This window comes from Rugosimonospora africana (assembly GCF_016862975.1).
GTDB classification, from domain to species: Bacteria; Actinomycetota; Actinomycetes; order Mycobacteriales; family Micromonosporaceae; genus Rugosimonospora; species Rugosimonospora africana.
Window position 1 is genome coordinate 1 of record NZ_BONZ01000009.1, and the last position, 57671, is coordinate 57671.

Annotated in this window: 45 protein-coding genes and 3 pseudogenes (1 of these 48 running past the window's edge); 29 read left to right on the forward strand and 19 right to left on the reverse strand. The window is 71.0% G+C overall.

Features of this window, described 5'->3' with window-relative positions; translation table 11 throughout:
* A pseudogene (locus tag Raf01_RS03930) lies at window positions 1–287 on the forward strand (hypothetical protein); the annotation flags it as partial.
* Window positions 288–366: 79 nt separating this feature from the next.
* A complete protein-coding gene (locus Raf01_RS03935) occupies window positions 367–810 on the forward strand; it encodes a hypothetical protein (protein ID WP_203916326.1) in 444 nt (147 codons plus the stop codon).
* A 156-nt stretch (window positions 811–966) separates the two neighbouring features.
* Here the strand turns inward: Raf01_RS03935 and Raf01_RS03940 are convergent, their stop codons facing one another.
* Window positions 967–2481: a glycoside hydrolase family 13 protein gene (locus Raf01_RS03940; protein WP_239133354.1), complete on the reverse strand. Its 1515-nt coding sequence runs from the start codon at window positions 2479–2481 to the stop codon at window positions 967–969.
* A 456-nt stretch (window positions 2482–2937) separates the two neighbouring features.
* Here Raf01_RS03940 and Raf01_RS03945 point away from each other — a divergent pair.
* From Raf01_RS03945 to Raf01_RS03980, 8 genes and pseudogenes are all read left to right on the forward strand, one after another.
* Window positions 2938–4005: pseudogene (locus Raf01_RS03945) on the forward strand (BMP family lipoprotein); the annotation flags it as partial.
* 317 nt (window positions 4006–4322) lie between these two features.
* Window positions 4323–5888, forward strand: a complete 1566-nt coding sequence (locus Raf01_RS03950; RefSeq protein WP_373319461.1) for an ABC transporter ATP-binding protein — start codon at window positions 4323–4325, stop codon at window positions 5886–5888.
* A complete protein-coding gene (locus tag Raf01_RS03955) occupies window positions 5885–7291 on the forward strand; it encodes an ABC transporter permease (RefSeq protein ID WP_203916328.1) in 1407 nt (468 codons plus the stop codon). Before Raf01_RS03950 ends, Raf01_RS03955 begins: the two co-directional genes overlap by 4 nt.
* A gap of 2 nt (window positions 7292–7293) precedes the next feature.
* Window positions 7294–8583 (forward strand): ABC transporter permease, encoded by a 1290-nt coding sequence (locus tag Raf01_RS03960; protein WP_203916329.1) that lies wholly within the window; start codon window positions 7294–7296, stop codon window positions 8581–8583.
* A 6-nt stretch (window positions 8584–8589) separates the two neighbouring features.
* Window positions 8590–9321: a cytidine deaminase gene (locus Raf01_RS03965; RefSeq protein ID WP_203916330.1), complete on the forward strand. Its 732-nt coding sequence runs from the start codon at window positions 8590–8592 to the stop codon at window positions 9319–9321.
* Window positions 9318–10595 carry a thymidine phosphorylase gene (locus tag Raf01_RS03970; RefSeq protein WP_203916331.1) on the forward strand — a complete coding sequence of 426 codons (1278 nt, stop codon included), beginning with the start codon at window positions 9318–9320 and terminating at the stop codon, window positions 10593–10595. The genes Raf01_RS03965 and Raf01_RS03970 overlap by 4 nt, the downstream gene beginning before the upstream one ends.
* Window positions 10595–10948 (forward strand): cupin domain-containing protein, encoded by a 354-nt coding sequence (locus Raf01_RS03975; protein WP_203916332.1) that lies wholly within the window; start codon window positions 10595–10597, stop codon window positions 10946–10948. Before Raf01_RS03970 ends, Raf01_RS03975 begins: the two co-directional genes overlap by 1 nt.
* A 21-nt stretch (window positions 10949–10969) precedes the next feature.
* Window positions 10970–11650, forward strand: a complete 681-nt coding sequence (locus tag Raf01_RS03980; protein ID WP_203916333.1) for a DUF4272 domain-containing protein — start codon at window positions 10970–10972, stop codon at window positions 11648–11650.
* Here Raf01_RS03980 and Raf01_RS03985 read toward each other — a convergent pair.
* Complete coding sequence (locus tag Raf01_RS03985; protein WP_239133355.1) at window positions 11642–13849, reverse strand: MMPL family transporter; 2208 nt, start codon at window positions 13847–13849, stop codon at window positions 11642–11644. The genes Raf01_RS03980 and Raf01_RS03985 overlap by 9 nt on opposite strands.
* Before the next feature lie 188 nt (window positions 13850–14037).
* Complete coding sequence (locus Raf01_RS03990) at window positions 14038–14994, reverse strand: putative RNA methyltransferase (RefSeq protein ID WP_203916472.1); 957 nt, start codon at window positions 14992–14994, stop codon at window positions 14038–14040.
* Between the two features lie 37 nt (window positions 14995–15031).
* On the opposite strand from Raf01_RS03990, the gene Raf01_RS03995 reads away from it, so the two are divergent.
* Window positions 15032–16102: an adenosine deaminase gene (locus tag Raf01_RS03995; RefSeq protein ID WP_203916334.1), complete on the forward strand. Its 1071-nt coding sequence runs from the start codon at window positions 15032–15034 to the stop codon at window positions 16100–16102.
* Here the strand turns inward: Raf01_RS03995 and Raf01_RS04000 are convergent.
* Window positions 16071–16661, reverse strand: a complete 591-nt coding sequence (locus Raf01_RS04000; RefSeq protein ID WP_203916335.1) for a uridine kinase family protein — start codon at window positions 16659–16661, stop codon at window positions 16071–16073. The genes Raf01_RS03995 and Raf01_RS04000 overlap by 32 nt on opposite strands.
* A gap of 190 nt (window positions 16662–16851) precedes the next feature.
* On the opposite strand from Raf01_RS04000, the gene Raf01_RS04005 reads away from it, so the two are divergent.
* The 4 genes from Raf01_RS04005 to Raf01_RS04020 are packed head-to-tail and all read left to right on the forward strand — an operon-like array spanning window position 16852 to window position 21920.
* Window positions 16852–20490: a sensor histidine kinase gene (locus tag Raf01_RS04005; protein WP_203916336.1), complete on the forward strand. Its 3639-nt coding sequence runs from the start codon at window positions 16852–16854 to the stop codon at window positions 20488–20490.
* On the forward strand, window positions 20487–20891 hold the full coding sequence (locus tag Raf01_RS04010; RefSeq protein WP_203916337.1) for a roadblock/LC7 domain-containing protein: 405 nt from the start codon (window positions 20487–20489) through the stop codon (window positions 20889–20891). The genes Raf01_RS04005 and Raf01_RS04010 overlap by 4 nt, the downstream gene beginning before the upstream one ends.
* 50 nt (window positions 20892–20941) lie before the next feature.
* On the forward strand, window positions 20942–21331 hold the full coding sequence (locus Raf01_RS04015; RefSeq protein ID WP_203916338.1) for a DUF742 domain-containing protein: 390 nt from the start codon (window positions 20942–20944) through the stop codon (window positions 21329–21331).
* Window position 21332: 1 nt separating this feature from the next.
* Window positions 21333–21920 carry a GTP-binding protein gene (locus Raf01_RS04020; RefSeq protein ID WP_203916339.1) on the forward strand — a complete coding sequence of 196 codons (588 nt, stop codon included), beginning with the start codon at window positions 21333–21335 and terminating at the stop codon, window positions 21918–21920.
* Window positions 21921–22065: 145 nt separating this feature from the next.
* On the opposite strand, the gene Raf01_RS04025 is transcribed toward Raf01_RS04020, so the two are convergent.
* From Raf01_RS04025 to deoC, 6 genes are all read right to left on the reverse strand, one after another.
* A complete protein-coding gene (locus tag Raf01_RS04025; protein WP_203916340.1) occupies window positions 22066–23304 on the reverse strand; it encodes an ABC transporter substrate-binding protein in 1239 nt (412 codons plus the stop codon).
* A gap of 135 nt (window positions 23305–23439) precedes the next feature.
* Window positions 23440–26184 (reverse strand): transposase, encoded by a 2745-nt coding sequence (locus tag Raf01_RS04030; protein ID WP_239133357.1) that lies wholly within the window; start codon window positions 26182–26184, stop codon window positions 23440–23442.
* A 57-nt stretch (window positions 26185–26241) separates the two neighbouring features.
* Window positions 26242–27186 carry a SatS C-terminal domain-containing protein gene (locus tag Raf01_RS04035; protein ID WP_203916341.1) on the reverse strand — a complete coding sequence of 315 codons (945 nt, stop codon included), beginning with the start codon at window positions 27184–27186 and terminating at the stop codon, window positions 26242–26244.
* A 158-nt stretch (window positions 27187–27344) separates the two neighbouring features.
* Window positions 27345–28232: an aldehyde dehydrogenase family protein gene (locus Raf01_RS04040; RefSeq protein WP_203916342.1), complete on the reverse strand. Its 888-nt coding sequence runs from the start codon at window positions 28230–28232 to the stop codon at window positions 27345–27347.
* Window positions 28222–29655, reverse strand: coding sequence for an aldehyde dehydrogenase family protein (locus tag Raf01_RS04045; RefSeq protein ID WP_203916343.1), 1434 nt, complete (start codon window positions 29653–29655; stop codon window positions 28222–28224). Before Raf01_RS04045 ends, Raf01_RS04040 begins: the two co-directional genes overlap by 11 nt.
* Window positions 29656–29750: 95 nt before the next feature.
* Entirely contained in the window at window positions 29751–30722 is a 972-nt protein-coding gene (gene deoC / locus Raf01_RS04050) for a deoxyribose-phosphate aldolase (RefSeq protein ID WP_203916344.1), read from the reverse strand.
* A gap of 52 nt (window positions 30723–30774) precedes the next feature.
* Here deoC and upp point away from each other — a divergent pair, with 52 nt between their 5' ends.
* Window positions 30775–31410, forward strand: coding sequence for a uracil phosphoribosyltransferase (upp, locus tag Raf01_RS04055; protein ID WP_203916345.1), 636 nt, complete (start codon window positions 30775–30777; stop codon window positions 31408–31410).
* A 37-nt stretch (window positions 31411–31447) separates the two neighbouring features.
* Here the strand turns inward: upp and Raf01_RS04060 are convergent, their stop codons facing one another.
* Together Raf01_RS04060 and Raf01_RS04065 are read right to left on the reverse strand one after the other, a co-directional pair.
* On the reverse strand, window positions 31448–33118 hold the full coding sequence (locus tag Raf01_RS04060) for a phospho-sugar mutase (RefSeq protein WP_203916346.1): 1671 nt from the start codon (window positions 33116–33118) through the stop codon (window positions 31448–31450).
* 26 nt (window positions 33119–33144) lie between these two features.
* Window positions 33145–35121, reverse strand: coding sequence for a serine/threonine-protein kinase (locus Raf01_RS04065; protein ID WP_203916347.1), 1977 nt, complete (start codon window positions 35119–35121; stop codon window positions 33145–33147).
* 224 nt (window positions 35122–35345) lie between these two features.
* Between Raf01_RS04065 and Raf01_RS04070 the strand changes: the two genes are divergently transcribed.
* The 5 genes from Raf01_RS04070 to Raf01_RS04090 all read left to right on the forward strand — a co-directional run bounded on the left by Raf01_RS04070 (window position 35346) and on the right by Raf01_RS04090 (window position 41292).
* Window positions 35346–36926 (forward strand): acyl-CoA mutase large subunit family protein, encoded by a 1581-nt coding sequence (locus Raf01_RS04070; RefSeq protein WP_203916348.1) that lies wholly within the window; start codon window positions 35346–35348, stop codon window positions 36924–36926.
* A 397-nt stretch (window positions 36927–37323) separates the two neighbouring features.
* Window positions 37324–38634, forward strand: coding sequence for an amidohydrolase (locus Raf01_RS04075; RefSeq protein WP_373319463.1), 1311 nt, complete (start codon window positions 37324–37326; stop codon window positions 38632–38634).
* 85 nt (window positions 38635–38719) lie between these two features.
* A complete protein-coding gene (locus tag Raf01_RS04080; protein ID WP_203916350.1) occupies window positions 38720–39352 on the forward strand; it encodes an MBL fold metallo-hydrolase in 633 nt (210 codons plus the stop codon).
* A complete protein-coding gene (locus Raf01_RS04085; protein WP_203916351.1) occupies window positions 39342–40370 on the forward strand; it encodes a hypothetical protein in 1029 nt (342 codons plus the stop codon). Before Raf01_RS04080 ends, Raf01_RS04085 begins: the two co-directional genes overlap by 11 nt.
* Window positions 40371–40527: 157 nt before the next feature.
* Window positions 40528–41292 (forward strand): SCO6745 family protein, encoded by a 765-nt coding sequence (locus Raf01_RS04090; protein WP_203916352.1) that lies wholly within the window; start codon window positions 40528–40530, stop codon window positions 41290–41292.
* A 25-nt stretch (window positions 41293–41317) separates the two neighbouring features.
* Here Raf01_RS04090 and Raf01_RS04095 read toward each other — a convergent pair whose 3' ends face one another.
* A complete protein-coding gene (locus Raf01_RS04095; protein ID WP_203916353.1) occupies window positions 41318–41773 on the reverse strand; it encodes a gamma-glutamylcyclotransferase family protein in 456 nt (151 codons plus the stop codon).
* Window positions 41774–41841: 68 nt separating this feature from the next.
* Between Raf01_RS04095 and Raf01_RS04100 the strand changes: the two genes are divergently transcribed.
* Window positions 41842–43242 carry an NAD(P)H-quinone dehydrogenase gene (locus Raf01_RS04100; protein WP_203916354.1) on the forward strand — a complete coding sequence of 467 codons (1401 nt, stop codon included), beginning with the start codon at window positions 41842–41844 and terminating at the stop codon, window positions 43240–43242.
* A 200-nt stretch (window positions 43243–43442) separates the two neighbouring features.
* A pseudogene (gene thrS, locus Raf01_RS04105) lies at window positions 43443–44552 on the forward strand (threonine--tRNA ligase); the annotation flags it as partial.
* A gap of 223 nt (window positions 44553–44775) precedes the next feature.
* On the opposite strand, the gene Raf01_RS04110 reads toward thrS, so the two are convergent.
* Window positions 44776–46521 carry an acetyl/propionyl/methylcrotonyl-CoA carboxylase subunit alpha gene (locus tag Raf01_RS04110; RefSeq protein ID WP_203916356.1) on the reverse strand — a complete coding sequence of 582 codons (1746 nt, stop codon included), beginning with the start codon at window positions 46519–46521 and terminating at the stop codon, window positions 44776–44778.
* A gap of 112 nt (window positions 46522–46633) precedes the next feature.
* Here Raf01_RS04110 and Raf01_RS04115 point away from each other — a divergent pair, with 112 nt between their 5' ends.
* From Raf01_RS04115 to Raf01_RS04125, 3 genes are all read left to right on the forward strand, one after another.
* Window positions 46634–47185, forward strand: a complete 552-nt coding sequence (locus Raf01_RS04115) for a PadR family transcriptional regulator (RefSeq protein WP_239133359.1) — start codon at window positions 46634–46636, stop codon at window positions 47183–47185.
* 140 nt (window positions 47186–47325) lie between these two features.
* Entirely contained in the window at window positions 47326–48267 is a 942-nt protein-coding gene (locus Raf01_RS04120; RefSeq protein ID WP_203916358.1) for an ATP-binding cassette domain-containing protein, read from the forward strand.
* A gap of 11 nt (window positions 48268–48278) precedes the next feature.
* Window positions 48279–49031, forward strand: a complete 753-nt coding sequence (locus tag Raf01_RS04125) for an ABC transporter permease (protein WP_203916359.1) — start codon at window positions 48279–48281, stop codon at window positions 49029–49031.
* Between the two features lie 108 nt (window positions 49032–49139).
* On the opposite strand, the gene Raf01_RS04130 is transcribed toward Raf01_RS04125, so the two are convergent.
* The 3 genes from Raf01_RS04130 to Raf01_RS04140 all read right to left on the reverse strand — a co-directional run bounded on the left by Raf01_RS04130 (window position 49140) and on the right by Raf01_RS04140 (window position 50792).
* A complete protein-coding gene (locus tag Raf01_RS04130) occupies window positions 49140–49793 on the reverse strand; it encodes an O-methyltransferase (protein ID WP_203916360.1) in 654 nt (217 codons plus the stop codon).
* Window positions 49794–49803: 10 nt separating this feature from the next.
* Window positions 49804–50427: a Maf family protein gene (locus Raf01_RS04135; RefSeq protein ID WP_203916361.1), complete on the reverse strand. Its 624-nt coding sequence runs from the start codon at window positions 50425–50427 to the stop codon at window positions 49804–49806.
* Between the two features lie 161 nt (window positions 50428–50588).
* Window positions 50589–50792, reverse strand: coding sequence for an acyl-CoA carboxylase subunit epsilon (locus Raf01_RS04140; protein WP_203916362.1), 204 nt, complete (start codon window positions 50790–50792; stop codon window positions 50589–50591).
* A gap of 41 nt (window positions 50793–50833) precedes the next feature.
* Here Raf01_RS04140 and Raf01_RS50845 point away from each other — a divergent pair, with 41 nt between their 5' ends.
* Together Raf01_RS50845 and Raf01_RS04150 are read left to right on the forward strand one after the other, a co-directional pair.
* A complete protein-coding gene (locus tag Raf01_RS50845) occupies window positions 50834–54361 on the forward strand; it encodes a serine/threonine-protein kinase (RefSeq protein WP_373319464.1) in 3528 nt (1175 codons plus the stop codon).
* 22 nt (window positions 54362–54383) lie between these two features.
* A complete protein-coding gene (locus Raf01_RS04150) occupies window positions 54384–55109 on the forward strand; it encodes a M50 family metallopeptidase (protein WP_203916363.1) in 726 nt (241 codons plus the stop codon).
* Here the strand turns inward: Raf01_RS04150 and Raf01_RS04155 are convergent.
* Window positions 55098–55562, reverse strand: coding sequence for a Uma2 family endonuclease (locus Raf01_RS04155; protein WP_203916364.1), 465 nt, complete (start codon window positions 55560–55562; stop codon window positions 55098–55100). The genes Raf01_RS04150 and Raf01_RS04155 overlap by 12 nt on opposite strands.
* Before the next feature lie 47 nt (window positions 55563–55609).
* Window positions 55610–57196, reverse strand: a complete 1587-nt coding sequence (locus tag Raf01_RS04160) for an acyl-CoA carboxylase subunit beta (protein ID WP_203916365.1) — start codon at window positions 57194–57196, stop codon at window positions 55610–55612.
* Window positions 57197–57333: 137 nt separating this feature from the next.
* Between Raf01_RS04160 and Raf01_RS04165 the strand changes: the two genes are divergently transcribed.
* Window positions 57334–57671, forward strand: partial view of a biotin--[acetyl-CoA-carboxylase] ligase gene (locus Raf01_RS04165; protein ID WP_203916366.1) — the start only. The gene runs 484 nt beyond the window's last position; the window shows 338 of its 822 coding nt (coding positions 1–338); it begins with the start codon at window positions 57334–57336; its stop codon lies beyond the right edge, outside the window.

The following is a 57671-nucleotide window of genomic DNA, read 5'->3' on the forward strand; positions in this document are numbered from 1 at the left end:
CGGCCGCCGAGCCCGCCCGCGCCGAGCCCGCCCGCGCCGAGCCCGCCCGCGCCGAGCCCGCCCGCGCCGAGCCCGCCAGCGCCGAGCCCGCTCGCGCCGAGCCCGCTCGCGCCGAGCCCGACGCCGGCTCCGGCGTGACCCGGTCAGAGGCCAGCTCGTCGGGTGGCGGCTCGGCCGGCGCCAGCCCGGCGGGCGGAGGACCGCCACGAGGGGGACCGCCACGCGAAGGACCGTCGAGCGACGACCAGCCCGGTCGCGGCTCGGCCGGCGGGAAGCCGCGGTCGTAGGTCCGGCCGGACAGCTCCGCCCGCATGTCGGGCGGCGAATGGGCGGCGCTCCGCGCCGCCGGGGACGAAGATGATGCCCGTGGGAGCCCTAGTGACGCTGGAACTGCCGGCCGATTCGCCGGTGCTGTCGATGCCGTGGATCATCACGTTCGGACCGATGTCCGATGAGGAGGAATGGGAGCCCGTGGTGTGCGGGCCGTACGAGCGCGAGCACGCCCTCGCGCTGGCCGAGGAGATCGTCGCGGACGAAGAGCTGATGGCGGTGGTGGAGCCGCTGCAGCCCCTGGTCGAGGTGGAGCGCATCCGGGAGGAGATCGGGATCGCCCGGGCGCTGGCCGAACAGGAGGCGGACGCCGATCAGGACACCGATCTCGGGATCGACGTCGAGGACCTCGACGAGGAGGCCGACGTCGACCTCGCCGGTGGTGGGGAGATCGTCGAGGAGCGCACCACGCCCCCGACCCCGGACGAGATCCGGGCCGGCTTCGCCCGCATCGCCACCCGGCTGACCGGCGCGCACTAAACCTGATGGATCCCCGACCGCCCCGAGGCCGGCCACTGAGCCGGCACCGGGGCGGTCACTGCTCGCCGGCGCCATGACCAGGTGCGCCGTAACCAGGTGCGCCGCGACCGATGGCGCCGCGACCATCAGCGCCGCGACCGGGAGCGGCGGCGGGCGTCAGCGGGCGACGAGCCAGACGGCCGTATCGGCGGGCAACGAGCCGTCCGCCAGCGGTCCGCTGGCCAGCACCGGGTCGCCGTACCCCGGCGGAAGCGGGACCGGCTCGTCGCCGGCGTTGACCACGCAGCGCAGGCCACCGCGGCGCTCGAAGTCCAGCACCATCGGTGCCGAATCGTGCCAGGTCAGCGGCCCGGTCATCGAGTCCGACCGGCGCAGCCGCAGGGCGTCGCGGTACATCGACAGCGTCGAGCCTGGGTCGCCGTCCTGCGCCGCGACGGTCAGCGGCCCCCACGACGCCGGGCTGGGCAACCACTCCGCACCCGTGGAGCTGAATCCGTACGGCGGCGTGTCGCCCGACCACGGGATCGGTACCCGGCAGCCGTCCCGGCCCTTGTCGGCACCGCCCGAGCGGCGGAACACCGGGTCCTGGCGGGCCTCGTCGGGCAGGTCGAGGACCTCGGGCAGGCCCAGCTCCTCGCCCTGGTACAGGTATGCCGAGCCGGGCAGCGCGAGCATCAGCAGGGTGCCGGCCCGGGCCCGGGCCAGGCTGCCGTACCGGGTCACGTGCCGCTTCGTGTCGTGATTGGACAGCACCCAGGTGGTGGGCGCGCCGACCGCCTCGGCGGCGGCCAGGCAGCTGTCGATCGTCTTCCGCAGCTCCGGAGCCGACCAGGGAGCCTCCAGGAAGTCGAAGTTGAACGCCTGGTGCAGCTCGTCGGCCACCACGTACCGGGCCAGCCGGGTCGGCGGGGTCACCCACGCCTCGGCCACCGCGATGCGGTCGCCCGGGTACGAGTCGAGGATCTTGCGCCAGTCCCGGTACACGTCGTGTACCTCGTCCTGGTCGTAGTAGGGCAGTACGGTGCGGACGCCGCCCTCCGGCGGGGCGCCCAGCGAGGGCAGGCCGACCGCCTTGATCATTCCGTGGGCGACGTCGATCCGGAAGCCGTCCACCCCACGGTCGAGCCAGAACCGGAGGATCGACTCGAATTCGGCCCGTATCTCCGGGTTCCGCCAGTTGAAATCCGGCTGTCCGGGGTCGAACAGGTGCAGGTAGTACTGCCCGTCCGGGACCCGTTCCCAGGCGGAGCCGCCGAACATCGACTCCCAGTCGTTGGTCGTGTCGCTGAAGATGTACCGCTCCCGCGCCGGCGAGTTGGGTGGGGAGGCCAGCGCCTCGACGAACCACGGGTGCGCCGAGGACGAGTGGTTGGGCACGATGTCGACGATCACCCGCATGCCGAGCCGGTGGGCGTCGGCGAGCATGGCGTCGAAGTCGGCGAGGCTGCCGAAGCGGGGATCGACGTCGCGGTAGTCGGCCACGTCGTACCCGCCGTCGGCCAGCGGGGACGGGTAGAACGGGGTCAGCCAGACCGCGTCGATGCCGAGTTCGCGCAGGTAGGGCAACTTGGAACGCAGGCCGGTCAGGTCACCCTCGCCGTCGCCGGTACCGTCGGCGAAGCTGCGCACGTACACCTCGTAGATGACCGCGCCGCGCCACCACTTGTCCACAGTGGACTCCTCGATTGCTGGTCGGTTCGCTTCTCGGACCGTGCCGCCAACCGGTCCCGGCAGGTCACCGGGCCCGGTTCCGGGCCGGAAGATCGATCGTCGCACGGGATCTATCGACCGTCGACCTGGGAGATCTGTACCACTTTCGGCCGGGGACTGGGTCACATCCGGGCGGCCTGGCGCGACCGCGGATGGTGGATACCGCATACGATCCCCGACCCGGGGGAACGTGAGCCCGGACGCGCCCTGATTTTCGCCGACTTTGGATAGGCCGGCGGAAATGGGGGGTAGTGACCGGCTGAGACAACGACTCCGTTACGGCTGGGTAACGCGAATGAACCACAGTCAACGGAATAGTTCAGAGCGCGGCGGAACGGCGTACGCTCCCGACCGTTGGGACCGCCGTGACCCGGTGGTGTGATGTGGAAGGAGATCGTCTTGCGCCCAGCGCGTGGGATGAGGTTGGTTAGCGTCCTCGCAGTCGGGGGCCTCGTGCTCGCGGCTGCCGGCTGCGGCAAGCCTCCAGCGAAGAACAACGCCAACGGCGCGCCGAGCGCCAGTGGCAAGCCGACGCACGGCTGCATGGTCACTGACACCGGTGGCATCAACGACCGGTCGTTCAACTCCTCCGCGTGGAAGGGCATGCAGGCCGCCGCCTCGAAGAATTCGAACATCAAGGTCGACTTCACGCAGTCCGCCTCGGAGGCGGACTACCAGCCGAACCTGAACAACTTCGTCAGCCAGAAGTGTGACCTGATCGTGGCGATCGGTGGCCTGATGGGCGACGCGACCAAGGCGTCGGCCCAGGCGAACCCGAACCAGAAGTACGCGATCGTGGATGACAACCTCCCGCTGGCGAACGTCTTCTCGATCCAGTTCGACACCGCGCAGGCCGGCTACCTGGCCGGTTACCTGGCGGCCGGATACAGCAAGTCCAAGACCGTGGCCACCTACGGCGGCATCAAGATCCCACCGGTCACCATCTTCATGGACGGCTTCGTCGACGGCGTGGCGCACTACAACCAGGTCAAGAACGCCCACGTCAAGGTGCTGGGCTGGGACAAGGCGGCGCAGAACGGGTCGTTCACGAACGACTTCAGCGACCAGAACAAGGGCCGGTCGCTGTCCGACGCCTTTGTCGCCCAGGGCGCTGACGTGATCATGCCGGTGGCCGGTGGCGCCGGCCTGGGCACGGCCGCGGCGGCCCAGCAGGCCAATGGCAAGTACAGCGTGATCTGGGTCGACCAGGACGGCTGCGTGAGCGCCGCCCAGTACTGCTCGGTGTTCCTGTCGACAGTGGTCAAGAACGTGGCGGACGCGACGCAGGCGGCCGTCGCCGAGACCTCGGCGGGCACCCTTCAGGGCGGTACCGGCTCGATCGGCACCCTGGCGAACAACGGTGTGCAGCTCGCTCCGTATCACGACTTCGACAGCAAGGTTCCGGCCGAGCTGAAGACCGAGGTCGACAAGCTGAAGCAGGACATCATTTCCGGTGCCATCAAGGTCACTTCGCCGGCTCAGCCGATGCCGCCGGCCGTGGGCTCGGGTACCGCCTCGGTGGCCCCGTCGGCGTCGGCCGTACCGAGTTCCTCGGGCTCGGCCGTGCCGTCACCTTCGGCCTCCTGACCCTCCGGTGCCGGGCCGCTTGACCGGCCCGCCCACAAATCGGGCGGGCCTGGCGGCTCGGCCGATGCCGGTCCGGCGCCGCCTCCCCTGTAATGATCGGGGAGGCGGCGCGGTGTACCGGCGCCCTTCGACAGGGGTGATCTGAGCTGAAACTCGAACTGCGTGGCATCACCAAGCGCTTCGGCGGTCTGGTCGCGAACGACCAGATCGACCTCGTGGTGGAGCCCGGCGAGATACATGCCCTGCTCGGCGAGAACGGCGCGGGCAAGTCCACACTGATGAACGTCCTGTACGGGCTGCTCCAGCCGGACGAGGGCGAGATCGTGGTCAACGGTGAGCCGAAGCGTTTCCGCAGCCCGGGAGACGCGATAGACGCCGGCATCGGGATGGTGCACCAGCACTTCATGCTGGTACCGGTGTTCACGGTGACCGAGAACATCATGCTGGGCGCCGAGCGCACCCGGGGTGGTCTGCTCAACCGCGGCAGCGCCCGAGAACGGGTACTGGCGGTGTCCCGCCAGTACGGCCTGCCGGTGGACCCGGACGCGACGATCGAGGACCTGCCGGTCGGAGTCCAGCAGCGGGTGGAGATCATCAAGGCCCTGGTCCGGAACGTGGACCTGCTCATTCTCGATGAGCCGACCGCCGTGCTGACCCCGCAGGAGACCGAGGAACTGCTGGCCGTCATGCGCACGCTCAAGGCGGACGGCAAGTCGATCGTCTTCATCACTCACAAGCTCAAAGAGGTCAAGGCCATCGCCGACCGGATCACGGTGGTGCGCCGGGGCCGGACGGTGGGCACCGCGACGCCCGACGCCAGCGAAGACTCGCTTGCTGCCCAGATGGTGGGTCGCGCGGTCAAGCTGCGGGTGGACAAGGAAGCCGCCCAGCCGGGCGATCCGATCCTGAGCGTGGCCGGGCTGACCGTCCTCGACGAGCGCGGCCAGGTCGCGGTGGACGGGATCGACCTGGAGGTACGCGCCGGAGAGGTGCTCGGCATCGCCGGGGTGCAGGGCAACGGCCAGACCGAGTTGATCGAGGCGATCATGGGCCTGCGTCCGATCCAGGGTGGGGAGATCACGCTGCACGAGGGGCGGTCCGGCACCGGCCGGCCCGCCGGTGGCCGGCGTGGCCGGGGACCGGCCAGCCAATCCCTGGTCGGACGCCGAACCAGCGAGATCCTGCACGCGGGGGTCGGGTACATTCCCGAAGACCGCAGCGTGGACGGCCTGGTGATGGAGTTCTCGGTGGCGGAGAATCTGGTGCTCGACCGGTACGACGAGCCCCGGTACGCCTCCGGAATCGCGCTTTCACCGAACGCGATCAACGAGGCGGCGAAGGCCCGGATCACCGAGTTCGACGTCCGGACCCCCTCGCACCTGGCTCCGGTTAGCACCCTGTCGGGCGGGAACCAGCAGAAGGTGATCGTCGCTCGGGAGATGTCCAGCCCGCTCAAGCTGCTCATCGCGGCGCAACCCACCCGCGGCGTGGACGTCGGCTCGACCGAGTTCATCCACGCCCGGGTGGTCCGGGAACGCGACCAGGGCACCGGGGTGCTGCTGGTCTCCAGCGAGCTGGACGAGGTGGTGGCGCTGGCCGACCGGATCGCGGTCATGTACCGGGGTAAGGTGCTGGCCACACTGCCGGCGGACGCGCCGCGCGAACAGATCGGCCTGCTGATGGCCGGTATCACGGACGGAGCCGCGCCCGAGACGAGCGGGTCCGAAGCCGGGCCCGAGACGAGCGGGTCCGAAGCCGGGCGCGAGGAAGACGAATCATGACTGAACCAGGTGGCGGTAGCTCGCCGGACAAGGACACCGCGGGCGAGGCGGAGCTGACCCGCGACCAGAACCGGACGGACGCTCCGGGGGTACCCGCCCCCGGCGCCCCCGCCGGGAGGCAGGCGGCCGAGCCGGCCGGGGGCACCGGACCGGAGGAGCCGACCGGGTCGGTGACCCAACGCTTCGGCCGCACCGTGCTGGACTCGATCCTCAGCGCGAACACGGTGACCGTCACGGTCCTGGCGATCTTCATCGCGCTGGTCGTCGGCGCGATCCTGATCGTGGTCTCGAACCCCACCCTGACCTCGGAGTACGGGTACTTCTTCGGCGCCCCGGGGACCGTCCTCGCGGACAGCTGGTCGGTTGTCGCCGCCGCGTACGCCAACCTGTTCAAGGGCGCCGTCTTCGACCCGGCGACGGTCAGCGGCGCGATCAACGGCACCAACTCGTGGAGCCAGGCGTTCGCCCCGCTGTCCGAGACGCTGACCTACACCGCCCCGCTGGTGTTCACCGGCCTCGCGGTCGCGCTGGCATTCCGGGGCGGCCTGTTCAACATCGGCGCGCAGGGCCAGGCGATCATCGGTGCGATCGGTGGCGCGGTGATCGGCTTCGACCTGCCCCTGCCGTACGGGCTGCACGTGATCGTGGCGCTGCTCGGGGCGGCGGCCGGCGGTGCGCTCTGGGCGTTCATCGCGGGTGCGCTCAAGGCGCGCAGCGGCGCCCACGAGGTGATCGTCACGATCATGCTGAACAATGTCGCGACGCTGCTCCTCGGCTGGTTGATCGTGCAAAAGGGCGTGCACGATCCGACGCGTACCGACGCGATCAGCAAGAACGTCGACAAGACCGCGAAGCTGCCGACCATCCCGGGCGTCGATCACAACATCGTGCGCGTACACCTCGGCATCGTGCTCGGCGTGCTGGCGGCGCTGGGCATCGCCTGGCTGCTGCAACGGTCGACGATCGGCTTCCGGCTGCGGGCGGTCGGTGCCAACCCGGCCGCCGCGCGTACCGCCGGGATGAGCGTCGGTGGCGCGTACGTGCTGGTCATGGTGCTGTCCGGGGCGCTGGCCGGGCTCGGCGGCGGCATGCAGGTGCTGGGTACCACGGCATCGTCGCTGACCGCGCAGGTCACCGCGAACATCGGTTTCGACGGCATCACGGTCGCCCTGCTCGGGCGCGGCAAGCCGTGGGGTGTGGTGGCCTCCGCCCTGCTGTTCGGGGCGCTGCACGCCGGTGGAAACCGCATGCAGTCGTTCTCCCACGTGGCCATCGACCTGGTCTTCCTCGTGCAGGCGGTCATCGTGATCTTCATCGCCGCGCCGGCGCTGGTGAAGGCGATCTTCCGGCTCCGCGCCGCGCGGTCCGGCGGAACCCCGACGACCCTGGCGAAGGGCTGGTAGCCATGGCAACGCTGACCGTGTATAGCGCACCGGGCGCGGCCGTGCCGACGACCGGCTTCTGGACCCGGGCCCGCAAGGCCGGGCTCGCCTTCCTCGTCATCGGCGTGCTCGCCGCCGGCATCTTCGGGCCGCTGGCCCGGCAGCACAAGAGCGCGCGGTTCACGTTCACCCAAACGATCACCGGCGCCCACGTGGACATCCCCGCGCAGCCCGGCGCCATCGCGTTCGGCCTGCTGTGCGCGATCGCCGGCGCGATCCTCCTGGCCTGGGGCCGCGCGGCGCGGATGCTCGTGCTGCTCATTTCGCTGGCGCTTGTGTTCCTGGTGCTGTCGTTCCTGTGCTGGCAGGTGGCCAGTGGGCGGAACAGCACCGTGCTGCCGCTGGGCGACCTGTCCAATAGCACGGTGAAGGCGGCCCTGCCGCTGGTGTTCGGCGCGCTCGGCGGTGTGCTCTGCGAGCGGTCCGGCGTGATCAATGTGGCCATCGAGGGGCAGTTGCTGACCGGCGCGTTCGCCGGGGCGCTGTTCGGCACGATCTTCTCTTCCAGCTGGGCCGGGCTGATCGCCGCGGCGCTCGGCGGCGTGTTCATCTCCGCGCTGCTTGCGGTCCTCGCCATCCGGTACCTGGTGGACCAGGTGGTGCTCGGCGTCGTACTGAACCTGTTCGCGCTCGGTTTCACCGGGTTCGTGTTTACCCAGCTGATGGCACAGCATCAGGACAAGTACAACTTCGCCCCGGTGTTCCCGAGCTGGCAGGTTCCCGGGCTGTCGCGCATTCCGATCCTCGGGCCGGCGTTCTTCCAGGGCAACTTCTTCGTGTACCTGGCGATCGCCCTGGTCGTGCTCGTGCACGTGGGCCTGTTCCAGACGAAGTGGGGGCTGCGTACCCGGGCCGTCGGCGAGCACCCCACCGCCGCCGACACGGTCGGCATCAAGGTGTATCGGATCCGGTACCGCAACGTGCTGCTGGCCGGCGTCATCGCCGGTATCGGCGGGGCGTACCTGACCATCGGCGACGTGGGGAACTTCAACGCCAACCAGACCAGCGGCAGGGGCTTCATCGCGCTGGCCGCCCTCATCTTCGGCCGGTGGAGCCCGTTCGGCGCCACGCTGGCCGCGCTGCTGTTCGGCTTCTCCACCGCGCTCGCGCAGGTGCTGAGCGTCATCGGCAGCCCGATTCCACAGGAGTTTCTGAGCATGCTGCCCTACGTCGCCACGATCGTCGCGGTGGCCGGGCTGGTCGGGCGGGTACGGGCGCCGGCCGCGGACGGCAAGCCGTACCTCAAGGGCTGATCGCGGATGGACATCGACTGGGACGGGCTGCGGGCGGCGGCCACCGAGAGCATGGAGTCGGCGTACGCCCCGTACTCGAACTTCCCGGTGGGAGCGGCGGGTCTGGTGGACGACGGCCGGATCGTGGTCGGCTGCAACGTGGAGAACGCCTCGTACGGCGTCACCCTGTGCGCGGAGTGTGGCGTGGTCAGCGCGCTGCACGCCTCCGGCGGCGGCCGTTTGGTCGCGCTGGCCTGCGTGGACGGGGCGGGGGCGGCACTGATGCCGTGCGGGCGCTGCCGGCAGCTGCTCTGGGAGGCGGGCGGCCCGGACTGCCTGGTCGACGCGGTACCGGAGCCGGTACCGATGTCGTACCTGCTGGCAGGGGCGTTCGAGGCCGGAGACCTGGCCCGGTCGCGCCCGCCGGTCGGACGCAAGCTTCCGGCGGTACCGCCGGGCCTTCGCGAGTACATCGGCCGGGGCACCGCGTTCGTGCACGCCGACTCGGTGAACGGCCAACTGGTGTGGACCGGGTACTGGGAGCGCTCGTCTGGCACCGGCGGCGAGCCGGCCGGAATCCTGGAGGAGGCGCCGACCTGGCCCGACGTCATCGACGCGCTGGCCTGGGCGCGGGCGCGCACCCAGCGGGTCGTGGTGGTGGACGAGGACGGAGTCACGTACTGGGCCGGCCGCGGGGATCCGCCGCCGGATCTGGCACGCTGGCCCGAGCAGTCCACCGCTGGTGAGGAAACGACGTGACGTTCAATGCTGTTGACGTGATCCGGGTCAAGCGCGACGGGGGAGTGCTGTCCGACGCGCAGATCGACTGGATCATGGACGGCTACACCCGGGGCGCGGTCGCCGACGAGCAGATGTCGGCGCTGGCCATGGCGATCCTGCTGCGCGGCATGACGCCGCCGGAGATCGCCCGCTGGACCCACGCGATGATCGCCAGCGGCGAGCGGCTGGACCTGTCCAGCGTCGACCGGTCGACCGTGGACAAGCACTCGACCGGCGGGGTCGGCGACAAGATCACGCTGCCGTTGACACCGCTGGTCGCCGCGTGCGGAGCCGCCGTACCGCAGCTGTCCGGCCGCGGGCTCGGGCACACCGGTGGCACGCTGGACAAGCTGGAGGCCATCCCCGGATTCCGGGCCACGCTGACCAACGACGAGTTCCTGGCACAGCTGCGCGGCGTCGGGGCGGCCATCTGCGCGGCCGGCTCCGGGCTGGCACCCGCCGACCGCAAGCTGTACGCGCTGCGGGACGTGACCGCGACGGTCGAGGCCATCCCGTTGATCGCCAGCTCCATCATGAGCAAGAAAATCGCCGAGGGCACCGGGGCGCTCGTGCTCGACGTCAAGGTCGGCAGCGGCGCCTTCATGAAGCACGTCGACCAGGCCCGCGAACTGGCCCGCACGATGGTCGAGCTGGGCGGCGCGCACGGGGTGCGGACGGTGGCGCTGCTGACCGGCATGTCGACCCCGCTCGGCCTCGCGGTCGGCAACGCGGTCGAGGTCGCCGAGGCGGTCGAAGTGCTGTCCGGTGGCGGGCCGGCCGACGTGGTGGAGCTGACCGTGGCGCTGGCCCGGGAGATGCTCGACCTGGCCGGGCTGCCCGACGCTGACCCGGCCGCGGCGCTGCGCGACGGGCGCGCGATGGACTCCTGGCGGGCGCTGATCCGGGCCCAGGGCGGTGACCCGGACGCGCCGCTGCCGGTGGCGCCGGAGACCGAGGTGGTACGCGCCGCCGCTGACGGCTACGTGTCCACAGTGGACGCGCACCGGATCGGTACCTCGGCCTGGCTGCTGGGCGCCGGCCGGGCGCGCAAGGAGGACAGCGTCTCGGCGTCGGCCGGCGTGGTGCTGCACCGCCGCCCGGGCGACGAGGTCCGGGCCGGCGATCCGCTGTACGAGCTGCGTGCCGAGAAAGCCGACCGGATCGCGCCCGCGCGCGAGGCGGCCGAGGGCGCCGTCGAGATCCGGAGCACTCCGCCAGCCCCGGTACCCCTGGTGATGGAGAGGATCGGCTGATGCCCGAACTGATCGAGAAGGCCGCCCGGATCCCGGTACCGGGTGGCAAGGTGATCGACGAGTACATCGGCCGGGTGAACTCCGGTACCGAGGCGGTGTCTATCGCGCACATGGTGGCGCCGGCCGGCTGGGAGGAGCCGGCGCAGGCGCCGGACTTCGACGAGTACACGCTGGTGCTGCGCGGGTCGCTGCGCGTCGAGGGCGAGGGCGGGTCGACCGACGTACGCGCCGGGCAGGCCGTGGTGACCCGGGCCGGCGAGCGGATCCGGTACCAGGCCCTGGAGGAGGGCGCGGAGTACGTCGCGGTCTGCCTCCCGGCGTTCGCGCCGGACCTGGCGCACCGCGATCAGTGAGCTCGTCGGGTCCAGCCTGACGTGAGCGTCCCCGCCCCCGATCCCGGCCAGGTCCGGATCGACACGGTCGAGCAGCTCGAGCGGCTCGGGCTGCCGGTACCGCCGCCGTCCTACCCGCTCGTCTGGGAACCCGGCGACGAGGTCGAACTGCGCCCGAGGGTCGAGCTGGAGGCGCGCTGCGCCGTCATCAATGTGGTGCTGGCGCACGCGTTCGGGATGCCCGGCCGGGACGCGCTCGCGTGGCTCGAACACGGCGGCCTGATCGACCAGGTCACCCCTCCGGAGTACAACTTTCTCGCCCACGACGAGGGCGACGTGCGCTCCTTCGCGCTGCACACCGAGGCGCTGGCCGCGCTCGGCTGGCTGCTGACCGTCGTCCGGCGGCTGGATCCGGCCGCGCCGGGTGCGGAGAACATCGCGAACCTCTTCCCGAACCTGCCGGCCGGGGAGGCGTACCGGGACTGGCAGGCCCGGGTGCTCACCGCGCCCCGGGATCCGCGCCTCGCGGCCGCCACCCTCGACCTCTACTACTGCCTGGACTGGTCCTACCTGAAGGCCGAGGAGTCGCAGCTCGCCCTGCCCGGGTACGTCGACTCCAACGCGATCGGGCAGCGCCGGTGGGCACTGGAATGGGCCGTGACGTTCCACGGCCCATTCCATGAGGATCCACCCGGCTGGGAAGAGGTCGACCTGTCAACGTAGGGCGGGCTCGGGCAGCACCGGTACCGGCACCGGAGCGAGCACCGTCTCGTGCAGCCCGACCCGGGCGTGTACGCGCTTCAACCACCGCGGCGCCCACCAGTTCCACCGACCGAGCAGCGTCATGGTGGCCGGTACCAGCACGCACCGCACGACGGTGGCGTCGATCGCCACCGCGACGGCGAGCCCCAGCCCGATCTGCTGGACGGTGCCCATCCGGCCGGTCACGAAGCAGCTGAACACCACGACCATCAGCAGCGCGGCCGAGGTGATGATGCGGCCGGATCGCTGCATGCCCCGGCGCACCGCCATGTCGGTGGGGAGCCCCCGGTCGACGTACTCCTTGATCCGGCCGAGCAGGAACACCTCATAGTCCATCGACAACCCGAACGCGAAGGCGAACACGGTCACGATGACGAACGGGTCGACGCCGTTCACGGTCAGGGTGTGCAGCGGGCCGGCCAGGAAGCCGTGCTCGAACACCGCGTTCATCACGCCGAACGTGGCGCCCAGCGAGACGACGTTCATCACCATCGCCTTGACCGGTACGACGACCGACCCGGTCATCGCGAACAGCAGCAGCATCATGGCCAGTACGGTCACCCCGACGGCGTACGGCAGCCGGTCGTAGAGGCGACCCGTCACGTCCTTGAGTACGGCCGCGTCACCGGTGACCCAGGACTGCGTAGCGGTCGGGCGGTCGGCGCGTACCCGGTCCACCAGGCGCAGTGCCGCGGTGCCCTGCGGGTCGCCGGTCGAATCGATGTCCACTGTGGACAGATTCGGGCCGACCTGCTGAGCCGGGTGTACCCGCACCACACCCGGGGTGCCGGTCCAGCGCTGTGCCCAGGTGTCCAGCGTGGCCGCGTCGGTACGGGCGACGACGGTCACCGCCGGTGCCTGCGCCTGCCCGAACCGGTCGGACAGCACGTCGAGTACCCGTACCGACTCCAGGGAGCGGGGCAGGTTGGACGCGTCGCCGATGTGCACCGTCATCGACAGCATCGGGAAGCCGGCCGCGATCAGGGCGGCGGCGGTGGCCACCATGGTCACCAGCGGACGGCGCTGCACGATCCGGGCCAGCCTGGCGAAGAAGCCGACCTCGGCCGCGTCACCGTACCGGGCGACCCGGCGGGCGGCCCGCTTCGACGGCCGGATCCACCTACCGGCGATACCGATCACGGCGCCGGTGAAGGTCAGCGCGACCAGCATGGCGACCAGAGCGACCGACACCCCGGCGGCGCCCATCGCGGACAGCCCGGTGACGCCGAACAGGAACAGGCCGGTCAGCGCGGCGGCCACGGTCAGCGCCGAGAACAGGATGGTCCGCCCGGCGGTGGCCCAGGCCCGGCCGACGGCCACGTCCCGCGCGAATCCGGCGGCCAGCTCCTCGCGGTACCGGGCGATCAGCAACAATCCGTAGTCGATGGACAGGCCCAGGCCGAGCAGGGTGACCACGGTGACCGCGTCGGAGTCCAGGCTGGTGAATCGGGCGAAGACGAACAGCCCCGCCATCGCGGTGAACACCGAGATCAGCGCTGCGAGCACGGGTGCCGCCGCCGCGATCAGCCCGCCGAACACGAAGATCAGGATGACCAGGGTGATCGGCAGCGACAGCTCCTCGGCCCTGGACAGGTCGGACCCTGCCTGCGCGTTGGCCTGCTGGTCGATGACCGGGCCGCCGCCGACGAGCACGGTCGCACCCGGTTGCCCGTCGGCGGCCAGCGTGCGGCTCAGCTGGTGCAACCGGGCGGAGAGCTTGTCGACGGTGGTCTCCACCGCGTCGTCGGGCAGGTTCGCGAGCGAGACCTGGATGAGCACGGCGTGCCCGTCGCGGGCGGTCATCGCCGCGGTGGTGGTGGCCGGCAGACCCTCGTCGTACGGGGTCACCACCTTCGTCACCCCGGACACGGCGGACAGGTCGGCACCAGCCGCCCGGACGGCGTCGCGCACCGCGGCCGCCCGCGGGTCGACCTTGTCGACGACCGCGGTGACCGTGCCTCCGTCGTTGCTGTTTGCCTGCAGTACGTCGCCGGCCTGCACCGACTCCAGCGACTTCGGGCCGCCGTCGCCGGTCAGCCCGTCGAACACCGGCCCGGACGCCAGGCCACCGACGACGATGGCGGCCACCCAGATGGCGACCACCCACCATTTGCGCCGGAAGCACCACCGACCGACGCGCGCGACCATTCCCTCAGCCATCGTGGCTGCCCCCTTGGAAGTCTGATTGGCGGGCCATCTGCGGTGGACCGTTCGCCGGTCCCGGCCCTTGATTCCGCCACTTCAGCTTCCGGGAATTTCCCTCCCGCCCACCATCCGGAGCGCCCCCCAGCCCTCCCTGAGGCTGTCCCTACCTTGATCTTCAGGGTTGCCAGACTTACCAGGCATTTTCAGGACCGCGGTGAGTACCGGCCGATCCGCACCTGTGCGGTCACCCGCACGGGTTCGGTCAGGGTCTCGATGCGTACCGCGCGATCGGCGGCACCGGCGTGCCACGCGCTCGGCCCCATGCCGACCAGGGTCTCCACTTCGGCGTGGCTCAGGCTCAGCTCGCGCTGCGCGACGGTCGAGGAGACCGGAGCGAACCACCGGTCCAGGCTCGCCGACAGTCTGTCCTCTTTGGACGGATCGACCCGCAGCAGATCCAGCGCGTCGACCAGCTCCCGGAGGTGGTCCGGCCCGGGCGTGACCACGAGCAGGGTGCCGTCCGGGCGCAGTACCCGGGCGAACTCCGCGCCGTTGCGCGGGGCGAAGACATTGAGGAGCACGGCGGCACAGTGGTCGGCGAGGGGCAGCGAGGTCCACACGTCGCAGCGGGCGGCCGCCATCCGGGGATGCGCCCGGGCCGCCCGGCGCAGCGCGTACCGGGATACGTCCAGCGCCAGCCCGACCGTGCCGGGGTGGGCATCGAGAACCGTCGCGAGGTGCGCTCCGGTACCGGCGCCGGCATCCACGATCAGTGCCGCACCGTCCGTGGTGGACAGCTCACTCTCGGCGCCGGTCGCGACCGCTCCACTCGTGCCGCGCTCCGGCGCCGCTGTCTCCCGGCCGATTGTCGCCGCGCCGGTTGTCGCCGCGGTCACGGCCGCGGCCAGTTCGGCCGCGACGAACCCGTAGTGGCCCGCGCCGAGGAACTCGGCCCTGGCCGCCACCATGTCCGCGCTGTCGCCGGCATGCGGCACCGCGCCCGCGGTCAGGTCGACGTAGCCCTGTTTCGCCCGGTTGAAGCTGTGCCCCCGGGGGCAGTGCAGCGCACCGGGCACACCGTCGTGCCCCGGCCGGGCGACGGTCGCCAGCGCCTGACCGCAGACCGGGCAGCGCAGGCAGGCCACCACCTCGGCGAGCATCGCGCCTCCTCCGGTGGCGGGCGGATAGGGTTGCACCATGCTGTCACCCGGCTACGAAGAGATCGTCAAGGCCCCGAAGGCGTTGCTGCATGACCACCTCGACGGTGGCCTTCGCCCCGCCACCGTCATCGAGCTCGCCGCCGAGGTGGGCCACGAACTGCCCGCCACCGACGCGACCCGGCTCGGCCAGTGGTTCATCGAGGCCGCCGACTCGGGTTCGCTGGAACGGTACCTGGAGACGTTCGCGCACACGGTCGCCGTGATGCAGACGGAGTCGGCGCTGCACCGGGTGGCCTACGAGTGCGCTCTCGACCTCGCGGCCGACGGGGTGGTCTACGCCGAGGTGCGCTTCGCGCCCGAGCAGCACCTGGACCGTGACCTGACGCTGCACCGGGTGGTCGGGGCGGTGCTCGCCGGTTTCCGGGAGGGTTGCGCGGCGGCTGCCGACGCGGGCACGCCGATCCGGATCGGTACCCTGCTCACCGCGATGCGGCACCAGGCCCGGTCGATGGAGATCGCGGAGCTGGCGGTACTGCACCGGGACGAGGGCGTGGTCGGCTTCGACATCGCCGGTGCCGAGGCGGGATATCCGCCCACCCGGCACCTGGACGCGTTCGAGTACCTGCAGCGCGAGAACTTCCACTTCACCATCCATGCCGGCGAGGCGTTCGGGCTGCCGTCGATCTGGCAGGCGATCCAGTGGTGCGGCGCCGACCGGCTCGGGCACGGCGTCCGCATCGTGGATGATATCTCCGGGAATGGACAGCTGGGCCGGTTGGCCGCGTATGTCAGGGACAAGCGGATTCCGTTGGAGTTGTGCCCGTCCTCCAACGTGCAGACCGGTGCCGCGGCGTCGATCGCCGAGCACCCCATCGGGCTGCTGCGTGACCTGCGGTTCCGGGTCACGGTCAACACCGACAACCGGCTGATGAGCGGCACCTCGATGTCCCGGGAGATGGCGCTGCTGGTGGAGGCGTTCGGGTACGGCTGGTCCGAGCTGCAATGGTTCACCGTCAACGCGATGAAGAGTGCCTTCATCCCGTTCGACGAGCGCCTGGTGCTCATCAATGAAGTGATCAAGCCGGCATATTCGAAATTGCTCGCCTGATCTGGCGGCCGGTGGCTGGCACGCAACCCAGCTCGATCTGCCTCGCCAATACTTCACGGTCTGTGTGATAGAGCGTGACTCCCCGACGTATCAGCACGCCAGCCGACTTGCGATGCTCGCGGAGGTCACGCGTGAGTCTTCGCACAAAGGTGACGAGCCTCGGACGGTGCAATGCGTAGGCGGTGGCGAGCAGCCCGAGTTCCTGACACCATTGGGCGATCTCCGCGGCGAAGATGCCTTCCGCGATGAAGAGGTGGCTGTCACCAATGGTCACAGTACGGTTGCCGATCGCACGGTTGGCACTTATGGAGTAGGCCGGCACCTCCGCGGTACCGGTCTTGGCGAGCTCCTCGATCGCAGCCATCGCGGCATCGCCGTCCCAGGCATCAGGCGAGTCCCAGTCGATCGCAGCCCCGCGCCATGGCAGTGACGGATCACCAAGATTCTTGTAAAAATCATCAAGGCAGAGGATGGGGAGTCCGGTTCGCGATGCTATGTATGACTTCCCGGATCCAGAAGGACCGGCAACAAGGACAACTCGGGCGGAGTGCTGGCTCACCTGTTGGAACTCCGGAGGAGCGTAGAGCTACGGAACGGTCAATACATGGAACCACAGGGTTGATCGAAAGCAGCCTGCTCTTTCTCTTTGCCACGGGACATGGTGGAATCTCGGAGGCCCGACCGGTGTTGGCGGGTCGTCTCAAGGTGCCCTCCGATCATCGGGGACACCAGCGCGGAGGGCGGGCGAGGTGAGCAAGCGGCCAACGACGGACGGCGACACGGCTCGATCGCGGATGGGCGGCCTTGCCGGTTACTTCCGGGACCGGCCGATCTGGGTGAAGCTCGGCCTCATCATGATGGTCCCGACGATCGCCACCGTGTTCGTCGGCGCCAGCGCCCTGCTGGGCAACATCGGTGCGGCCAACGACGCCAACCGGGCGCGCGCACTGGCGACGCTGACCAGTGATGCCGGCCAGCTCGTTCACGACCTGCAGAACGAGCGGGCGGAAGCGACCATCCTGCTCGACGCCAAGTCCGGCGACCCGCAGAAGAGCGCGTTGGCCCAGTACCAGAGCCTGTTCAACGGCACCAACCAGGCGGCGCGGTCCTACCAGCAGCACCGCAACGCGCTGTCCGGCGTGCCGGCCACCTTCCAGAGCCAGCTGCGCACCATCGACATCCAGCTCAACGCGCTGGACAGCCTGCACCAGCAGGTCACCAACATCACCGACGTCACGCTGAGCGCGGTCATCCAGCGGTACCAGGCGATGATCAAGAGCCTGGTCGACCTCCGTGACGCGGCCTCGCAGCTCGCCGGTGACACCAGCCTCAGCTACGACATGCGGGCCGGGTCGGCGATCGCCAACGCCAAGGAGCAGCTGTCGCAGGAGCGCGTGATCGTGCTCCAGATCCTGAACCTGGGCAGCCTGACGCCGGAGGCGCAGCGGGAGTTCCTCACCACGCTGGCCGGTCAGCAGCTCGCGCTCGCCCCGTACTACACCGTGGCCACGCCTTCCCAGCAGGACCTGCTCAACAAGATCGTCACCGGTCCCAACCTTCGTGAGGCACGGCTCTTCGAGAACACCATCACCAGTGAGAAGCCGGGACCGCTGACCGCGGAGATCTTCGACACCGCGCAGTGGGACTCCGCGATGGCCGGTCGCGCTGACCTGATGCGGCAGGTCGAGCAGGCGATCGACGCCCAGACCGTGGCGGACGCCGGTGCGGTGCACGCCCGGGTGCAGCGGCAGGTGCTCATCGAGGCCGTACTGCTGATCATCCTGGTGCTGGTCGCCGTACTGATCGCCTGGTTCGTCGCCCGGGCCATGAACCGCTCGCTGCGCGAGCTGCGCCAGGGCGCGCTCGCCGTCGCCCAGTACGGCCTGCCGCAGGCGGTCGCCCGGCTGCGCGATCCGGCACTGTCCAACCAGATGTCGCCACAGCAGCTAGCGGTCCAGATCGCCGAACCGCTACCGGTCCGCAGCAAGGACGAGTTCGGGCAGGTGACCGAGGCGTTCAACGCCGTTCACCTCGAAGCGGTACGCACCGCGGCCGAGCAGGCGGCGCTGCGTTCGTCGGTGTCCACCATGTTCGTCAACCTGGCCCGCCGGTCGCAGATCCTGGTCGACCGGCTCATCGGCCACCTCGACCGGCTGGAGCGCGGCGAAGAGGACCCGGACCGGCTGGCCGAGCTGTTCCAGCTGGACCACCTGGCCACCCGGATGCGCCGCAACGACGAAAACCTGCTGGTGCTCGCCGGTGCCGACTCGACCCGCGTGCAGCGGGAGCCGGCCGCCCTGATCGACGTGCTCCGCGCCGCCCAGTCCGAGGTCGAGCACTACACCCGGATCGAGTTCGGGGTGATCGACCGCGACATCGAGATCGGCGCTCACGCGGTCAACGACCTCGTGCACCTCGTCGCGGAGCTGTTCGACAACGCGACCGCGTTCTCGCCCCCGGACTCCACGGTCATCGTCGAGGCCCGGCGGGTCGGTGACCGGGCGGTGTTGTTCGTTGAGGACCGCGGCATCGGCATCTCCGCCGACCAGCTCTCCGAGCTGAACGAGCGGCTCGCCACGCCCCCCATGGTCGACGTCGCCGTCTCCCGGATGATGGGCCTCGTCGTGGTCGCCCGGCTGGCCGCGCGGCACGGGGTCAAGGTCGAGCTTCGTCCGGCCAACGAGCGCGGCACGATCGCCGACGTGCTGCTGCCGACCGCTGCCCTGGTACCCAGGGCGCTGGCCGGCCGTGGACCAAATGCCACCGGTACGCCCCCGATCACCCGGGAGTCGCCGCTGGCCGGGCCGCCCAGCAGCCCCCCGATCCCGACCCCGTCTCCGTCCGCTCCGCCCCGCTCGCCGTTCTCCACGCCGCTGGCGTTGGAGAGTGGCACGGCCGACCCGCGTACCCCGGCCGGAGCCGGATCCGGTCTGGCCGGCCCGAGCACGGGCGGCTTCGGTGGTAGTGGCTTGGGCGGCGGGCCGGCCCGGTTCGGCTCGGGACCGCTGAACGGCAACACGCCCGGCGCCCCGACCTCCGGCCCCCCTGCCCAGTCCGGTGGTGGGTCGCAGCTGCCGGCCTGGTCCGACCTCACCGGCGCGGGCGCGGTAAACGGCTCCAACGGCGCCGGTGGGCGAAACGGCACCGACCCGTACCCGCCGGTGCCGCGGCCGAGCGAGAACCGCCCCACCAACGGGATCACCCCGACACCCGGCCCCGGCATCATGAACTCCGGCGACCCGCTCCCGCAGCGCCGCGCGACCGAGTCCCGCCCGGTCGACAGCGACCTGACCGAAGAGCCGCCGTCGCCGCGGATCCCGCGCCAGATCCCGTCCTCGCCGGAGGCGTGGGCCACCGGGCCGGCAGGTCCGCGGACCACCCCGCCGCCGGACATGGTGATCGACGCGATCGACGCGGACGTGGTGGAGGAGCGCACCGTCGCGACTCCGACCGTCCCGGCTCCGCAGTCCGGCACCGGGCAGCCGCCGGGCACGCCGCCCCCGGCATGGCCGCCGGTTCCCGCGTACTCGTCGGACAGCGAGCCCGACGACGAGCAGGGCGGTGCCCCGGCCGTACCCGAGGAGTTCGCCGCCGCGCTGGACATCACCTCGGAGCTGCCCAGGATCCGGCTGGACGAGGAGTCCAGCCGCCCGCAGCCGGACTGGAACGGTCAGAGCGGCTCCGCCCGGATCGTGTCCAGCCCGACCGGCAACCACCCGGCGGTAGCGACCGGCTACCAACCACCGGCGGCGCAGGCGTCCGGAGCGCCCGCCGTCGCCCCGACGCCGGTACGGCCGGCGGGCCACCCGGACGAGACCATGGAGCTACCCATCTTCCGGGAGCTGGAGTCCGCCTGGTTCCGCAGCCGGAGCGTCGAGGACAGCGGGGGCGACTCCTTCGGCGGACCCGGTTTCGGCTCGCCGGCGGTGGAAGAGGGAGCCGAATCCAAGGCACAGGAACAGCCGGCGGTGCCGTCGGCGCCGGTCAACGGCGCACCTGGCGTAACCAGCCCGGCCCGCACGTCGGAGAATGGCAACATGGGAAGTCCTGCGACACCGGCCGGGCAGGGGGCGGAGCCCGAAGAGTCTTGGCGGTCAGCCGCCGATGAGGGCTGGATGGCCGCTTCGGCGGCGGCAGAGCCGGCGGTGACGGCGTTGACCAACGCTGGCCTGCCGAAGCGGGTACCCATGGCGCAACTGGTACCGGGTGGGGTGGAGAAAAACACGACGAATGCCAATCGGCGTTCGCCAGAGCAGGTACGAGGGCTTCTCTCGGCTTATCACCGCGGCGTCCAACGGGGTCGTACCCGGGGCGGCGACGACAAGACCCCGGAGTCGAGCACGACGGCCGGGAATTCCTCGCAGGCTGGCAGGGAGCAGGAAGCATGACTACTACGCAGGATCTCGGCTGGTTGCTCGCCAACTTCGCCGATCGGGTACCCGGCGTCGCGCACGCGATCGCCGTCTCGGCTGACGGTCTGCTCCTGGCCTCGTCGCGTGACCTACCAAGGGACCGGGCCGACCAACTTTCGGCTATCGCGTCAGGTCTGGTCAGCCTGACTCAGGGTGCGTCCCGGTGCTTTGAGGGTGGGGCGGTGCTCCAGACGGTCGTCGAGATGGACAATGGCTTCCTGTTCCTGATGTCCATCTCGGACGGGTCGTCGTTCGCCGTACTCGCCGCGCGCAGTTGCGACGTTGGCCAGGTCGGTTACGAGATGGCACTGCTGGTTGACCGGGTTGGCGACGCGTTGACCCCGCTGCCGCGGGCAGCAGCCGGCATGCTGGGCTGACCCCCAGCGGGTAAGCGACCGAGACACTTTTTGACTCAGGAAGAAAGGGGGTGACGGCGGTGGTAGCCGAACGCGACGAGCCCACAGGTGCTCTGGTGCGGCCGTATGCCGTCACCCGCGGGCGCACCCGGCCACGGCTGGACATCGCGCTCGAAGCGCTCGTTGAGACCACAGCCCGGGGACGTAACGCCTTCGCGCGGGACAGCGTCGGGCAAGGGCGCGAGCAGCAGTACATCGCCTCGTTGTGTGATGGCCGGCTGCAGTCGCTCGCTGAGATCGCCGCACGGATGCAGCTGCCGCTCGGGGTGGCCCGGGTTCTGATCGCCGACATGGCCACGGAGGGCCTGGTCGCCGTGTATGAGCCCACCTCCTTCGACAGCAACGACTCGGTGGGCACAGAACTGCTGGAGAGGGTGCTGAGTGGACTTCGCAGGCTCTGACATGGCGCACCGCCCGACCGCGGGCCGGGTGACGTCGGCGAAGATTGTCATCGCCGGTGGATTCGGTGTGGGCAAGACCACGCTCGTAGGCTCTGTCTCGGAGATCACGCCGCTGACCACCGAGGCAATCATGACGTCTGCGGGTGAAGGCGTCGGCGACACCCGGCAGGTGCCGGGGAAGGTGACCACCACGGTCGCGATGGACTTCGGTCGTATCTCGATCGACCGGGATCTCATCCTGTACCTGTTCGGTACGCCCGGGCAGACGCGATTCTGGTTCATGTGGGATGAACTGGTTCGCGGCGCCATCGGGGCGGTGGTCATGGTCGACACCAGGCGACTGGCAGACTGCTTCGCCGCCATCGACTTCTTCGAGCACCGGCGGCTGCCGTACCTCGTTGCGATCAACTGCTTCGACGGGATGCAGTACCACTCCGCCCAGGACGTCCGTGACGCGCTGGCGGTCTCCCCGGACGTACCGGTCGTCTCGTGCGACGCGCGGAGCCGGGAGTCGACCAAGCAGGTGCTCATCTCGTTGGTCGAGTACGTGCTGACCATGCGTCGCCAGCGGGCGGGCGCACCCGCCTGAGACCACACTGAGCTTGGCGGGTCTGTTTCCGGTGGAGACAGACCCGCGCCGTTTTTATGCGATCAGCGGCAACACCGACGCGCGTCGCACCGGCCGCTGGCGAAGGCCGCGACCCACCCGAGGCCGCGGCGCTGAGGAAAGCCGCTCAGGTGAGCTGGACCCACCCGTCCTGGGCGATCTGGAACAGTTCGAGCGAGTCGGTCTGAAGGCCGCCGTGCTGGATCGTCTGAAACTTGTACTCGCCGGCCAACCCGTCGAACGGAATGGACTCCAGCCCGTTACGGATCTTCAAGTGGTTGGTGCTCGCCGCGCGGCTCACCGCGCCGATCAGCACGTCGAGAGCGTCCGCGCCGTAGATGGACAGGCCGGAGAACGCACCGAAGAGCCGGGTGTACTGCTCGAAGTAGTTCTGCTGAGCGACCGCGTCGGGAGTGGTGACGGCGACCGTCACGCCGCCGAGGATCGACGGGGAGACCAGGACGCCGCCCAGCGTAGAACTCCGGTTTGCCGCGGACAACGTGTCCTCGGAGGCCGCTCCGGCGTCGAAATACAGCCGCCCACGATAGCCCGCCTGGGCGAGTGCCCGAGCGGCCAGGCCGGACGCCGGTGCCACGCCCCAGATGACGACGGCGTCCGGAGACGCCGAGACGATCTGGTGAGCCTGAGCCGAGTAGTCGGAGACACCGACCGGGATCCGTACCGTGGCGACCGTGGACAGGCCGGCGTGGGAGGACTCGACCGCGGTCTTCACCGCTGTCAGGCCGGAGTCTCCGTGGTCGTCCGTGGTCGCGAGGACCGCGACCCGCTTGGCCGGGGTGGTTACGAGGTGGCCGATCAGCATCGCGGCGACGTCGGACGCGCTCGGACCGAGCCTGAAGACGAAGCGCCGCTGCAGGGTCGGCAACACGATGTCGTCGGCGAACCCGGTGGCCATCAGCGGTACGCCGGCCTGCTCGGCCACCGGCGCGATGGCGCCCGTGGTTGTCGCGGCACCGCCGACGATCAGCCCGACGGCCTGGTTTCCGCTGATCATCTGCTTGGCCGCGGCGACCGCCGTACCCGGGTCGCTTCCGGTGTCCTTGACCAGCAACTTGACCCGGCGCGTGGTGTTGCCGACCAGGACGCCGTCCTGGTTGATCCGATCGAGCGCGATCTGGAGGCCCCGCTGCTGGGCGGTGCCGACCGTGGCGCCGCTGCCGGTGATGTCGAGGCAGGCCCCGACGACCAGGTCGGGGCCCCGCGACACGGGGACCGAACCGGCCATCATGTCGTTGCCACGGCCGCCACACGCGGCGACCGCCGTGGCGACGGTACCGAACATTCCGGCGGCGATTAGCGACCGGCGGGTCAATCCCCCGGCACCAGGCCGCATGTCTCCAGCCATGACCTCGCCACCTTTTTCCTCGGGCACCGACGCGTCGATGAACCCTGTTAACGCACAGATCTGATCATGCACATGTAGTGGTGCGGTGGAACTCAGCCCGAGGGGCAGCAGCGGACGCGAGGTTCGGCGTGACGTTCAGCGGTTGGAGGCCGAACGGTAGTTGAAGTCGCGATCCTCGTCCTGCTCTGCTTCCCAGCCATCCCGGGTGAAGTCCCAGCCCCCCGCCGCCTCGCGGCCGGGCCGGCCGCCCACGGCGAAGCCGCGGACCTCCTCGCCCCGGCGCGAGCCACGGAAGTATCCGGTGGTGTGCGCGGCCATCGCGGCCGGATCCCGCACGATGTGCAGGGCCCGGTCGCTGGCCGGAGGTGGCAACGGCGAACCCGGAACCAGGTTGGCCTGTGGCACCCGCCGGGGAAGGCCGACCTCGGTCTCCTCGCCCCGTACCGGTTCGGCTGCCCGCTGGGCCGCCTGCCAACCCAGGTCGGCGGAGTTGGCCCAGTCGGGCGCGGTCTCCTCCACCTCCAGGTGGCCGGTGAACCAGGCCGACCTCGCCTGCGCGAAGATCAGCAGGTCGCCATCCGGCTCGTCGCTCACCGGCGGTGCCGAGATCGGCTCGGCGGGCCGGCGAGTCCGGCCACCCCGCGCGTCGTCGTTCTCGACGAGGCGGAGCGGAGCGCCGTTCGTGCCTTCGCCCGACGAGTCACGGTTGAACGCGGCGGCGGCGCCCAACCGGCGCTCACCGCTGAACGCGGCGGCCGCGCCAAGCGTCCGGTCGCCACCGTTGCGTCCCTGGGTGCTGAACTCACCGGTCGAGCTGAAGGTCCGCTCGCCGCCGCTACGTCCCTGGGTGCTGAACTCACCGGTCGAGGCGCCGCCGGGGCGGTCGCCACCGGTCCGCTCGCCGCTGCCGAGGATCTCCCTGTCGCGATCCCGCTCGCGCATGCCCGGCCGGTCGTCGCGCAGGGCACGATCGGCCAGCGGTGCCGGCTCGACCAGGCGCAGCGCCGGGGGCTCGGCCGGCAGGTCGTTGTCCTGCCATGGCGGGGTTACCCGCCCGTCGCGCTGGCGCGGGATGGCAGGCCGTCGCTCCGCTACCGGCTCGCCGCCACGGCGCTCGAGGACGGTCGGCGGCAGCGTGGTGGCCGGGAAGGAGGTCGGGTCGAGCGGGTTCGGCGTCGGCTGCCCGATCGAGGACTGGCCCGGCTCATCGCGCCGTGCCAGACGCGCCGGGTCAGGTCGGTCGGAACCAACCGTGGGCAGGCCGGTGCCGCTCGTGTTCAGCGGCCAGTCCGAACGTGAGCCGGGCGGACCGACCTCGGGTGCCGGACGTGGTGCCGGGACCGGAATGATCGCGTTTTCCGCCGAGGGCGCCGCGGCCGCGCGACTCTGCGGGTACCCGTACGCACCGGACGGGTACGGGTCGCCGGGGGTCGGCGTGCCGCGCGACGGCGGTGCGGAGACCACCGACGGGGTCGAGTACGAGGGCGGGCCCGACATCGGCACCGGCGGTGGGCTACTCGGCCGGCCCACCGGTGGGTTGACCTGCTCCGGAACGGCATGCGACGCGGGCGACGGGGCGTTGTGCGAGATCGGCGATGGCGTGCCGTGCGAGGCTGCCGGCGCCATCGGCGGCGGGGTCACCGGTAGCGGTGCCGCCGGCGGTGGCGCCATCGGCGACGGCGTGCGCGACTGGCCACCGCGGGGCTGCGGGGTCGGCGTCGGCGCCGCGTGTGACGGTGGCGTGTGCGACGGCGACGGAGGCGCGGCGTGGGCCGCGGGCGACGCCGCGAAATCCTCACGGCGCGGGATCGTGCTGCGGGTCACCGCGGGGCGGGCCCCGCTGCCGACGCGCAGCGGATCGACCGTCACCGCGTCGACCGACACCGGCGCGGGCTGCTGGCTGCGGCCCCGACGCTGCACCCGGGGAAGCTCGGAGCTGCTCTCCCGGACCGCCCGCAACGGCGTGGACGGGGACGCCGAGCGAGCCGGAAGCCCGCCGGTGATCGGAGCGGCCTTCTCGGTGAGCAGGCCGACCAGGGCCGCGATCCCGGTGTCGCAGGCGCGCACCGCGGCGACGGACTGGCGGATGGTCTCGGCGACGGCCGTGGTGAGTGTCTTGCCGATGCCCGCCCGCCGGGGAGTCTCCGCGATCGCGACCCGCAGAGCGGTGATCGAGTCACTGATCGCGGTCTCGTCGGCGAGGCCGGAGCTGGACAGCTGCGCGGCGACCTGCGCGTCTCGGCCACGGTTGGCCGCGCCGGCGCCGAGCAGACCGGGCTCCGGCAGCGCGTCCAGGATGGCCAGCGGGATGGGCTCGGCGGGGTCGGGGTAGGCGCGCAGTGCCGCCGGGTAGAGCTCACGCAGCACCTCGCGCAGCGCGACCGCGGCGCCCTGACGCCCGGAGGTCAACGCGGCGTGAGCGGACAATATCGGCTTGAGCGCGATGAGTTCACGTGGCGCGGACACCGTGCCGGCGACCAGCGCACCGGCCTGGAGGGCGCGGGCGAGCCCGACCGCGCGGCGCTCGCTCACCGGCGCTTCCAGCTCATCGGTGGAGTCGTCGTCGCCGAACCGGTTGGCGTAGTCGTCCAGCGACTCCTCGTCGGAGATGGCCAACGGGCGTCCCGCCGCGGCGAGCAGCAGCGTCACCTGGTGCTCGTCGCTGTCAGCGGCTACGGCCAGCCCAGCGGTGCCGCCCGATCGCTCCGCGAGAAGTGCGCCGAGCTCGGCGTAGCCCGTCGGGTCGTCTCTGACCTCGCAGACGTCGAGCAGTCGGCCCGCGTCGTCGACCACAGCAACGGTCAACAGCGCGTCTGCCGAATCCTGCGTCGCCGCCGGCGGTGTCGAAGCAAGACCGCAATACACCCGCACGAGCGCCACGGCGTCGTCCTCCTCCCGGACTGGTCGTGTTGCCAGACTGATGCTCCCTGGTCGAGGTCAGTCGCGCCAGTCCACGACACCAGAGATCTTGCCGATTATCGTTCGCCAGCCTAGCGGCGCGGCTTCTGTCCCGATTTTCTTCATCCGCCTTCTGGCCAGGAAACCGCTGAATCCACCGGTGGTGGTGGCACGGAGGGCTTCGTCGAGGTCGTCCAGCGGCGAACCCGGTGCCAGGGCCATGATGACCGGGTTGATCTTGAGCGCGAATGCCAGGTCACGGGCCAATTCACCGGCCTGGATGATGAGGTCCGCATCCCACGCGTCCCGGCCGCCCCGCAGATTCTTGACGACCAGGTCCAACTCGTACGAGTCCTCGGGGAGCGCGACCACATCCTCCGCGGTGACCGCCTCGGCCAGTTCCGACCAGGTGTCCAACTGGCTCATGTCGTGTTCGTCACCCGAACGGATGAAGTCGGCCAGGCCCTCGGGGGTCTGGAAGAGGAAGAGCTGACCGTTGTGACCGAGGAACACCGGCACTTCGTCGGGGCCGGCCTTGGCCGCTGCGGCCTCCTCCTCGTCTTCGTCCTCTTCTTCTTCGTCGTCCTCGTCGTCGTCCTCGTCGAGGTCGTCGTCTTCGTCTTCATCGAGGTCGCGCTCGTCGTCGCTGTCCTCAGCGTCGTCGGCCTCGTCCTCGATGTCGTCGTCTTCGCCGTCCCGGCGGGCGGCGGTCGACTCGTCGTCGAAGGCGTCGCCGAAGTCGAACTCCTCGTCCTGGTTGGCGATGGAGTATTGCCGGTCGGGGAACTCGTCCGTCTCCCGTCCGGACACGTCCGTCGGGGTGATGTCGGCGGCCGGCCGGTACGCGCGCAACGTGTAACCGACGCCCTTGGGCAGCGCGATCTCTACTGGATCGATGCGGACGTTGGACCACAGCTGCGGTCGGTCGACCTCGCGATCTTCCTCAAGGTCCGCCTGCTTTTCGGCGTCACGCTGGGCGGCCACGGCGACCTCCGTCGTCAAGATTTGGGTGAATCCGACCACACCCTAGCGGCTAAACCTCACCGCCCGATGCCCGGTCCAGCGCTCCAGGCTACGCGCCGCCCAGCCGCTGGTCGCGGGCCCTCCACCGCAGGCCGGCGAACGGTCGACAGGACAGGGACTCAGACGCCCTTCGGGTGCCAGACGGTCTTGGTCTCCAGGAACGGGGTCATCCGGCCGACGCCCGGGTCCGCGTGCCAGTCGACCGGGGTGGCTCCCGGCCTCACGACCCGCTTGAGGTTGTCGGCGGCGGCAGCCTCCAGGTCGGCCGCGAGTGCCGGGTCGGTGACGCCGGCCAGGTCGAGCCCGTTGACGTCCATGTGCGAGGCCAGCCAGGGCGCGGTCTCGGCGACCCGGCCGGTGAGCAGGTTGACCACGCCGCCGGGCAGGTCGGAGGTGGCCAGTACCTCGGCCAGCGTGATCGCGGGCAGCGGGCGATCCTCGGCCGCCAGGACCACCGCGGTGTTGCCGGTCACGATGATCGGGGCCAGCGTCGCCACCAGGCCGAGCAGCGGGGACTCCTGCGGCGCGACGAGGCCGACCACACCGGTCGGCTCCGGCGAGGACAGGTTGAAGAACGGGCCCGCGACCGGGTTGGCGTTGCCGTACACTTGGGTGATCTTGTCGGACCAGCCCGCATACCACACCCAGAGATCGATCGCGGCGTCCACAGTGGACGCCGCGTCCCCGCCTTCGGACAAGGAGACCTCGTCGATGAACTGGGCTCGCCGGCCCTCCAGCATCTCGGCGACGCGGTACAGGATCTGGCCCCGGTTGTATGCGGTGGCCGCCGACCACTTGCCGAACGCGCCGCGTGCCGCCCGGACCGCGTCGCGGGCGTCCTTGCGGGAGGCGAGCGCCGCGTTGGCCAGGAAGTCGCCGCCGGAGGATGTCACCGCGTAGGACCTCCCGGACTCGCTGCGCGGGAAGGCCCCGCCGATGAACAGCTTGTACGTCTTGCGGACCGCGAGCCGGCCCGAGCCGCTGACGGAGGTTGACTCAGTGGGCAAGGTAAGCCTCCAGCCCGTGCCGGCCGCCCTCGCGACCGTACCCGGATTCCTTGTACCCGCCGAACGGCGAGGTCGGGTCGAACTTGTTGAACGTGTTCGCCCACACCACCCCGGCCCGAAGCCGGTCGGCGACGGCGAGAATGCGAGAACCCTTCTCGCTCCAGATCCCGGCGGACAGTCCGTACGGCGTGTTGTTCGCCTTCTCCACGGCCTCGGCCGGAGTGCGGAACGTCAGTACCGACAGCACCGGGCCGAAGATCTCCTCCCGGGCGATCCGGTGGGCCTGAGAGACGCCGGTGAAGATGGTGGGGGCGAACCAGAACCCGCGTTCCGGCAGCTCGCACGGCGGCGACCAGCGCTGCGCGCCTTCGCTCTCGCCGATCTCCGAGAGCGAGCGGATCTTCTCGAGCTGCGCCGCCGAGTTGATCGCGCCGACGTCGGTGTTCTTGTCCAGCGGATCGCCCACCCGCAGCTGCGCCATCCGTCGCTTGAGCGCGTCGAGCAACTCCTCGGCGACCGACTCCTGGACCAGCAACCGGGAGCCCGCGCAGCAGACGTGCCCCTGGTTGAAGAAGATCCCGTTCACGATGCCCTCGACGGCCTGGTCGATCGGGGCGTCGTCGAACACGATGTTGGCCGCCTTGCCGCCCAGCTCCAGGGTCAGCCGCTTGCGCGTGCCGGCCACCGACTTCGCGATCAGCCGGCCGACCTCGGTCGAGCCGGTGAAGGCGACCTTGTCGACTCCGTCGTGCTCGACCAGCAGGCGGCCGGTGTCGCCGGCGCCGGTGACGATGTTCACCACGCCCGGCGGCAGGTCGGCCTGCTGGCAGATCTCCGCGAACAGCAGCGCGCTCAGCGGCGTGGTCTCGGCCGGCTTGAGTACGACCGTGTTGCCGGCGGCCAGCGCCGGAGCGATCTTCCAGGCCAGCATCAGCAGCGGGAAGTTCCACGGGATGACCTGGCCGGCGACGCCGAGCGGGCGCGGGTCGGGGCCGAGGCCGGCGTACGGCAGCTTGTCGGCCCAGCCGGCGTAGTAGAAGAAGTGCGCCGCGACCAGCGGCACGTCCACGTCGCGGGACTCCCGGATGGGCTTGCCGTTGTCGATCGACTCCAGCACCGCCAGCTCACGCGCCCGCTCCTGGATGATCCGGGCGATCCGGAACAGGTATTTGGCCCGCTCCCGGCCGGGCAGCCGGCGCCAGACCGTGTCGTACGCGGCCCGGGCGGCGGCCACCGCGGTGTCCACGTCGGACGGCCCGGCCGAGGCGACCTCGGCGAGCACCTCTTCGTTGGCCGGGTTGACCGTCTTGAACCGCTCGCCGTCCTTCGGGTCGACGAACTCCCCGTTGATGAACAGCCCGTAGGACGGGCGGATGTTCACGATGGCCGGGGACTCCGGCGCGGGAGCGTATTCGAAAGCCATCTGTTCTTCCCATCCGGCCGCTGGCGGCCATCTTCCTTCCCACCCGACTGGCTGACCTCGTACGCCGCCCGGCGGCGCCCGCTGGCGGCCCCGGCTCAGTCCAGGGTGAAGTAGTCCGGGCCCTCGTAGCGGCCGGTCTTGAGCTTCGTGCGCTGCATCAGCAGGTCGTTGAGCAGGCTGGAGGCGCCCAGCCGGAAGAAGTCCGGGTGCAGCCAGTCCTCGCCGGCGGTCTCGTTGACCAGGACCAGGTATTTGATCGCGTCTTTGCTGGTGCGGATGCCGCCCGCCGGCTTGACGCCCACCTGCCGGCCGGTCGCGACCCGGAAGTCGCGCACGGCTTCGAGCATCACGAGCGTGACCGGCAGGGTCGCGGCCGGCGCGACCTTGCCGGTGGAGGTCTTGATGAAGTCGGCACCGGCCAGCATGGCCAGCCAGGAGGCGCGCCGGACGTTGTCGTACGTGGCCAGCTCGCCGGTCTCCAGGATGACCTTGAGGTGAGCCGGGCCGGCCGTCTCCTTGACCGCGGCGATCTCGTCGAAGACCTCGCGGTAGCGGCCGGACAGGAACGCACCTCGGTTGATCACCATGTCGATCTCGTCGGCGCCGGCGGCCACCGCCGCCCTGGTGTCCTCCAACTTGACCGGCAGCGGCGCCTGCCCCGACGGGAACGCGGTGGCCACGCTCGCCAGGTGCACGCCGGTGCCGTCGAGGATCGGCGCGGCGACCGGGACCATCGCCGGGTAGACGCAGACCGCGGCGACCGGTGGGCAGGACGGGTCCTCGGAGTCGGGGCGCAGCGCCTTGGTGGACAGGGCCCGGACCTTGCCCGGGGTGTCCGCGCCCTCCAGCGTGGTGAGGTCGATCATCCCGATCGCCTGGTCGATCGCCCACGCCTTCGAGGAGGTCTTGATCGAGCGGGTGCCCAGCATGGCCGCCCGGGCCTGCGCGCCGACCTCGTCGACGCCGGGGAGGCCGTGCAGGAAGGTGCGCAGGGCGGCCTCCGACCGGGCCACCTCGGAGAGGTCCCCGGCGCCCGAACCGGCGGGCCGCGTTGCCGTTGCCGTCATGCCACAACAGTACGCGGAGGTGCCGACAGTGATCTTGGCTACCATGTCCTCCGTGGACGTACACGTTGTCGATCACCCGCTGGCCGCAACCCGGCTCACCGCTATGCGGGACGCGCACACTGATTCAGCCGCATTCCGGGCGGCACTGCATGAGTTGACCACGATGCTCGTTTACGAGGCAACGCGTCCGCTCCCCGTGCACCAGTACCCGGTCCAGACGCCCGTCGCCGAGGCTCGGGGCGCCCGGCTGGCCAACCCGCCGCTGCTGGTCCCGGTGCTGCGCGCCGGCCTCGGGATGGCGGACGCGGCGCTGGCCCTGCTGCCCGAGTCCTCGATGGGCTTCGTCGGGCTGGCCCGGGACGAGAAGACCTTCGCCCCGCGGGCGTACCTCGAGTCGCTGCCGACCGATCTGACCGGCCTGCCCGTGCTGGTGCTCGACCCGATGCTGGCCACCGGCGGATCGTTGCTGCACTGCTGCCAGTTGCTGGCCGACCGGGGCTGCGTCGACATCACGGTGATCTGCGTCCTCGCCGCCCCCGAGGGCGTCGACCGGCTGGCTGCCTCGGACCTGCCGCTCCGGTTGGTCACCGCGTCGATCGACGAGCACCTCAACGACAAGATGTTCATCGTGCCCGGCCTCGGCGACGCGGGCGACCGCCAGTTCGGCGGGATGCCGCGGTTCAGCTGAGGCGAGCTCGGTCACACATTCCGGTCACACGCCCCGGTCACACGCCGAGGGCGGCGGCCGTCTCGGCGCGGAGCGCGGCCAGGCCGGCCGCGGCCCGCTGCCGCGCCTGCGCCACGTCGCCGGTCACCGGCTCGATCACTTCGAGGTACGCCTTGAGCTTCGGCTCGGTACCCGACGGGCGGACGACCACCCGGGCCGACCGGGTCCGGATCGTGATCACGTCGTTTTCCGGGAGCAGATCCTCGACCGAGGCGACCGGCTCGCCGAGCAGCGTGGCCGGGGACTGCGCCCGGATCCGGTCCATCGCCCGGCCGATCTCGGTCAGGTCCTCGACCCGTACCGAGAGCTGATCGGTCGCGTACACGCCGAATTCGGTGGCGATCTCGTCCAGCCGGTCGACCAGCGTGCGCCCGGCGGCCCTGAGCCCGGCCGCCAGCTCACACATCAGCAGAGCGGCGGAGATCCCGTCCTTGTCCCGGACCAGCTCGGGTGCGACGCAGTAGCCGAGCGCCTCCTCGTACCCGTAGACCAACTCGTCCTCGGCCGAACCGGTGGTGGCCCGGACGATCCACTTGAATCCGGTGAGCGTCTCGGCGTAGGGCAGGCCCCGTTGCCGGCAGATCGCACCCAGCAACGACGAGGACACGATGGTGGTGGCGTAGAGCCCGCGTACCCCCCGGCGCATCAGGTGGTCGGCGAGCAGTACGCCGACCTCGTCGCCGCGCAGCATCCGCCAGCCGTCCCGGTCCGGTACCGCGACCGCGCACCGGTCGGCGTCCGGATCGTTCGCGATGGCCAGGTCGGCGCCGGTCGACGAGGCGAGCGCGATGGCCCGGTCGATGGCGCCCGGCTCTTCCGGGTTGGGGAAGGACACCGTGGGAAACTCGGGGTCCGGCTCGGCCTGAACGTCCACAATGGACGGTCGGGCGAATCCGGCGGCGGGGAGCGCGGCGAGCACCACCGCACCGCCGACGCCGTGCAGCGGGGTGTACGCGACGGTGAGGTCGCGCGGCCCGTCCGGGGCCACGACCCCGGCCACGCTGTCCAGGTAGGACTTCACGATGTCCTCGTCCACGACAGTGCCGGGCGGCCCGAGCGGTACCGCCTTCAGCGGCCCGACGGCCCGGATCGCGGCCTCGATCCCGGCGTCCGCCGGCGGCACGATCTGCGCCCCCGCCCCGGTGGCGCCGCCCAGCCCCTCGCCGAGGTACACCTTGTAGCCGTTGTCCCGGGGCGGGTTGTGGCTGGCGGTGACCATGACCCCGGCCACCGCGCCGAGCCGGCGCACCGCGTACGCCAGGATCGGGGTGGGCAGCGGTCGCGGCAGCAGCAGCGCGGCCCGGCCGGCACCGGTGGCCACTCGGGCGGTCTCCTCGGCGAACTCGCGCGACCGGTGACGGGCGTCGTACCCGATCACCAGCGGCCCGTCGCCGCCCCGCTCGGCGAGCCAGCCGACCAGCCCGGCCGCCGCGCCCCGGACGACCGCCAGGTTCATGCCGTTCGGGCCGGCGCGCAGCGGCCCCCGCAGCCCGGCGGTGCCGAACGCCAGCGACCCGGCGAACCGGTCGGCGAGTTCGGCACCGGTCCCCGGCAGCCCGTCCAGTACCCGCTGAAGCTCGGCCTGGTCGGTGCGGTCCGGGTCGTCGGCCTGCCACTGGGTGGCACGCGCGAGCAGCCCGTCAGGGACGGCGGGGTCGGTGATCGTCATGCCACGTTGATAGCACGCCGCGCCGGTCAGTTGGCGAGGTTGAGCTTGTATGACTTGACGGCCTGGTCGTAGATCGGCTTGCTCTCGGTGAACCGGCTGTCCTCGACCGACAGGTAGAACTCGTACGCTTGCCTGTCGATCACCGTCGCCCGCCAGATGCCGTGGCGCTCGTCGGAACCGGAGCCGCAGGTGTACTCCAGTTCGGCGGCGGGGTGCCCGTCGAGCTGGACGTCGGTGGACAGCGACACCCGCTTGTACGGCGCCGGGCACTTCTTCGGGTCCTTGAGCGCCCGCTCGACCGCGGCCATGTAGTCGGCGTTGCTCCGGCCGGCCGGCTCGACGTTGACCCGCAGCCGCCGCTGCGAGTCCTTCGGGTCGGTGAAGTCGAAGTATGTGTTGCCGGACTTCGTCCAGCCGGTCGGCACGTCCAGCGAGAACTTCCGCGAATCCTGGTATGCGGTGGTCGCGAACACCGGGCCGGCCGGCGAGGCGTTCGTGGTCGGGCCGGCATTCGGCGAGGACGAGCCGCCGCCGAAGCCGCCGGCCAGGCCGACGATGCCCAGCACGAGGACGACCGCCACCCCGCCGGCGATGCCCACCTGGGCCGCCTTCGGCAGGGTCCGGAACTTGCGGAGCAGGCCGCTCGCGCCCTGCCGGGTGCCGCTGACGATGTCCGAGAGCATGCCGCCGTTGCGCGACCTGCCGTGCACGGCGCCGTACGGCGGCTGGCCCGGCACCGGCGGGAAGCCCGCGTTGGTGCGCTCCATCAGTCCGGTCGCGCCACCGTGGCCGATCGGCGGGTCGATCCGGTCGGTCGGCAGCTCGCCCGGGGCGAGCATGGCGCGGCCGCCGATCTGGCCGAACTGGGCCGGCTGGCCGTGCTGGGATGGCTGGCCGTGCTGGGATGGCTGGCCGTGCTGGGATGGCTGGCCGTGCTGAGGCGGCTGGCCGTGCTGGCCCTGCCCGGCGGCCCGGTCGGTCGGCAGCTCGCCCGGAGCCAGCATGGCCCGGCCGCCGATCTGCCCGTGCTGGGCGGCCCGGTCGCTCTGGTACACCGGACGGGGCGGCTGGGCGACAGGGACCACCGTGTAGGGGTCCGTGACGTGCTGAACGGCGTTGTTGGCCAGCGGCCCGGCCAGCAGGTCGCGCAGGGCCTGCCGGGCGGCGCGGACGTCCCAGCGCCGCGCGGGATCCTTCTCCAGCAGCCCGTACAGCACGGGAGCGAGCAGGCCGGCCCGGACCGGCGCCACGGGCGGCTCCTCGACCACGGCGCGCATCGTGTCGAACGGGTCGCCCTTGTCGAACGGCGGGCGGCCCTCGACCGCGGTGAACAGCGACACACCCAGCGAGAACAGGTCGCTGGGTGGCCCGAAGGCGCCGCCGACCGCCCGTTCGGGAGAGATGAAGTGCGGCGACCCGAGCACCATCCCGGGGGTGGTCAGGTTGCTCTCCGACGGCATGCGGGCCACCCCGAAGTCGGTGAGCACGCAGCGGCCGTCGGTGCAGATGAGGACGTTGGCGGGCTTGACGTCCCGGTGGAGCACGCCGGCGCCGTGCGCGACCTCCAGTGCGCCGAGCAGCGCGATGCCGATCTTCGCGACGGCACGGGGAGCGAGCGGCCCGTCGGAAATGATCATGTCGGCGAGGCTGCGGGCGTGCAGCAGCTCCATCACGATCCATGGCCGGCCGGCCTCGGTGACCACGTCATAGACCTGCACCACGCTGGGGTGCGACAGCGCCGCCGCGGCGCGCGCCTCGCGCAGCGTCCGCTCATACATCGCGTTGCGGTCCGACGCCGCCATGCCTGGCGGCAGCAGGACCTCCTTCACCGCGACATCGCGGCGCAGGATCGTATCGGCCGCCTGCCACACGGTGCCCATGCCCCCGTTGCCGATGGCCACCCGCAGTTGATAGCGGCTGCCGATCACGGTCCCGGGAACTGCCCGCGCAGAGGAGGGCGGAGGAAGAGGTTCGCCGTGCCACGTCGAGGTCTGGGTTGTCACTGGCCTTCAACCGTCGCTGGGGACTTCAGAATCTGGTCGAGCGGGAGGTGCTTCGAGCAACCTACCTATCTTGCGTGGTCAACAGCCGCAGGGAAAGTCACGGGTCCACGGATCGGACAAATCCCACGGCATGTAGCCACCAACTTACTCATGGTCGCGATCGTGTGCACAATCTCAACCTTGTTCGGTGTATCCACTTACGTTACTGACCCTACGATCCCGGTATGACGCAGCGTCGGAGCGAATCGGGCTTTCCCGTGAAAGCCGTGTACGGCCCCGCCGATCTCTCCGAGGATTCGGCGGACCGGATCGGAGAGCCCGGGAGCTACCCGTACACGCGCGGCGTGTACCCGACGATGTACACCCAGCGCCCGTGGACCATGCGACAGTACGCCGGCTTCGGCACGGCGGCCGAGTCCAACGCGCGGTACCACCAGCTTTTGGCCGCCGGCACGATGGGCCTGTCGGTGGCCTTCGACCTGCCGACCCAGATGGGCTACGACTCGGACGACCCGGTCGCCAACGGAGAGGTCGGCAAGGTCGGCGTCGCCATCGACTCGATCGACGACATGCGCCGGCTGTTCCACGAGATCCCGCTGGACAAGGTGTCCACGTCGATGACCATCAACGCTCCGGCGTCCGTGCTGCTGCTGCTCTACCAGTTGGTCGCCGAGGAGCAGGGAGTGTCCGGCGACCAGCTGAGCGGCACGATCCAGAACGACGTGCTCAAGGAGTACATCGCCCGCGGCACGTACATCTTCCCGCCCAAGCCCTCGCTGCGCCTGGTCGCCGACACGTTCGCCTACTGCCGCAAGGAGATCCCGAGGTGGAACACCATCTCGATCTCCGGGTACCACATGGCCGAGGCGGGCGCGACGCCCGCGCAGGAGGTGGCGTTCACCCTGGCCAACGGGGTCGAGTACGTCCGTGCCGCGCTGGCCGCCGGGCTGGCCGTGGACGACTTCGCGCCCCGGCTGTCGTTCTTCTTCGTCGCCCGCACCACGCTGCTGGAGGAGGTCGCCAAGTTCCGGGCGGCCCGGCGGATCTGGGCCCGGATCATGCGCGAGGAGTTCGGCGCGCGCGACCCCAAGTCGTGGATGCTGCGGTTCCACACGCAGACCGCCGGGGTGCAGCTGACCGCGCAGCAGCCGGAGGTCAACCTGGTCCGGGTCGCGGTGCAGGGCCTCGGCGCGGTGCTCGGTGGCACCCAGTCGCTGCACACGAACTCCTACGACGAGGCCATCGCGCTGCCCACCGAGAAGGCGGCCCGGCTGGCGCTGCGTACCCAGCAGGTGCTCGCGTACGAGACCGACCTGACCGCGACGGTCGACCCGTTCGCCGGCTCGTACGTGGTCGAGGCGATGACCGACGAGATCGCGACGGCAGTCGACGAGCTGATGGGCCGGGTGTTCGAGCACGGCTCGGGGGTCGACGCGATCGAGGCCGGGTTCCAGAAGCGGGAGATCGAGGCGTCGGCGTACCGGATCGCGCAGGAGATCGACTCGGCCGAGCGGGTGGTGGTCGGGGTCAACCGGTTCGTGCTGGACCAGGAGGAGCCGTACCAGCCGCTGCGCGTCGACCCGGCGATCGAGGCCGAGCAGACGGCCCGGCTGGCTGCGCTCCGCGCCGACCGGGACGGCGACGCTGTCGAGCGCGCGCTGGCCGGTTTGCGGGATGCCGCATCGGGTACGGGAAACGTGTTGTATCCGTTGAAGGAGGCGCTCCGGCTGCGTGCGACGGTCGGTGAGACCTGCGGCGCGCTGCGCGACGTCTGGGGTCGGTACCAGCCAACCGAGCGTTTCTGAACGCTGACGTTCCCGAGTCTCTACTGCTCCGGGCGTTGACCCCGGACAGAACGCGAACCTTCTTCGGGTGTGACGACCGTTTCATGCATGCAACCAGAAACGGGCTTCGGGGCGTTTCCTAACGGGACCGTTACCCGTTGTAGGAGGTTGAGGCCGGATGACCGCGTTCAACGGGGGCTCGGGACGGGATTTGCCGGCTCCGAAACGGCTCTACCAGGCAATTCGTGACGCACCGCAACCTGGCCGCCACGGGAATGAGATTGCGCAGCGTCACCATGCTGGGTCTAGGCTGACCAAGTTGTCAACGGAGGTGCCGACTCGTGGCAAGAGGCCCGAACTGGCCGCTATGCCGAGCGACTCGCTGCCCCCGCCCTCCGAGCGAGAGCAACCAGAGACTGTGACTAGTGCGTTGACCTTGCCGAAGAGCACATCTCCTGAGGGGCGCGCCAAGGGCCGCCCGTCGGTCCGAGCCGGCTCGCCGTCCCGGACCGACGCGCTGACCGGTGTCGATCCGTTGCCGGGCCACCTCGATCGTTGGCTCGCCTCCCGCGGTGCCGAACTCGTCGGAGTGCGCCGGCACCTGCACGCGCACCCCGAGCTGTCCGGACAGGAGTTCGAGACCACCGCGCTGGTGGCCCGCGAGCTTGAGGTGGCCGGCCTGTCGCCCCGGGTACTGCCGAAGGGCAACGGGGTCATCTGCGACATCCCGGGCAGTGGTGAGAGCGACCGGGTGATCGCGCTGCGCGCCGACCTGGACGCGCTGCCGTTGCAGGACATCAAGGACGTGCCGTACCGGTCGACGGTCGACGGGGCCTGCCACGCGTGCGGGCACGACGTGCACACGACCGTCCTGCTCGGTACCGGTCTGATGCTCGCTCAGCTGGCCGAGCGCGGTGAGCTTCCGGGCCGGGTACGGCTGCTGTTCCAGCCGTCGGAGGAGGTCATCCCGTCCGGTGCGCCGGAGGTGATCGCGGCCGGTGGGCTCAAGGACGTCAGCGCCATCTTCGCGCTGCACTGCGCTCCGCAGCTGCCGGTCGGCCTGCTGGGCATCCGGTCCGGCCCGATGACGGCCGCCGCCGACATGGTCGACATCACCCTGCGCGGCCCCGGTGGCCACACCGCCCGCCCGCACCTGACCTCCGACCTGGTGCACGCGTTGAGCCGGGTGGTCGTCGACGTGCCAGCACTGCTGGACCGGCGGGTCGACCCGCGGGCCGGGGTGTCCATGGTGTTCGGTGCGGTGCACGCCGGCGAGGCGGCCAACGCGATCCCGAGCGTCGGCCGGGCCAGGGCCACGGTCCGGGTACTGAACCGGGACGCCTGGCACGAGGTGCCCGGGCTGATCTCGAAACTGATCGACGACGTGGTGACCGGCACCGGGGCGCAGGCCGAGGTGGTCTACCACCGGGGCGTACCGCCGGTGATCAACGACCGGCACGCCGCGGCGGTGGTAGCCAGTGCGGCCGGCGCGGCGCTGGGCGCCGAGCGGGTCGTCGAGGCCGAGATCAGCATGGGTGGCGAGGACTTCGCGTTCTACCTGGAACAGGTGCCGGGCGCGATGATGCGCCTCGGCGTCGGCGTACCGGGTGCCGAGGTCCTGGGCGACATCCACCAGGCGGGCTTCGACGTGGACGAGCGCGCCATCGGCAACGGGGTACGGGTCATGGTCCACACGGCACTCGGCGCGCTGGCCGCACCCGCGCTGTAGCCGTCCGGTCCGGCCCAGTTCGGCCGGGCGATCGCGGCGGCGTCAATCCTGACGTCGCCGCGCCTGTTCCGGCAGACTGGCGGACATGCGACTGACCAAGTTCTCCCACTCCTGCGTCCGGCTGGTGCGCGACGATGCGGTGCTGGTCATCGACCCCGGTGGGTTCTCCGAACGCGCCTCCCTGGACGGGGTCGACGCGGTACTGATCACCCATGAGCACGCCGACCACCTGGACGTGGACAAGCTCGCCGACGCGCTGGACAAGCGACCGCTCGCGCAGGTGTACGCCCATTCCGAGGTGGCCGCGAAGCTCGGTGCGCTCAACGGGGTCGTGCAGACGGTCAACGCCGGCGACAGGTTCCAGGCGGCCGGCTTCGACGTCCAGGTGTACGGCGGCTGGCACGCGGTGATCCACCAGGACGTGCCCGTGGTACCCAACCTGGGCTTCCTGGTCGAGGGTTCGGTTTACCACCCGGGCGACTCGTTCGACGTGCCGCCGGACGTGGAGATCGACACGCTCTTCGTGCCGATCTCGGCGCCCTGGCTCAAGGTTTCCGAGGCGATCGACTTCGTCCGGGCGGTGGCTCCCCGGCGGGCGTACGCGCTGCACGACAGCCTGGCCAACGACAACGGACTGGGCCTGCTCGACCGGCTGATGGGCCAGTTCTCCGGCGCCGATTACAGCCGGCTGGTTCCCGGCGAGACCGTTGACGCTTGAGCAGGACCTCTACTCGCTGCCGCCGGAGCGGTTCATCGCGGCGCGCGACGAGGCGGTCGCACAGGCGCGGGCGGACGGTGACCGCGCGCTGGCCGCGCGGATCGGCGCACTGCGCCGGCCGACCGTCGCCGCGTGGCTGGTGAACCTGGTCGCGCTGCACCGCCCGGAGCAGGTCGGTGAGCTGCTCGACCTGGGTACCCAGTTGCGCGAGGCGCAGCACCAGTTGAGCGGCGAGCGGATGCGCGAGCTGTCGTCGCGGCGCCGGGAGGCGATCGCCGGGCTGGTCGCGCAGGCGAGGCGGCTGGCCACCGATGCCGGCCGCGGGCCGCGGGATCCGCTGCCGCTGGCCGAGGTGGAGGCGACGCTGGCCGCGGCGATCGCGGATGAGAACGTGGCGGACGCGGTCCGCGCCGGCCGGCTGACGAAGGCCACCGGGTACGCGGGGTTCGGCGAGCCGCTGCGACCGGAGCTGCGGGTCGTCGAAGGCGGCGCCGGGAGGACCCGGCCGGCCGGGCGGGACCGGCGAGGTGCTCCGGCCGAGGAGGCCCGGCGAAGCGGCAGGGCTGGCGACGCCGGTCGACCTCCGGCCGAGCGCGCCGGGACGGGCCGCACCCCGACCGGCCGCGCCGCCACAGAGCGCCCAGCCACAGAGCAACAGGCCGGGACCAAGCGCCGCGGACAGCGCGAGGCTGTCGACGCGACCGGCCGCCGCGAGCAGGGGGCGGTGCAGCGCCAGCGGGAAGAGGCGGCGCAGCGCCAGCGGGAACGGGAGGAGGCGGCGCAGCGCCAGCGGGAACGGGAGGAGGCGAGGGCTGCCCGTACCGCGCGAATCGAGGCCGCCGAGGCGGCGCTGCGCGACGCGATCGCGGCAGAGCGGGACGCGGCCCGCGCGTTGGACGAGATATCCACCGAGCTGGACCGGCTGCGCCAGGCGCAGGTCGCCGCCCAGACCGCGCTGCGGGAAGCGCGGCTGACCCGCCGGGCGGCGGAACGGGACGCGCACCGGGCTGGGCGGTGACGCCGGCTCAGCCGCGCGGTACTTCCGGCTGATTCGCCGAGCAGCGGGACGCGCACCCGGGTTGGGCGGTGACGCCGGCTCGGCCGGGCGGCACCCGTCGAGAGGCGCACCGGGCTGGGCGGTGACCCCGGCCCGGTCAGGCGGCACAATACGACGCGTGACCCCTGAGCAGGCTGCCGCGGCGGCTCGGCCGGCGGTGCAGGAGTTGGGCGGCGCGTTCGCCGAGTGTCCCAAGACGCTGCGCCGGGCCCGCCAGCTCGGGCTGACCGGCTGGGCGTTCTACGTGACCGGGTGGGGCGGTGCGCTGGGCGACGTGGGCCCGGAGACGCTGTCGGCGGCGCTCGGCTTCATCGCGCCGGACGCCGCCCGCGAGGGGTGGGAGTCGGCCCGGAAGGTCGCGCCGCCGCCCGAGATCGCCGGGCATTACCTCGCCGAGTGCTGCCGGTGGGGTCGCGAGCGGCTGACCGGCTTCGCCGGGATCGAGCGGCTGATCGCCGTCGCCGAGCGGGTGGTGCTGGCCGCCGACCCGGCCGGGCTTCCGCTGTTCGCCGCGTGGCGGGCGATGCCGGTACCGGACGCCGAGCCGGGCGCCCGAGCCGCGGTGCTCATCCGGCTGCTGCGCGAGCACCGGATCGCGGCACAGTTGCTGGCCGTCCGGTCGGCCGGGCTGACTCCGCTGGAGGCGTTGCTGGCCGGTCCGGAGGGGGCGGCGGGGGCGATCGCGTACGGGTGGCAGCCACCGTTTCCGCCGTTCGAGCCACTGGTACGCCGCCGGGTGTGGGCCGACGCGATCACCGACCGGATCACCGGCGCGGCGTACCGCGTCCTCGAGGCATCCGAGCGCATCGAGCTGGTGTCGCTGCTCGACGAGGCGGTACGGGAGCTGCGAATGCAGACCGGCGAGTACCCGTCGGCCAGCTGACGGGTGCCGGCCTCCGGGCTCGGCCTCAGGTTTGGGCGGTGCGGGTCGGTCGGCCGCGCAGCTCGGTGAGGTAGTCGGCCGGGGCTCCGGCCTTCTCCGCCGCGGCCGCGATCTCGGCGAGATACCACGCGGTGGGTAGGCCGCCCTCGTAGCCGCTGAACACATATACCCAGGCGGTCACGTCGCCGTCCAGGGTGGCCACCCGCAGGTGCAGCTTGCGGTACATCCCGGAGGTGACACCCTCGACTTCGTCGAGCTGAGCGGCGTCCCAGGGATGCACGTCGTAGAGCGCGACGAAGACCCGGTCGCCGGGAGACTCGACGATCGTGGTGACCGCACCCTCCCAGCCGAGATCCTCCTCGCCGGCAAAGGTCAGCCGCCAGCCTTCCAGCCAGCCGGTGCCGATCATCGGCGAATGTGGGCAGTAGGCCCGCATCCGGCCAGGGTCGAGATTGGAGCCATACGCGGCGTAGTGACGCACGGCGATGACGATAGTCCTCCGCCGGGCTGAGAGAGAATAAACAGAGCGTGTCGAGTGCGGAGGGTGTCGTGGGGCGGATTGTGATCATCGGCGGTGGGCCGGCCGGGTACGAGGCGGCGCTGGTCGCCGCGCAGCTGAATGCCGAGGTCACGGTCATTGAGGCGGAGGGTGCCGGCGGGGCCTGTGTGCTGTCCGACTGCGTACCGTCGAAGACGTTCATCGCGTCGTCGGACGTGGTCACGGGGTACCGGGATACCGAGGAGTTCGGGGTGAACGCCGGGGGCCTGGCCGCCGTCAGCGTGGACGCCGAGGCCGTCCATTCCCGGGTGAAACGCCTGGCCAGGGCCCAGAGCGCAGACATCCACGCCAAATTGATCAAAGCGGGCGTGACTTTTGTCTCAGGAACTGCCCGGCTCGGTGCTGACACGCTGGGTCACACACATCGCGTCGAGGTGACTCCCTCCGACGGTGACCGTGCGTACGCGATCGACGCGTCCACGGTTCTGATCGCGACCGGAGCGACGCCCCGCATCCTGGCCACCGCCCGGCCGGACGGCGAACGGATTCTCACCTGGCGCCAGGTCTACGACCTCCCCGAGTTCCCGGAGCACCTGGTCGTGATCGGCTCGGGCGTGACCGGCGCCGAGTTCGCCTCGGCGTACCTGGCGATGGGGGTGAACGTGACGCTGGTCTCCAGCCGGGACCGGGTCATGCCGCACGAGGACCCGGACGCCGCGATGGCCATCGAGCGGGTGTTCCGCTCGCGGGGCATGAGCATCCTGAACAACTCGCGGGCCGCCTCGGTGGAGCGGACCGCGTCCGGGGTGGCGGTGACCCTGGCCGACGGCCGGGTGGTCGAGGGGTCGCACGCTCTGATGGCGGTCGGTTCGGTGCCGAACACCGGCGACCTGGGCCTGGCCGAGTACGGCGTGGACGTGGCGCCCGGCGGCTACCTGACCGTGGACGGGGTCTCCCGAACCAACGTGCCGGGTGTGTACGCCGCCGGAGACTGCACCGGCCTGCTTCCGCTGGCCAGCGTGGCCGCGATGCAGGGCCGGATCGCGATGTGGCACGCGCTCGGCGAGGCGGTCGCCCCGCTGCGGCTCAAGTCGGTCGCGGCCAACGTGTTCACCGATCCGGAGCTGGCCTCGGTCGGCGTGTCACAGTCCGATGTGGACAGCGGTGAGGTGATGGCCCGGTCGGTGATGCTGTCGCTGGACGGCAACGCCCGGGCGAAGATGACCGGCATCCAGGACGGGTTCGTGAAGCTGTTCTGCAGCCCGGCGTCCGGTCGGGTACTCGGCGGTGTCGTGGTGGCACCCAAGGCGAGCGAGCTGATCCTGCCGGTGTCGATGGCGATGGACAACCACCTGACCGTGGACCAGCTGGCGCACATCGTCACCATCTACCCCTCGGTGTCCGGCTCCATCACCGAGGCGGCCCGCCAGCTGATGCACCACGAGCCGTAAACCGGTGGCGGCACAGCGTTTCGTCGGCTAGCCTTGCTGCCGTGATCAGAGCGGCAGTATGCACGACGACGCCGGGGAGTCCCGGCGTAGCTTCGCGCTGACCACCAGACGTCGAAGGCCCCGGGCACCGAGCCCGGGGCCTTTTTCGTGTCTCCGCCCGGTGTTTGGAGCCGAACCGGTGAATTACCAGGAGGAGAACGATGATTGACCACCGCAAACTCGGCCGGGAGCTGGAGCTGTTCGCGTCCGACCCGCTGATCGGCGCCGGCCTGCCGATCTGGCTGCCGGACGGCGCGGTCGCCCGGCACGCCGTCGAGGAGTACCTGCGACGCCTGGAGGCGGCCGCCGGGTACCAGCACGTGTACTCGCCGCCGATGGGGCGGCGTGAGCTGTACGAGATTTCCGGGCACTGGGGCCACTTCGCCGACGACATGTTCCCGCCGATGCGCGACGGGGGGGAGGAGTTGGTACTGCGACCCAGCCTGTGCCCGCACCACGCGCTGGTGTACCGCTCGCGCCAGCGTTCGTTCCGCGACCTGCCGCTGCGCGTGGCGGAGTTGGGTGGCATGTACCGCGCGGAGCGCTCCGGGGTGGTGGGCGGGCTGGCTCGAGTACGCGCCATCTCCTTGAACGACGCGCACATCTTCGCTCCGCTCGACCGGGTCGGCGAGGAGGTGGCTCAGGTACTGGCAATGATGCGCCAGGCGCACCAAGCGCTCGGCGTGGTACCGGCCCGGTTCCGGTTGTCGCTGCGCGGTCCGGGCCACGAGTACGGCGGGGAGCCGGAGCAGTGGGAGCTGGCCGAGCGGATACTGCGCGACGCGCTCGGCGACATGTCCTATGTGGACGCTCCGGGTGAGGCGGCGTTCTACGGCCCGAAGGTGGACGTGCAGATCGTCGATCCGGCCGGCCGGGAGTCGACCCTGGCGACCGTCCAGCTCGACTTCCACCAGCCGGCCCGGTTCGATCTGTCCTATGTGGACTCATCGGGTGTGGCTGTCCGGCCGGTGATGGTGCACCGCAGCCTGGCGGGCAGCATGGAACGGCTGTTCGGCCACCTGATCGAGGTGCACGCGGGCGCTTTTCCGGCCTGGTACGCGCCGGTTCAGGTGGCGGTGCTGCCGGTCGGCGCCGACCAGGTGGCGGCGGCCGGGCGGTTCGCGGACGACTGCGCGGCGGCCGGGTTGCGGGTGAACCTGGCGCTCGACGGGTCGCTGGGCGCCCGGGTACGGGACGCGCGGCGGGTGCCGTACGTCGCCGTCATCGGCGCGCGCGAGGCGGCAGCGGGAGAGGTGTCGCTGCGGTCGCGGCCGATCGGCGCCTCGTCCTTGGCGGGCTCGTCACCCGGCGTTTCGTCTTCGGCCGCATCGTCTTCGGCGGCTTCGTCTCCCGCCGATTCGCCTGCGGCCGGATCTTCGGCCGACTCGGCGGCGTCGTCTCCCGCCGGATCTCCGGCCGCCGAGGCGATGTCGGTCGCCGACGCGATCCGGGCGCTGCGGAGCGGTTCCGCGGTCCCCGACGCGCGACCCTTGGCTACTTCAGCTCGCAGATGACGGAGCCGGCGGTGATGACGTCGCCGACGGACGCGGCAAGGCCGGTGACAACGCCGGCCTTGTGCGCGTTCAGCGGCTGTTCCATCTTCATCGCTTCCAGCACGACCACCAGGTCACCCTCGGCGACCGTGTCGCCGTCCGACACCGCGATCTTCACGATCGTGCCCTGCATCGGAGAGGTCAGTGCGTCGCCGCTCGCCGCGGTACCGGACTTGTGACCCCCGCCGCGCCTGGGGGCAGGCTTGGCGACGGCGGGGGCCTTCACAGTGGTACCCATGGATGCCGGCAGGGAAACCTCCAGACGTTTCCCGCCGACCTCCACCACGATCGTCTGCCGGGGCTCGGGCTCGTCCACAGTGGACCCCGCTCCGAACGGCGGTACGCCGCCGGCCCACTCGGTCTCGATCCAGCGGGTGTGCACGGAGAACGGCTCGGATGTGAAGGCCGGGTCGCGCACGACCAGCCGGTGGAACGGCAGCGCGGTGGCCATCCCGTCGACGACCAACTCGTCCAGTACGCGCCGGGCACGCTCCAGCGCCTCGAGCCGGGTCTGCCCGTACACGATCACCTTGGCCAGCAGCGAGTCGAAGTTGCCGCCGACCACGCTGCCGGACTCGATGCCGGTGTCCACCCGCACCCCCGGGCCGCTGGGCAGCCGCAGCTCGCTCACCACGCCGGGGGCCGGAAGGAAGTTGCGTCCCGGGTCCTCGCCATTGATCCGGAACTCGATCGCGTGCCCGCGCGGCTTCGGATCCTCGGTCCATCGCAGCGTCTCGCCGTCCGCGACCCGGAACTGCTCACGCACCAGGTCGATGCCGGCGGTCTCCTCGGTGACCGGGTGCTCGACCTGCAGGCGGGTGTTCACTTCGAGGAAGCTGATGGTCCCGTCGCCGCCGACCAGGTATTCGACGGTGCCGGCGCCGTGGTAACCGGCCTCCCGGCAGATCGCCTTGGCGGAGGTGTGGATCTGCTGCCGCTGCTCGTCGGTGAGGAACGGGGCGGGTGCCTCCTCGACCAGCTTCTGGTGCCGGCGCTGCAGCGAGCAGTCCCGGGTGCCCACGACGATGACGTTGCCGTGCTGGTCGGCCAGTACCTGCGCCTCCACGTGCCGGGGCCGGTCCAGGTACCGCTCGACGAAGCACTCGCCCCGGCCGAACGCGGCAACCGCCTCTCGGGTGGCGGACTCGAACAGTGCCGGGATCTCCTCCATGGTCCGGGCGACCTTCAGCCCGCGCCCGCCACCACCGAACGCCGCCTTGATGGCCACCGGCAGCCCGTACTCGGTCGCGAAGGCGATGATCTCGCTGGCGTCGGCGACCGGCTCCGCGGTGCCCGGGACCAGCGGCGCCCCGGCCCGCTGCGCGATGTGCCGGGCGGTCACCTTGTCACCGAGGTCGCGGATGGCCTGCGGCGTCGGGCCGATCCAGGTCAGCCCGGCGTCGAGGACGGCCTGGGCGAAGTCGGCGTTCTCCGACAGGAAGCCGTAGCCCGGGTGCACGGCGTCGGCGCCGGAGCGCCGGGCCACGTCGAGCACCTTCTCGATGTTCAGGTACGTCTCGGCGGAGGTGTCGCCGCCGAGCGCGTAGGACTCGTCGGCCAACCGAGCGGGCAGCGCGTCGCGGTCGGAGTCCGCGTACACGGCGACTGACTCCAACCCGGCGTCGCGGCAAGCCCGGATCACTCGTACCGCGATCTCGCCCCGGTTCGCGATCAGCACCTTACGCATGCCGGGCAGTGTAAACCGGTGCCCCGAAGGCGGCCCGGTGACCTTTGGCACGGGGCGGCCGCGCTCCGCCGCGTCGCAGCCGATAGTCAAATTTGGCTATTACGCTGGGACGGTGTCGACAACCCGGCTTCTCATCCTCGGCGTGGTCCGGATCTTCCAGCCGGTACACGGCTATGACGTGCGCCGCGAACTGCTTAGCTGGCACGCGGACGACTGGGCGCACGTGGCGCCGGGCTCGGTGTACCACGCGCTGAAGAAGCTGGCCGAGGAGGGCCTGCTCACCGAGGTGTCCACGCGACAGGTCGGCTCGCGGCCGGCCCGGACGACGTACGAGATCACCGACAAGGGCGAGGCGGAGTTCCAGGATCTGCTGCGCCGGTACTGGTGGGAGTACAGCGTCCCGCCCGACCCGTTCACCGCCGCGTACGCGTTCCTGCCAGCGCTGGCCCGGCGCGAGGCGGCCGGCGCGCTGCGCAACCGGGCCCGGCTGCTGCGGCTGTTCGTCGACGGGACCGAGGTGCGGCTCGCCGCCTCGCCGAACGCGGACGCTCCACACGTCGCGTACATGTTCGAGCTGTCCATGGCGAAGGCCCGGGTCGAGGCGGACTGGTGTGAACGGCTGGCCGACCGGGTGGAGGCCGGCGAGCTGCCGAGCGCGGACTAAAGCAGCGTCCACGTGTCACGACCCAGTCGTGACGCCCATCGCGATACAACGCGACTATTCAAGCTTGACGCGACGCGACATATCGCGTTAGCTTACCGGGGACCTCGATGAGTGACGCACGTACCCGGTGGGGGAGAAGCATGATCGAGACGATCGGCCTGCGGAAATCGTTCCGGGCCCGCAAGGCAACCGTCGACGCGGTCCGCGGCGTCGACCTGTCCGTCGCGAAGGGCGAGATCTTCGGCTTCCTCGGACCGAACGGCGCCGGCAAGACCACCACGCTGCGCATGCTCGCCACGCTGATCCAGCCGGACGGCGGCGAGGCCACGATCGCGGGCGCCGACCTGCGGCGCAACCCGGGGCAGGTGCGCCGCCGGATCGGATACGTGGCCCAGGGCGGCAGCACCTGGGACGCGGTGACCGCTCGCGAGGAGCTGGTCCTGCAGGCCCGCATGTACGGCATCGCCAAGGCGGACGCGCGGCAGCGGGCGGCCCGGGCGATCGAGTCGTTCGAACTCGCCGAGTTCGCCGACCGCAAGTGCCAGACCTACTCCGGCGGCCAGCGCCGCAGGGTCGACGTGGCGCTGGGCATCATCCACGCACCCGGCGTGATCTTCCTCGACGAGCCGACGACCGGCCTGGACCCGCAGAGCCGGGCGCACATGTGGGACGAGGTACGCCGGCTGCGCTCGGAGGGGATGACGGTCTTCATCACCACGCACTATCTCGACGAGGCGGACGCACTCTGCGACCGGGTCGCCATCATGGACCACGGCGAGATCGTCGCCGAGGGTACGCCCAACGACCTGAAGCGTGAGGTCTCCGGCGACGTGGTGACCGTCGGCGTACCCGGCGCCGCCGAGCAGGCCGCGAAGTTGCTCGACAACCAGCCGTACGTGCGGCAGCTCGAACCGTCCGGCGACGGCGTCCGTCTGGTCGTCGACGCGGGCGCCACGGCGATGCCGCAGATCCTGCGCACCCTCGACGGCGCGGGCGTGCGACTCGACTCTATCGAGCTGCACCGCCCGAGCCTCGACGACGTGTTCCTGACCAAGACCGGCCGCTCGCTGCGCGAGTCCTGAGAGGTATGGCGATGAAGCTCGCACGAGACACCTGGCTCATCTTCCAGCGGCAGATGATGCTGGTGCTGCGCAATCCCGTCTGGGTGATCGTCGGGATCATCCAACCGCTGTACTACCTGTTCCTGTTCGGTCCGCTGCTCAAGGGGGCGCTGCGGCTGCCGAGTGCCGAGGCGTACCGAATCTTCGTACCGGGCATCCTGGTCCAGCTGGCCATCTTCGGGACGTTCTTCGTCGGCTTCGCGCTCATCTCCGAGCTGCGCGCCGGCGTGATCGAACGCAGCCGGGTCACCCCGGTCAGTCGGCTGGCACTGCTGCTCGGCAGGTCGCTGCGGGACGTCGTCTCGCTGGTCGTGCAGGCCGCGATCATCACAGTGCTGTCCATCCCGTTCGGGCTCGCGGTCGGGCTGGGCGACGCGTTGCTGGCCTTCGCGGTACTCGGGCTCATCGCCCTGATGCTCTCGGCGGCGTCGTACGCGATCGCGCTCAAGCTGCGCAGCGAGGACGCGCTCGCGCCGCTGCTGAACACCGTGGGCGTACCGATCCTGCTGCTGTCCGGCGTCCTGCTGCCCATGCGGTACGCGCCGCACTGGCTGGCCGACGTGGCGAAGTGGAACCCGTTCTCCTGGGCGGTGGACGGCAGCCGCGCGTTGTTCGCCGGCAACCCGGGCGACTCGAGCGTCTGGAAGTCTCTGCTGATCCTCGGTGTGCTGACCGTGCTGTCGGTGTTCTGGGCCGCGCGTTCGTTCGCCAAGAGCGTGCGCTGACGGGGGGTGGCCCGGCCGGCGCCGCCGTCCGGGTCGCGCGAGCCCGCCCGTAGTCGACTACGGGCGGGCTCGCACTGTCCGGGCTTCTACCGGCGGCGGGCTGCGCTTCTACTTGCGGCGGGCCAGGGTGATGCCGTCGCCGATCGGGAGCATGACCGCCTCGACCCGCTCGTCGGCCAGAACCTCGTCGTTGAACGCGACGATCGCGCGGTCGTCGTCGTTTACCGGACTGAGTACCCGCCCATGCCGCAGCACGTTGTCGACCAGCAGAATTCCACCCTGCCGCATTCTGGGAACCAACTCGGCCCAGTACACCGGATAACCGGTCTTGTCGGCGTCGATGAACGCCAGGTCGATGTGCGGCTCAGTGGGCATGGCGCGCAGCGTGTCGGCGGCCGGCCCGAGGCGCAGCTCGACTTTGCCGGTCAGCCCGGCGCGCTCCCAGTACCGGCGCGCGATCGACGTGAACTCCTCGGACACGTCGCAGCAGACCAGGTGCCCGTCGTCCGGCAGTCCCCGGGCGATCGCGATCGACGACAGTCCGGTGAAGGTGCCGACCTCGACCGCGTACCGGGCGCCGGACAGCTTCGCGAGCAGGGTGAACAGGGAAGCCTGCTCGGGCGAGATCTGCATCCCGGCCGCGCCGGGCAGGGCCGCCCGGGTCTCCGCGATCAGGTCGGCGACGACCGGATCGGGTTGGGAGCCGTGCGCCACCAGGTAGGCGTGCAGTTCGGTGGGGAGGGCATCGGTCTTCGTGGACATGGAACTCAGCCTACGGTCTCCACAGTTGGGTGATCGGCACATCGAGCGTGGCGAGCAGCCGGCGCAGCAGCGGCAGGGAAACCCCGACCACCGTGCCCGGGTCTCCCACGATCGACTCCACGAACGGGCCGCCCAGGCCGTCGATGGTGAACGCGCCCGCAACCTCCAGAGGTTCGCCGGTGTTCACGTACGCCTCGATCTCCGCGTCGCTGATGTCGGCGAAATGCACGGTGGACACCGCGGTGGCGTCCGCGTGCCGGTCTCCGGTGAGGTCGATAAGGCTGTGGCCGGTGAACAGTTCGCCGCTGCGCCCGCGCATCTGCCGCCAGCGGGCGACCGCCTCGTCGCGGTCGGCCGGCTTGCCCAGGATCTGCCCGTCGAACGCGAGAATCGAGTCACATCCCAGCACCAGAACGGGGGACCCCGGACGGACTGGTCGCCCCCGCAGGCGCTCGGCGACCGCCGCCGCCTTCATCGCGGCCAGGGCGAGGCAGAAGGCCGCCGGATCCGTGAGGTCCACAGTGGACTCGTCGACGCCGCTGACGATGACTTCGACGTCGATACCGGCCGCGGCGAGCGTCTTGCGCCGGGCGGGGCTCGCGGACGCGAGTACCAGGTGCGGTGGCTGGGTCACCGGGGAATCGTAAATGGGCTGCCGACCGGCCGCTCTGCTGACCCGGCGGCTCGGCGGTCGAACCGCGCGTGGCGGGGCGTTCGGGACGCCGGTCCGGCGGGGCGCTTCGGACGCCGTCAGCGGGGAGCTTTTCGCCGTCGGCAAGGCGTTTGGGTTGGCGGTCAGCGGGGAAGCGCCGCGGTACGCCAGGCATGCGGGCCGCGGCGGACGGCGGAACCCGGGCGGCCGCTGTCCACCCAGTGGGATCGCCGCTGCGGGCCCACCGCCGGTGCGGCCGGTCGCGACAGCAGTACCCCGACGAGAGCTGCCAGCTCTTCGTCGGTCGGAGTGCCATGTTCGATCCTGATGGCAGCGTGAGCGTCCATCCCCCGAGCCTAACCGGGAGCCGGCCGGGTACTTTCGATGCGTGCCTTCCCCCCAACGATCTTCGGCAACCGAGCGCTACCGTCTGATCAGTCAGGTGGGCGAGGGCGGTATGGGCCGAGTCTTCCTCGCTCGCGACGAGGTCCTCCACCGCGATGTCGCGGTCAAGGAGGTCGTACCGCCGAGCGGGCTGACCGAGTCCGAGGGCGAGGAGGCCAGCGAGCGCGGGCTGCGCGAAGCCCGGGCCATCGCCCGGCTCAACCACCCCAACGTGGTACGCATCTACGACGTCGTGGCCCGCCCGCGCCGGCCGTGGATCGTCATGGAGTACGTCCGGTCCCGGTCGCTCCAGCAGCTGATCGCCGACGACGGGCCGCTGCCGGTTGCCGAGGTGGCCCGCATCGGTCTGGACATCCTCGGTGCGCTGCACGCCGCCCACCGGTCCGGGGTGCTGCACCGCGACGTCAAGCCGAGCAACGTGCTGGTCGCGGACGACGGCCGGGTGGTACTGACCGACTTCGGCCTCGCCACGCTGGCCGGCGACGCGACGCTCACCCGCAGCGGGCTGATCTTGGGTTCCCCGGCGTACATCGCGCCGGAGCGGGCCCGCCAGGGCGTCACCGGTACCGAATCGGACCTCTGGTCGCTGGGCGCCACACTGTTCGCGGCGGTCGAGGGCCGCGCCCCGTACCACCGGTCGACGGCGATGGCGACACTGACCGCGCTGGTGACCGAGCCGCCGGACCCGATGGTGCTCGCCGGGCCGCTCGGGCCGGTGCTCGAACGGCTGCTGGAAAAGAACCCGGTCACCCGGATGACCGCGCCGCAGGCCGCCCACTCGCTGCGCCACCTGCTCAGCTCGCTCCGGCGGGCGGAGGAGCAGCCGTGGCGCCTTCCCCGCGAGCGCCGGCCGGGCGGTCGCCCACCTGTGCCGCCGCCCACTCCGCCGCAGTCGCAGGCACAGCCAGCGATTCAGCAGCCCCGCTGGCCGGCGGTCGGCCGTGCCCAGGCTCCGGCGAAGCCGACCCGACCGGTGGGCCGGGCTCAGCCGCCGATCAGGTCGGCCGAACCGCCGGCCCAGCGCCCCGCTGTCGGCCGGGCCCAGCCGCCGGCACCACCCCAGGCCCAGCCGCCGGCGCCTCCTCGGACGCAGCCGCAGGCCCCGTCCCGGGACCAGCCGCCGACCTGGCCGCCGCTTCCCGTCACGCCACCGGTGGACGACACACGCCGGGCCGCCGAGGTGCGGCCGGACGATAGTCGCCCGGCCGACGGTCGTTCAGGCGACGCTCGTCCGGCCGCTGGGTCGCCGGTGTCCGCTGCTCCGGCTGAGTCCGCGGGTTCGGCCGTTTCCGGTGACACGGCGGCGTCCGCGGGGTCGACCGAGTCGATCGACCCGGCGATGGCCGCTTCGACGACGGCACAGGAGCGGACCGACGGGTCGCTGGACGCGGCCGAGGCGCAGGCACCGGGCGAGGTTTCGGCGCCCGATGAGGCGCCCGCGGCGGACGCGCGGCCGACCGAGACCCCCACGCTGGACGAACCCCAGTCGGCGGCCGGCCAGCCGGATGCTCTGTCGGAGCCCGACGAGCCGGTCGGCGTCGACTTGGCGGATGGTGCGATCGAGGCGGCGTCCGATCTGGCTGACGTCGACGTTGCGGCCGAGCCGGCGTCGGACTCGGCTGAACCGGACGGGTCCGCTGGGCTGGATGCTCCGGCTGGGCTGGATGCTCCGGCTGGGCTGGATGCTCCGGCTGGGCTGGATGCTCCGGCTGAGCCGGATTCTTCCGCTGGGCTGGATGCCCCGGCCGAGCCGGATTCCTTGGTTCAGGCGGGTGCCGACGTCGAGGCGGCCTCGGACGCGGCTGAGCCGGATCTCTCGGGTGAGCTGGATTCTTCGGGTGAGCTGGATTCGGCTGAGCTCGATTCTTCGGCTGAGGGGGATGCCTGGGCTGAGCCGGATTCTTTGGCTGAGTTGGATTCTTCGGCTGTTGGCGAGTCCGACGGCGAGACGGCCCCGGGCCGGGCCGAGGGGTGGGCTGCCGCCGAGCCGGACTCGTCTGAGCCCGGCGCCGCGGACTCGCCGGATGCTGAGCCCGAGCATCCGTCCGGCGCCGAGCCGGGGCGGGACCACCAGTTCGCCGCCGATACGCGGCGGTCTGCCATCGAGTCGACGTCCGACTCGATGGGACTCTGGCCGATCGCCGAGCCATGGCCGGGCGAGCCGAGCGTCGCCGCATCGCCGGCCGCCGGGACCGAGGCGGCCGACGGAACGACCGCCGACGGAACGACCGCCGACGAGTCGGCTGCCTTCGACGGGTCGGCCGATGGCGCATCGGCCGCCGATGGCGCGACCGCGGACGAGTCGCCCGCCGGCTGGCTGGCGACCGACGAACTGGCAACCGACCAGTCGGCAACCGACGAGTCGGCAGTCGACCAGCCCGCGCGTGATGAGCAGGCCTTCGATGAGCAGGCCTTCGATGAGCAGGCCTTCGACGAGCCGGCCATCGATGAGCTGGCAATCGACGAGCCCGCAGCCGACGAGCCCGCGCCCGACGAGCCGGCGGAGACCGAGCGCACGATGATCGAGCCGACGGGCGTTGCGCCCGAGGCCACCGTGATCGAGGCGCCCGAGGCCACCGTGATCGAGCCGATACCCGCCAGCTCACTGGCCGGTCCGTTCGGCGTCGGACCCACCGCCGCCGGGCCTAATGCCGGACCCACCGCCGCCGGACCCACCATCGCCGGGCAGAAAGCCGGAGCGAACGCCGGTGCGAATGCCGCCGGCTCGGGCATCGTCGTGCCGCGCGTCGTCCGGAGCGGCCCGATGAGCGTCCGGCGGCCGTACGTGCGCGTCTCGCCGCCCGCCGCCGAGTCCACGCGGACACTCATGTTCGTCGCACTCGGCACGCTGATCGTCGTCGTCATTGTCGCCGCGCTCGTCGGGATCGGCCTGCGCCCGTCGGATCTTGCTGCCACCACCACCGCCGCATCGACGCCCGCCTCCCCGTCCGCCCAGGCGCTGCCCGCAACGCCGGCGCCCACGTCTCCGGCCGAGACCCTGTCGCCGTCCGTGGTCGCATCGTCGCTGTCGGCGCCCCCCTCGGTGCCGCCCAGCTCCGCCGGTACGGGCCTTCCGGCCGGCTGGCAGATGCACAACGACCCGACCGGGTTCTCCGTCGCCGTACCGGACGGTTGGACGATCTCGCACAGTGGAACCATCGTCTACTTCCACGATCCGGCCGGCGGGAGGCTGCTCGGTGTGGATCAGACCAACCAGCCGAAGTCCGATCCGGTCGCGGACTGGACGAGTCAGTCCCGGTACCGGGTGTCGCACGGCGACTTCCCCGGGTACCAAGAGATCAAGATCGCGGCCGTCCCGTACCACCTCAAGGCGGCCGACTGGGAGTTCACGTACGACAAGGACGGTGTGCGTACCCACGTCATCAACCGGGGCGCGGTCTTCGGTCCGCACCAGGCGTACGGCTTCTACTGGTCCACCCCGGACTCGGTCTGGGCGGCGAATTTGCCCAACTTCGACCTGATCATGTCGACCTTCCAAGGCAAGTCTTAGAGCCAGCGCATACCCTGTCGCGATGACCACCCTCGGCGATCTCTGGCACAACGTCCTGAATACCCAGCCCGATCCGCCCCACCTGCTGGTCATCGTGACCGGTGTGGTGGCCCTGCTGGTCATCACGCCGCACCGAGTGTGGGCGTTGACCCGCAACGCGGTGACGATCGCGCACGAGGGCGGCCATGCGCTGGTTGGTGTCCTGTGCGGCCGGCGGCTGCGGGGGATCCGGCTGCACTCGGACACGTCGGGACTGACTCTCTCCAGCGGCAAACCGTACGGCGCCGGAATGGTGCTGTCGCTGTTCGCCGGGTACGTCACGCCGTCGCTGCTCGGGCTCGCCGGGGCCGGGCTGCTCGGACTGGGCCGGATCACCCTGCTGCTGTGGGTGAGCCTGGTGCTGTTGCTGGCCGTACTCGTGATGATCCGCAACGTGTACGGCGCGGTCGCGGTACTGGTCGTCGGCGCGGTGGTCTTCTTCGTGTCCTGGTTCGCGTCACCGGCGGCCCAGGCGGCGTTCGCCTTCGCGGGTGTGTGGTTCCTGTTGCTCGGCGGGGTGCGTCCGATCGGGGAGCTTCAGCGGCTGCGTTCGCGGGGCCGGGCACCGGACTCGGACGCGGACCAGCTGGCGCGGCTCACCCGGATACCGGGGCTGTTCTGGGTGGGGCTGTTCGGCGTGGTGAACGTGGCGTCGCTGTTGCTCGGCGGGTACCTGCTGGTCGTGCCGCTGCTGCGCTCAGGCGTCTAACTCGGAGTCGAGAGCGGCCGTGTCGAGTTCGGCGGCCACCGGTTCGGTGAGGGTCAGGGTCTCGCCGGGCTTGGCCGAGGCGTGCTGGACGTAGTGGTCGCCGTCGAGCCGGTACAGGGTCAAGGTCACCGGGTCTGAGCCGACGAGCAGATACCACGGAATGCCGGCGACGGCGTAGTAGTGCATCTTCAGCACGCGGTGGTCGGGAATGGGTACCCTCCCCGGCTTCAGGCGGACATTGACGGCGAGATAGACCCTCAACCCGACGGCCTTCGCGCCGGGGAGCATGGCTTCCCGCAGCAGGGCGGACAGATCCTGGTGTCGGACGGTGGGGGCGGGGCTCACCAGCAGGCTCTCATCAAAGAGTTCCACCCCGGCGTTCGTCTCGCCGAGCGCGAAGTACCTCTCCTCGGTCCATGCCTCGGGCCGCTCCAGCACAAAGGCGGAGGTCATCGGGTCACCTCCCTCGTCTCGCTCGACCACCAAGTGCTCCCATAGGATTACAAAGGGATGTTGCCGTGCTTCTTCGGCGGCAGCGTCTCCCGCTTGGTACGCAGGGTACGCAGGGCGCGCACGATCTGTACCCGGGTCGCCGACGGTGCGATGACGGAGTCGACGTACCCGCGCTCCGCCGCGACGTACGGATTCGCCAGCGTGTCCTCGTATTCCGCGATGAGTTGCCCGCGCAACTCCACCGGGTCGTCCGCGTTCCGCAGCTCCGACCGGTAGAGGATGTTCACCGCCCCCTGTGCGCCCATCACCGCGATCTGCGCGGTCGGCCAGGCGAAGTTCAGGTCTGCGCCGAGGTGCTTGGAGCCCATCACGTCGTACGCGCCGCCGTACGCCTTCCGCGTGATGACGGTGACCTTCGGTACCGTGGCCTCCGCGTACGCGTAGATCAGCTTCGCTCCGCGCCGGATGATCCCGTCCCACTCCTGACCGGTACCGGGCAGGAACCCGGGTACGTCGACGAAGGTGAGCAGCGGGACGTTGAACGCGTCGCAGGTACGCACGAACCGCGCCGCCTTCTCCGACGCCGCGATGTCCAGGCACCCCGCGAAGTGCATCGGCTGGTTTGCGACCACGCCGACCGGGCGCCCCTCCACCCGGCCGAAGCCGACCACGATGTTCTGCGCGTACAGCGGCGAGACCTCCAGGAACTCGCCGTCGTCCAGGACGTGCTCGATCACCCGGTGCATGTCGTACGGCTGGTTCGCCGAGTCCGGGATCAGCGTGTCCAGCTCCAGGTCCTCCGCTGAGATGGTGAGGTCGGCGTCGGCCTCCCGCACCGGAGCGTCGTCCAGGTTGTTGGACGGCAGGTAGGACAGCAGCGCCTTGACGTAGTCGACGGCGTCGGACTCGTCCGTCGCGAGGTAGTGCGCGTTGCCCGACTTGGTGTTGTGGGTGCGGGCGCCGCCCAGTTCCTCGAAGCCGACATCCTCGCCGGTGACGGTCTTGATGACGTCCGGGCCGGTGATGAACATGTGCGAGGTCTGATCGACCATCACGGTGAAGTCGGTGACCGCGGGGGAGTAGACGGCACCGCCCGCGCACGGGCCCATGACGAGCGAGATCTGCGGTATCACCCCGGACGCGCGCACGTTGCGGAAGAAGATCTCGCCGTACAGGCCGAGCGAGACGACACCCTCCTGGATCCGGGCGCCGCCGGAGTCGTTGATCCCGATGACCGGGCAGCCGGTCTTCATGGCCAGGTCCATGACCTTGACGATCTTCTCGCCGAACACCTCGCCGAGGGAGCCGCCGAAGACCGTGAAGTCCTGGGCGAAGATGCACACCGGCCGGCCGTCCACGGTCCCGTACCCGGTGACCACACCGTCCCCGTACGGGCGGCTGTCGGCCATGTCGAACGCGGTCGAGCGGTGCCGGGCCAACTCGTCCAGCTCGACGAACGAGCCGGGATCCAAGATCATGTCGATCCGCTCGCGGGCGGTCTTCTTGCCCCGGGAGTGCTGCTTCTCCACCGCTCGGGCGGACCCCGCGTGCACCGCTTCGTCGATCCGCTCACGCAGTCCCTCAAGCTTGCCGGCGGTGGTGTGGATGTCGATCTCGGTGCGCTGCCCTGTCATGCAGGCGATGCTAGCGGCACCGCTGACGAGCGCGGCCGCAGCGGGCTTGTGGTGGAGGCAACCTTTCGCGGGACCGAGCCCTTGATCATGAAGGCGAGCCGGGCGGTCGGGAGTCTGCCCACGGGTAGGGTCGGGGAGTGTCGTCGCCGTACTCCCGCCTGGACCGCCCGCCGCTGAACTCCCGGGCCCTGCGCCGCGCGCTGCTCGTCCCGAACGGGCTGTGGACCGCGCTGGAGCTGGTCGACCGGACCGAGTCCACGAACGCCGACGTGGCCGCCGCGGCGCGGGACGGCGCAGCCGAGGGGCTGGTCGTGGTCGCGGAGCAGCAGACCGCCGGACGCGGCAGGCTGGGCCGCCAGTGGGAGTCGCCGCCGAGGGCCGGACTCGCGGTCAGCGTGCTGCTGCGGCCGACCCCCGCGGTACCGGTCGGCCGGTTCGGGTGGCTGCCGCTGCTCGCCGGCGTCGCGCTGACCGA

Bases quoted from the DNA above. Each gene is read 5' to 3' on its own strand.
- Raf01_RS04045 (WP_203916343.1), bottom strand. From the start codon at position 29,655: ATGGCTTTCGAATACGCTCCCGCGCCGGAGTCCCCGGCCATCGTGAAC.
- Raf01_RS04160 (WP_203916365.1), bottom strand. From the start codon at position 57,196: ATGACAGGGCAGCGCACCGAGATCGACATCCACACCACCGCCGGCAAG.
- Raf01_RS03995 (WP_203916334.1), top strand. From the start codon at position 15,032: ATGCTGTCACCCGGCTACGAAGAGATCGTCAAGGCCCCGAAGGCGTTG.
- Raf01_RS04080 (WP_203916350.1), top strand. From the start codon at position 38,720: ATGCGACTGACCAAGTTCTCCCACTCCTGCGTCCGGCTGGTGCGCGAC.
- Raf01_RS03960 (WP_203916329.1), top strand. From the start codon at position 7,294: ATGGCAACGCTGACCGTGTATAGCGCACCGGGCGCGGCCGTGCCGACG.
- Raf01_RS04070 (WP_203916348.1), top strand. From the start codon at position 35,346: ATGACGCAGCGTCGGAGCGAATCGGGCTTTCCCGTGAAAGCCGTGTAC.
- Raf01_RS04140 (WP_203916362.1), bottom strand. From the start codon at position 50,792: ATGGACGCTCACGCTGCCATCAGGATCGAACATGGCACTCCGACCGAC.
- Raf01_RS04025 (WP_203916340.1), bottom strand. From the start codon at position 23,304: ATGGCTGGAGACATGCGGCCTGGTGCCGGGGGATTGACCCGCCGGTCG.
- deoC (WP_203916344.1), bottom strand. From the start codon at position 30,722: ATGACGGCAACGGCAACGCGGCCCGCCGGTTCGGGCGCCGGGGACCTC.
- Raf01_RS03955 (WP_203916328.1), top strand. From the start codon at position 5,885: ATGACTGAACCAGGTGGCGGTAGCTCGCCGGACAAGGACACCGCGGGC.
- Raf01_RS03985 (WP_239133355.1), bottom strand. From the start codon at position 13,849: ATGGCTGAGGGAATGGTCGCGCGCGTCGGTCGGTGGTGCTTCCGGCGC.
- Raf01_RS04120 (WP_203916358.1), top strand. From the start codon at position 47,326: ATGATCGAGACGATCGGCCTGCGGAAATCGTTCCGGGCCCGCAAGGCA.
- Raf01_RS03990 (WP_203916472.1), bottom strand. From the start codon at position 14,994: ATGCTCGCCGAGGTGGTGGCCTGCCTGCGCTGCCCGGTCTGCGGTCAG.
- Raf01_RS04155 (WP_203916364.1), bottom strand. From the start codon at position 55,562: ATGACCTCCGCCTTTGTGCTGGAGCGGCCCGAGGCATGGACCGAGGAG.
- Raf01_RS03965 (WP_203916330.1), top strand. From the start codon at position 8,590: ATGGACATCGACTGGGACGGGCTGCGGGCGGCGGCCACCGAGAGCATG.
- Raf01_RS03975 (WP_203916332.1), top strand. From the start codon at position 10,595: ATGCCCGAACTGATCGAGAAGGCCGCCCGGATCCCGGTACCGGGTGGC.
- Raf01_RS04020 (WP_203916339.1), top strand. From the start codon at position 21,333: ATGGCGCACCGCCCGACCGCGGGCCGGGTGACGTCGGCGAAGATTGTC.
- Raf01_RS04125 (WP_203916359.1), top strand. From the start codon at position 48,279: ATGAAGCTCGCACGAGACACCTGGCTCATCTTCCAGCGGCAGATGATG.
- Raf01_RS04110 (WP_203916356.1), bottom strand. From the start codon at position 46,521: ATGCGTAAGGTGCTGATCGCGAACCGGGGCGAGATCGCGGTACGAGTG.
- Raf01_RS04150 (WP_203916363.1), top strand. From the start codon at position 54,384: ATGACCACCCTCGGCGATCTCTGGCACAACGTCCTGAATACCCAGCCC.
- Raf01_RS04060 (WP_203916346.1), bottom strand. From the start codon at position 33,118: ATGACGATCACCGACCCCGCCGTCCCTGACGGGCTGCTCGCGCGTGCC.
- Raf01_RS04130 (WP_203916360.1), bottom strand. From the start codon at position 49,793: ATGTCCACGAAGACCGATGCCCTCCCCACCGAACTGCACGCCTACCTG.
- Raf01_RS04010 (WP_203916337.1), top strand. From the start codon at position 20,487: ATGACTACTACGCAGGATCTCGGCTGGTTGCTCGCCAACTTCGCCGAT.